Consider the following 40,459-nt stretch of genomic DNA (forward strand, 5'->3'; position numbering starts at 1 on the left):
GTATTTTGCGTGATTTGAGTTTGATCGAACAGCCGGTGAATGTCCATCTTGCTCAGGCAAAATGTTATGCGTATATATATGCAAAGCAGCATAGCCTGCGTGAAATCGGTATTCAGATGACATACTGCAATTTGGATACAGAAGAGATTCGACGATTTTTATCACACTATACGTATGAAGCATTGGAATGCTGGTTTGAAGAATTGATCAGTAGTTATGAAAAATGGGCTCGATTTCAGATTAAGTGGGAGGAAAAGAGGAATTCGTCAATTCGATTGGTTGAATTTCCGTTTTCTTACAGGGAAGGGCAAAGAGAGGTGGCAGCGGCGGTTTACCGTACTATATTACGGAAAAAGAAGCTGTTTCTTCAGGCTCCGACCGGAGTCGGAAAAACGATATCTACTTTGTTTCCGTCGGTAAAAGCGATAGGAGAGGGGCTGGGAGAAAAGATTTTTTACCTGACGGCAAAAACAATTACAAGAACTGTTGCGGAACAGGCGTTTCGGATACTGGGAGAACAAGGTCTGCAGATGAAAGTGATTACGCTTACTGCGAAAGAAAAGATATGTAAATGTGAGGAGACAGAATGCAATCCTGTTTCATGTCCATATGCAAAAGGTCATTTTGACCGCGTGAATGACGCAGTGTATGATCTGATAATGAATTACAATGAAATTACAAGAGACGTGATTGAAAATCAGTCTGAAAAATATATGGTTTGTCCTTTTGAAATGTCATTGGATGTTTCGTTATGGGTAGATGCAGTTATATGTGATTATAATTATGCGTTTGATCCGACGGCACATTTGAAACGTTTTTTTTCTGAAAATGCAGGGAAAAAATATATTTTTCTTGTAGATGAGGCGCATAATCTTGTCGAACGAGGAAGGGAAATGTACAGTGCCCGGTTGTATAAAGAAGATTTCCTTGAATTGAAAAAAATGATGCGTGTTAAAGAACCGATTCTTTCAAAAAAAGCAGACGAAGTAAACCGACAGTTTCTTTTATTAAAGAGAGAATGTGAAGAATATAGAGTGCTTGAAAGTGTTTCTCATCTGGCGATAAAATTGATGAATCTTTTGGCGGAGATGGAACGTTTTTTTGAGAAATCTTCCGAATCGGATAAACGGGATCAAGTTTTAGAATTGTATTTTAAAGTAAGAGAGTTTTTAAATATTCATGATATTCTGGATGAAAATTATGTTATATATAGTGAGTATCAGCAAGACGGCAGATTTATGGTAAAGCTTTTTTGTGTAAATCCGGCAGTGAATTTACAGGCATATTTAGAATATGGTATCGGAACGGTCTTTTTTTCGGCAACGCTTCTTCCGGTCCGTTATTATAAAAAGCTTTTATCGATTGAAACAGATGATTATGCGATCTATGCGGATTCTCCGTTTCCGAAAGACAGTCGGCTGCTTTTGATCGGAAGAGATGTGAGTACAAGATATACACAGCGTGGGCCGGAGATGTACCGGCGGATTGCGTCATATATTGTGGGTGCAGCAGATGCGAAAAAGGGAAATTATATGGTGTTCTTTCCGTCCTATCGGGTAATGGAAGAAGTGCATAGTGTTTTTTCGGAAAAGTGCGGAAAAATTTCTTCTGCTGTTCAGTCTCCGTTTATGAGTGAAGAAGACAGAGAGGTGTTTCTTAAAGAGTTCGATGAGATAAGGGAAGAAAGCTTTGTCGGTTTTTGCGTGATGGGAGGAATTTTTTCTGAAGGGATAGATTTGCCGGAAGATAAGTTGATCGGTGTGATCATTGTTGGAACAGGACTTCCTCAAGTATGTAATGAACGGGAGATTGTCAAACAGTATTTTAGCGGAATCGGTTCAGATGGTTTTGAATATGCATATCTCTATCCGGGGATGAATAAAGTGCTTCAATCTGCAGGAAGGGTGATCAGGACAGAAAAAGACAGAGGACTGATCCTTTTGCTCGATGAGCGGTTTTCCACAGGAAGGTATCGGGAATTATTTCCCAGAGAATGGAGTAATGCCCGACACTGTACTGCGGAAAGTTTGACGAGTTACATGCAGGAATTTTGGGAATGTTAGCATGTTTTATCACGGAAGTAACTCAAAAATTCCATTGAGGCACGTGAGAGCGGAAGGTGTTCGTTGTATGCGATAGCAAGTTCGCGCTCGGGAAGTTCTTCTTTTGTGTGCAGGATGAATACGTCTTCGCTGTCAGGGAAAATACAATAGTCCGGCACAAAAGCAATGCCTAATCCTATGCGTGCCAGATCGATCAGCAGATCATTGCTCGTAAGTTCGATTTCGGGAACAAGATCGAGCTGATGTTGTTGAAATACCTGATGAAGAAATTCGTTGGTCGTACTGTTTTTGTCCAGCATTAAGATGGGATATTTCAACAGTTGGGAGAAAGTCAGAGTTTCTCCTTTTAGTTTTTGGAAAGTATTTCCGGCGATAAACACGTCTCTGAATTTTTTGATGCGCATAACGGAAGTTGTTGTTCCGAGGTGATTGTTCGGAAAGTTTACAACAGTAAGATCTACAAGTCCGTTTCGCAGAAGCTCGGCACATTTCATGGACGTTTGGTTGATTACTTTGATATGCGCGCCGGGAAATGCTTTATGAAAGCGCTCTAAGTAAGGAATCAGGAAATAGCGGCATATAGTATCGCTGGCACCGATGCGTATTTGCCCTCCGGTTGATGCCGCGTCGAGAAGTTGGGTTTCACCTTTTTGAATCAGATTCATAGCGGGTTCAACATGCCGCATAAGAATTTCTCCTTCGGGAGTCAGTTGAACTTTTTTTGTACTTCTGATAAAAAGTGTCTGATCTAGTTTTCTCTCTAATGTTTTGATAGACTGGCTGACTGCGGATTGTGAAATATAGAGCTGTTTGGATGCTTCTGAAAAGTTTAAAGTAGAAGCAACGTGATAAAAAACTTTGTAAAGTTCATAATTAATATCGATCACTATTAGACCTCCTAATAAATACTACAGGTATTATAAGATATATTTTATAAAATTACAATAAATTTGGAGGATAGTAGAGCGGTGACAGGAAGATTATTGTTTGAGATTCATAAAAAAGTGAGATGTATGGGAGACGTAGAATGAATGGGAAAACCAAGAAAATTATTCAGTGGACAGCGGGGGTGATTTTTTCATTATTAATCATTTTTGTAATTTTGATTTCTTCTTTTGAAATTGTTCTGTATTCGGATATGAGTGTTTACCGCAAAGAATATGAAAAGTATGAAGTGTTGGATGAATTGGATATGACGATGGATGATGCAATGTATGTGACACGTGAAATGATGGATTATTTGCGGGGAGATAAGGAAACATTATCTGTTATCACAGAAGTGGAGGGGAAAAGACAAGATTTTTTTAATGAACAGGATAGGTTTCATATGAGAGAGGTCAGAGATATTTTTGCCGGAGGGCTGCGATTGAGAACTGCGGCGCTTGTGGCGGCAGCAGTCTCCCTTTTGATTCTATATATGTGTCGCGCGGATGTTAAGAAGATCCTTCCACAGACATATCAGGTGGCAGTGGGGATTGTTTTGATCCCGACAGCAGGGATCGGAATTGCCGCGGCGATTGATTTTAATTCAGTATTTGTACAGTTTCATAATATCTTTTTTGACAATGATCTTTGGCTGTTTGATCCGGCGGAAGATTTTATGATCCGAATGCTTCCCGAAGGTCTTTTTTATGATATGGCATTCAGAGTCGGAAGCCTATTTGCCGGGATTCTTGTAATACTTTTTCTGTTAAGTCTTTATATGAGATGGAGAGAAAACAGTCGAAAAGTAAAAGAAAAAACAGGAAAAAAGAAAAATGATTAGTATTGCTTATTAGAAAGTTTAGTTATATTAATTATACTAATGATGTGAAGTGTGGTACGATACAAACAGAGGTTTTCAGTTAAAAATGGAGGAGACAACATATGAGTAATGTGAAACGTGTATTTGTAGAGAAGAAGCCGGAGTTTGCTGTTGCTGCGAAGGAGCTGGGTCATGAAATCCGCCATTATCTCGGTATTACAGATGTGACGGGAGTGCGTGTGCTGATTCGATATGATGTGGAAAATATTTCAGATGAAACTTTTGAAAAGGCATGTCAGGGGGTATTTGCAGAACCGCCTGTAGATATTCTTTATAAAGAGACATTTAATATGTCTGATGCGGATCACAGCTTTTCGGTAGAGTATCTTCCGGGACAGTTTGATCAAAGAGCTGATTCGGCAGAACAGTGTGTAAGATTTATTAAAGAGGATGAAACACCGGTGATCCATACGGCAACGACGTATGTGATCGAAGGTACGATTTCGGAAGAAGAATTTGCGGCGATAAAGAATCATTGTATCAATCCGGTTGATTCAAGAGAAGCCGGAGAAGAAAAACCGGAAACACTCGTGACGGTTTTTGATGATCCGGAAGATGTGATCGTATTTGAAGGATTCAAAGAAATGAAGGAAGACGAACTAGAAAAGCTTTATAGTTCATTGGGGCTGGCAATGACTTTTAAAGATTTTCTTCATATTCGCAATTATTATAAAGATGAAGAGCATAGAGATCCGACGATGACGGAGATCCGAGTTCTTGATACATACTGGTCCGATCATTGCCGTCATACAACATTTTCGACAGAGTTGAAGGAAGTATCTTTTAATGAAGGTTTTTATAAGAAACCGATTGAGGATACATATAAAGCATATCTGAAAGATCATAGTGAGATTTTCGCTGGTAGAGAGGACAAGTTTGTCTGCCTGATGGATCTGGCGTTGATGGCAATGCGCAGATTGAAAAAAGAAGGAAAACTTCAGGATCAGGAAAAATCAGATGAAATCAATGCATGCAGTATTGTGGTTCCGATCAAAGTGGACGGCGTAGAAGAAGAGTGGCTGATCAACTTTAAAAATGAAACGCATAATCATCCGACGGAAATCGAACCGTTTGGCGGCGCGGCTACATGTCTTGGCGGTGCGATTCGAGATCCGCTGTCAGGTCGTACATATGTATATCAGGCAATGAGAGTGACAGGAGCTGCAGATCCGACAGTATCTGTAGAAGAAACATTAAAAGGAAAGCTTCCGCAGAAAAAACTTGTTAGGGGAGCGGCTTCAGGCTACAGTTCTTACGGAAATCAGATAGGATTGGCTACAGGTCTTGTAAAAGAGATTTATCATCCTGATTATGTTGCAAAAAGAATGGAAATAGGAGCGGTATTGGGAGCGGCTCCGAGAAGGGCGGTAATCCGGGAGAATTCTGATCCGGGAGATATTATTATTTTGCTTGGCGGACGTACAGGACGTGACGGCTGTGGCGGTGCGACCGGTTCGTCTAAAGTGCATACAGAAGAGTCGATCGAAACATGCGGTGCGGAAGTTCAGAAAGGAAACCCGCCTACAGAGCGTAAGATTCAAAGATTATTCCGCCGTGAAGAGGTAAGCTGCCTTATTAAAAAATGCAACGATTTCGGTGCGGGAGGAGTGTCTGTGGCAATCGGCGAACTGGCAGATGGTCTCCGGGTTGAACTTGATAAAGTGCCGAAGAAATATGCAGGTCTCGACGGAACAGAAATTGCAATTTCGGAATCCCAGGAAAGAATGGCTGTTGTTGTAGATCCAAAAGATGTAGAGAAGTTTATGTCCTATGCGAAAGAAGAGAATCTGGAAGCGACGGAAGTAGCGGTTGTTACAGAAGAGCCAAGACTTGTTCTTGTATGGAGAGGAAAAGAGATTGTCAATCTTTCCCGAGCGTTTTTGGATACGAATGGAGCGCATCAGGAAACGGCGGTAGAAGTGGAAATACCTCGTCAAGAAGAAAGTTTATTTGTTAAAACAGCAGTAAGTGATGTGAAGGAAAAATGGCTGGATGTATTAAGCAATTTGAATGTCTGCTCTCAGAAAGGACTTGTTGAGATGTTTGACGGTTCAATCGGCGCAGGCTCGGTCTTTATGCCTCACGGTGGAAAATATCAGATGACAGAGACACAGGCCATGGTAGCAAAGGTTCCCGTGCAAAACGGAACAACTGACAGTGTGTCTATGATGAGTTATGGATTTGACCCGTATCTTTCAAGTTGGAGTCCGTATCATGGCGCAGCTTACGCGGTTGTTGAATCGGTTGCCAAGATAGTTGCGGCAGGTGGAGATTACAGTAAGATCAGATTTACGTTTCAGGAATATTTCAGAAGAATGTCAGAAGATCCAAAACGTTGGAGCCAGCCTTTTGCAGCGCTTCTTGGAGCTTATGCGGCACAGATCGGATTCGGACTTCCGTCGATCGGAGGAAAAGACAGTATGTCCGGAACATTTCAGGATATAGATGTTCCGCCGACTTTGGTTTCGTTTGCTGTAGATATGGCAGTAGAAAAAGAAATTATTACGCCGGAATTGAAAGAGGCAGGAAATAAGCTTGTGTGGCTGAAAGCGGCTCGTGATGAGTATGACCTTCCTGTTTATAGCCGGATTATGGAACAGTATAGCAAGTTTACAGAAGATATCAGAAATGGAAGAGTTGTTTCGGCTTATGCGCTTGACAGACATGGTGTTGTTTCGGCAGTCAGCAAAATGGCATTCGGAAATCAAATGGGTGTATGTCTTGAAAGCAGTTTGGATAAAGATGCGATTTTTGCTCCTGCATTTGGCGATATCGTCGCAGAGGTTAAAGCAGACACGTTTGAAGAGCTTGTGGGAGAATATACTTTGATCGGTGAAGTGACAAATGAAAAGGCGTTCGCATATGGCGATGTGAAGATCGGTATGGATGATGCGCTGGATGCATGGACAAAACCGCTTGAAAAAGTATTTGCAACAAAATCAGCGGAAAGTTCGGATATACCGGTAGAGGAAAAGTTATACGATGCTTCAACCGTGCATGTGTGCAGCCATAAGATCGGACAGCCTACGGTGTTTATTCCGGTATTCCCGGGTACAAACTGTGAGTATGACAGTGCGAGGGCTTTTGAGAGAGCCGGTGCAAATGTGATTACGAAGGTGTTTAGAAACTTAGATGCAGAAGACATCCGTTCTTCGGTGGAAGAGTTTGAAAAAGCGATTTCTAAAGCGCAGATTATTATGTTCCCCGGTGGATTTAGTGCGGGAGATGAACCTGATGGATCGGCAAAGTTCTTTGCAACAGCGTTTAGAAACGCAAAGATTAAAGAAGCGGTAGATAAATTGCTAAATGAACGCGACGGACTTGCATTAGGCGTATGCAATGGTTTTCAGGCTTTGATCAAGCTTGGACTCGTTCCATATGGACAGATCGTCGGACAGACCGATGATTCTCCGACTTTGACGTATAACACAATAGGACGTCATATATCGAAGATGGTTTATACAAAAGTGGTTACAAATAAATCTCCATGGCTTGCAGAGGCAAAACTCGGAGGCGTATATACAAATCCTGCGTCTCATGGAGAAGGACGATTTGTTGCGAGTGAAGAATGGATTGACAAGTTGTTTGCGAATGGTCAGGTGGCGACACAATATTGTAGTCCTGAAGGACATATTACGATGGATGAAGAATGGAATGTTAATGGATCTTATCACGCGATTGAAGGAATCACAAGTCCGGACGGTCGAGTGCTCGGAAAAATGGCTCACTCTGAAAGAAGGGGTAATTCTGTTGCGATTAATATTTATGGAGAGCAGGATCTTAAGATTTTTGAATCCGGAGTAAAATATTTTAAGTAAAAAGTCAGTAATGCAAAAGCAGGGCATATGCGAGTGTATGCTCTGCTTTTGTATGATCATTTAATATTGTCAGAGCAGGAGGGGGGGCAGACTTATGTTCAAAAGTGAGAAAAAGCAGAGGGGTGAGGGGGATAACAACAGATGAAAAGGAAAAGAATATAATAAAAACTCCAAGAAAATATCTTGGAGTTTTTATTAGTAGCGGAAACTGGATTTGAACCAGCGACACCACGGGTATGAACCGTGTGCTCTAGCCAACTGAGCTATTCCGCCATAACTTGAACAAAATGTTCCGAATATTTGTAAGTTATGGGGCCTATAGGGCTCGAACCTATGACCCTCTGCTTGTAAGGCAGATGCTCTCCCAGCTGAGCTAAGACCCCATATTGTTTTGGGTTTCAGAAGCTTTTCCGTAACCCGCTTCGCTATTATACTATTATTTTTCATCAAATGTCAACACTTTTTTTAAAAAAATTTTTATTTTTAAATTTTTTAATTTTTAAGGTAAATGTAAGAGTAAAATCCAGTTTCTATGTTCATTTTCGGAAATCTGTTTTCCATTAATTTTAAAAAGGTGCAGGTATATGTTTTTTAACCTACCTTTTACAAGGAATCCTCTACTTCTAAAGAGGGGAAGGAATTGAGTTATATATTATTCATAAGTACACAAAGATATGATATTATATAAGCAGTCGAAATGATGAAAGATCATATTCTTTTTAAAGCACATCCGAAGTCTGAAATCAGTAAATTTATAAATGTTCATAAAAGTGCAGCCACAGACTTCTGAAAAAGAATTTCCACAGATTCGTGAGAAGTCCTCACCTCTTTAGGCGGTGGGAGTATGTCACGAGTTGCTTTAAGAAAAAAGAAAAATATGTTACAATAAAGCATATAATAATTACGGAGGAAGAGGAAAATGAATAAAAAGGCATGGTATACCTTTCGGATTGTTTTAGGAGGATATTTAGCTTGGCTTGGGATAAGGATGTTGATTGAAATGGTAAATGAAAAACCGAATAATATGGTTTTTATGTGTGTGATGTCTGTAATCTTTATATTGATCGGTTTAGCCTATGCTATTTATTATGTGAAAAAAATGTTTGATCTGAAAAAAGAAGATCATAGGATTGAAGAGGAAGATAAAGAGGCATTCGATGCGGGAAAAGATCAGGCGGATCGAAAAAGAAGAAAAAATGTTTTGCCGGAAATTGGTCCGAATGAGGAAATGAAAAAAGAAGCAGAGCAGGGGAAAACAGATAAGGAAACAGCACAGTCCGGTAATAACATCGAAAAAGAGGCAGAAAAGTTAGATGATAAAGCAGAAGGAGAAACGGAAAAATCAGGCTATAAGGCAGGATCGGAGACAGAACAATCGGATGATAAAGTGAAAAAAGAGGCAGAAAAGCCAAATGACAAAAACGAGGAAGATGCAGAAGATGAAATGATAAAAGAAGGTGGAAAAAATCAGGAGCCTGAATTGGCAATGGAAGAATTTATTGAAGAGACGGAAACAGAGATAGAAAATGATTATGAGGAGAGATGAGCATGCGAGTAGGTATGGGATATGACGTTCACAGATTGGCGGAAGATAGAAAGATGATTTTGGGAGGCGTGGAAATTCCGTATGAAAAAGGTCTTTTGGGCCATTCGGATGCAGATGTGCTCGTGCATGCGATTATGGATGCGCTTTTAGGAGCTGCGGCATTAGGTGATATCGGGAAACATTTTCCGGATACCGATCCGGAATATAAAGGGATTTCCAGCATTCGGCTTCTGAAACATGTAGGAGGGCTTTTGGATGAGAATAGGTATATGATTGAAAATATCGATGCGACGATCATTGCTCAACGTCCGAAGATGCGCCCGTATATTGATACAATGCGTCAAAATATTGCAGATGCACTCTGTATTGAGATCGATCAGGTCAATGTCAAAGCGACAACGGAGGAAGGACTTGGGTTTACAGGGGACGGAGAAGGGATTTCTTCTCAGGCGATTTGTGCGATCGAGAAATATACAAATTACAGCAGTACGGATGTCTCTTCGGATTGTGGGATGTGCGGAGGATGTTGTTCGCGCATCGGGAGGAACGAGTAAATGATCATCCGTAAATTAGAGCAGAGCGAACATATTGCGACACGAAAATTGTGGGAAGAAATATTTCCGGAAGATACGAAGGCATTCCTAGACTATTATTACTATATTAAAGCGGCAAAAAATCAAATTTACGTTGTGGAAGAGGATGGGAGAATTTGTTCAATGCTTCAGTTGAATCCATATCGGATCCGGCTGGAGGATAAAAGCTTTCCGTCAGAATATATTGTCGCTGTTGCAACGAAAAAAGAATATCGCAGTCGAGGATATATGCGGGCGCTGCTAAATACTGTTTTGGAACGGATGCATTCGGAAAAAGTGCCGTTTACATTTTTAATGCCTGCGGCAGAAGCGATTTACAGACCTTATGATTTTAGATATATTTATGACCAATGCATGCAAGAAGTCAAAAAAGATGAGACAGCAGATGATAGAAATCGTGAAAGTGAGCCGCAGAAAGAAGGAACGCTTGAATTTTCAGATGCGGGATTGTGGGACGCAGAAGAGATGGCAGATTTTTTTGAGGAACATTTTTCGGATTCGTGGCAAGTATATGCTCAGCGAGATACAGCCTATTATCAGACGATGATATTGGAGCAGCAAAGTGAAAAGGGCGGGGTTAGACTTATGCGGGAAAACGGTGTGTTGAAAGGGTTTTATGCCTACGCCTTAGAAGAAGGACTTGAAGTACGAGAGCCGTTGTATCTGAATCAATTTGAAGGGGAATTTGAACGGTCGATGCAGATGCTGTTGGATAAAAGCAATATCCGGAAAGCGGATCAAAATGAAAACAGAGTACAGCAATCGCTGAGAATTTATGCTCCTTTAAATAAAAAAAGTTGTAAAATGCGGTCTATGATTATGGCAAGAATTGTTTGTTTGCCTGAATTTTTAAAAGCAATGATCGTCGATGAAACAGAAACTCTTGAATGTTCTTTTGCTGTGCTTGACTCTATTTTGTATAAAAACAGCTGTGTATGGAAATTGACAAGCGTACAGGGCGAGAAAGAAATACATGTACAGGAGACCGAAGATTCACAAGGAGTATTTCCGATAGCGGATTTGACAGAATATTTGTTTGGAAGGATCGATTTGGAAGAACTGCGTGAAAGAGAGGGCGTGATCTGTACAGCTGAGCTTGGTGAAGAGTTAGAGAAAATAGAAAAACTGACAAGAGTATATTTCAATGAGGTTGTCTGAGAGGAAAAGTGCTCAAAAGAAAAAGAAGCAACGGCGATTTTGATTGCCTTTGAAAGAAAAGCGGTATTGACAAAAATGTGGAATTTGCATAATATAAATTATATGTCGAAGAATAAAAAGCAGAGAACGGAAAGAGTAACAGATTGTGAAAGTTCGCAGAGAGGGAATGTCGGAGGCTGAAAGCATTCCTGTACAAAGATGGTTTGTGAAGTGCGTCCGGGAGCTGATCGGGTGAATGAAAAGTAGCCTGATTCGTTTAGCATACGTTACAGGCTGTTGAGTGAAAGAAAAATCTTTTAATAGAGTGGAACCGCGGAAAAACTTCGTCTCTGATCTGAGACGAAGTTTTTATTTAACCGGTAAAAGTAAAAAATATTTTGTGGGAGAACAGAATGGGTATTGTATCTTATATTAAAGAAGAAATACGAGTTGTGCGGGAACGGGATCCCGCGATAAAATCAAATATGGAAGTGTTGCTTTATCCAAGTTTTCGTGTAATACTCAGATACAGAGTGGCTCATAAATTATATTTAAAAAACATTATTTTTGGGCGAGATGGATTTCACAAAGAGCGGCGCGAAAAACAGGGATTGAGATTCATCCGGGAGCTAAAATCGGACGCGGCTTGTTTATTGATCACGGGAGTGGAGTTATCATCGGTGAGACAACGGTGATCGGCGATAACGTAACTCTTTATCAAGGGGTAACGCTTGGCGGAACCGGAAAAGAACAAGGAAAGCGCCATCCAACATTGGAAGATAATGTGATGGTAAGCGCGGGAGCAAAGATATTAGGTTCTTTTACGATCGGAGAAAATTCAAAGATTGGGGCGGGATCAGTTGTTTTAGAAGAGGTGCCCCCGAACTGTACGGTAGTAGGTGTGCCGGGGCGTATCGTTAAAATGGATAATAAAAAAGTTCCGAGATCCGATATGGATCAAATTCATCTCCCGGATCCGGTATTGTCGGATATTAAGAGGCTTCAGGAAGAAAATTTAAGATTGCATAAGGAATTGAAACGTCTTGTGAAAGAGATAAGATGTGTGGAAAAGAAAGGAGATTATGATGAAGATTTATAATACATTATCAAAAAGAAAAGAAGAATTTGTGCCATTGGAAGAAGGCAAAGTAAAAATGTATGTGTGCGGTCCTACGGTTTATAATTTTATCCATATCGGAAATGCAAGACCGATGATCGCATTTGATACAGTACGCCGTTATTTTGAATATAAAGGATTTGAAGTGAATTTTGTATCAAACTTTACAGACGTAGATGATAAAATTATTAAAAAAGCGATTGAAGAAGGCGTTTCTGCTGATGAGATATCGAAAAGATATATTGCGGAATGTAAAAAAGACATGGAAGCAATGAATGTAAAACCGGCCACGAAAAATCCGCTTGCAACAGAAGAAATCTGCGGCATGGTGGAAATGATTTCCACATTGATTGAAAAAGGATACGCCTATGAAAAAAACGGAACGGTTTATTACCGTACAAGAAAGTTTGAAGGTTACGGAAAGCTTTCGCATAAGAATCTGGATGATTTGAGGTCGGGAGGAAGATCGCTTCTCGTTACAGGAGAAGACGAAAAAGAAGATCCGCTTGATTTTGTGCTTTGGAAACCGAAAAAGGAGGGAGAACCTGCCTGGGAATCTCCGTGGAGTGAGGGCCGTCCGGGATGGCATATTGAATGCTCGGAGATGTCTAAAAAATACCTCGGAGAACAAATTGATATTCATGCCGGCGGAGAGGATTTGATATTTCCGCATCATGAAAACGAGATTGCTCAAAGCGAAGCCGCGAACGGAAAAGAATTTGCAAAATATTGGATGCACAATGGATTTCTTAATATTGATAATAAAAAGATGTCAAAATCACTCGGTAACTTTTTTACAGTAAGAGAGATCGGAGAAAAGTATGACCTTCAGATCTTGAGATTTTTTATGTTGAGTGCACACTACAGAAGTCCGCTTAATTTTAGTGCAGAGTTGATGGAAGCAGCAAAAAATTCTTTGGAGAGAATCCTTACTGCGGCAGATAACTTGAAATTCCTTATTTCAAACACGTCAGAAGAGAAAATGACAGAGTCGGAGAAGAGATTGTTTGAGAAATCATCAGAATATGTAGAAGCTTTTGAAAGGGCAATGGATGATGATTTCAATACTGCCGATGCGATAGCGGCTATTTTTGATCTTGTCAAATATATGAACACGACTGCCGACGGAGCAAGCTCAAAGGAATATTTGCAAAACCTGCTTGACAGATTATGTCTGCTGACAGATGTTTTGGGTATTATCGTTATAAAAGAAGAGGAAATGTTAGATTCGGAAATCGAAGAGATGATAGAAAAACGTCAGGCTGCAAGGAAAGATCGTAATTTTGCTCTGGCAGATCAGATCAGAGACGAGCTCCTGGCAAAAGGGATTATTCTTGAAGATACGCGAGAGGGAGTAAAATGGAAAAAAGCTTAGGATATGGATTTGAGTATTATATGGATCTGATTCCCGGAATGAAGCAGGCCGACCCAAAAGCAAGTTCCTCTATTGTTTTAGCCTATATAGGAGATTGTGTCTTTGATCTTATTATTAAGATGAGAGTGGTAGGCAGAGGCGGCAGGCAGGTGCATAAACTGCATGAAGAGACAAGCAGGTATGTGCAGGCGTCTGCTCAGTCTTTTATGATGCGGGCAATTCAGGAACATCTTACAGAAGAAGAACATGCGGTATATCGAAGGGGAAGGAATACAAGGAGCGTTTCGGCTGCAAAAAATCAGTCGATCACCGATTATCGAAGAGCGACAGGGTTTGAGGCGTTAGTGGGTTATCTTTACTTGAAAAAGGAGTACAAACGGCTTGTTGAGCTTGTAACGATCGGACTGGAAAGTATGGAAAAGGAATTGGAAAATGGAGAGAAAAACGATTGAAAAAATTGAAGAAACAAAAGAACATACATTAGTGATCGAAGGACGAAACGCAGTACTGGAAGCGTTTCGCTCTGGAAGGACGATCGATAAGCTGTTTGTGTTGGACGGATGTCAGGATGGTCCGGTACGCACGATTGTCAGGGAAGCAAAAAAGCATGGAACAATCTTGAATTTTGTCGGAAAAGAAAGATTATCTCAACTTACGCAGACAGGAAGGCATCAGGGCGTAATTGCTTACGCTGCGGCTTATGATTATGCAGAGATTGACGATATGCTTAAACTTGCGGAAAAGAGGGGAGAAGATCCGTTTCTGATCGTATTAGATGGGATTGAAGATCCTCATAATTTGGGGGCAATTATAAGAACAGCCAATATTGCCGGAGCTCATGGCGTGATCATTCCGAAGAGGAGAGCGGTTGGTTTGACGGCGACCGTAGCGAAAACTTCGGCAGGGGCGTTGAATTATACTCCGGTTGCAAAAGTGACAAATCTTGTAAAGACAATGGAAGAATTGAAAGAAAAAGGAATTTGGTTTGTCTGCGCCGATATGGACGGACAATCAATGTATGATATGAATCTCACAGGACCGATCGGACTTGTTGTCGGAAATGAAGGGGATGGAGTCAGCCGATTAGTAAAAGAAAATTGTGATTTCGTTGCGTCAATTCCGATGAAAGGCGAGATTACCTCTCTGAATGCTTCCGTGGCAGGCGGAGTTCTTGCTTATGAGATTGTCAGACAGAGACTTGCAAAATAAGATGTAAAGCAGTGTTTGAAGGGTGTTTTAAAGGATGGAACAATATGAAAAGCTGACGGATGAACAGTTGATTGAAAAACTGCACTCCGGGGATCGGGATGTGACAGATTATCTGATGGAGAAATATAAAATGATGGTCCGCAAGAAGGCACGCGCAATGTATCTGATCGGAGGAGAAACAGAAGATCTTATTCAGGAAGGCATGATCGGACTAATCAAGGCGGTAAGAAATTTTGACAGCGGCATGGGCAGGTCATTTGCAGGGTTTGCGGAAACATGTGTACTTCGGCAAATGTACACCGCTATTGAGGCGTCAAATCGAAAAAAACATATGCCTCTGAATTCTTATATTTCACTTTATGAAGAAAGCGAGACGAATAAAAACGGTACAAAACTGCCTCTGATCGATCTGATAGAGCCTGACCGGGAAAATGATCCTGAGGCATTGTATTTTGGCAGAGAGTACACAGAAGCTTTTATTGAACGATTGAAAGAAAATTTAAGCCCGATGGAAGAACAGGTTCTTTATTTGCACTTAACAGGAACTGATTATAAAAAAATCGCGGAATTGTTGAAAAAAAGTCCGAAATCGATTGATAATGCTCTTCAAAGAATTAAGAAAAAAACAGAAAAAATGCTCAAAACAGAAATAAGAGCCTGAGAAATTCAAATAGAGAAAGCGGGTAAAAGGTTATGAAATTTGTAATACAGCGGGTAAAACAGGCATCTGTAAAAGTGGAAGGAAGCGTGATAGGAGAGATTGAAAAAGGATATCTCGTATTGATTGGCGTTTCAGACAAAGATACGGAAGCAGTTGCGGATAAAATGATAAAGAAAATGATCGGACTGCGGATTTTTGAAGATGCAGAGGGAAAAACAAATTTGTCGTTAGCTGATGTGGGCGGAAGTCTTTTGCTTGTATCACAGTTTACGCTTTATGCAAATTGTAAAAAGGGGAATCGGCCGAGTTTTATTGAGGCAGGGGCGCCGGATAAAGCAAATCAGTTATATGAGTATATAATTGAAGAGAGTAAGAAAAGTGTGTCAGTCGTACAGACGGGTCGCTTTGGAGCAGAAATGGAAGTGAGTTTGATCAATGATGGTCCGTTTACGATTTTGCTTGATTCGGAAATGTTGTGATAGGATCATCGGAAAAAAAGTAATTGTTTGAAATTTAAGAAGAGTCAGTGAAATACTAACTCTCCTGTTTTGTATAGATAATCAGAAGTAATCGATATATTAAAATCAGAAAGCTGTCTAGGGGACTTGAACCCCCGACCTCCGCCTTACCAAGGCGACGCGCTACCGACTGCGCCAAGACAGCATATATGTAACTCAAATGCATGATAAATATACAACGATTCAGCAGTAGTTGTCAAGAGAATTGTATTACAAGACGTTCATATAATTATATAATTATTTCTTTTTTGTTTTAAAAAGGACTGCCCGGCTGTGATTAAAAAGTGTTGTTCAGTGTCGCCTGTTTGTATCTCGGAGATATGAAATGGCAGGATAAAGACAGAATAATGCAAGAATTCCTGTCATTTTCTGTTCTTTTTTTGATTGTGTGGTATACTTGTACAAAATTTAGTGGTGATTTTCGCTATGGGGGCGGAGGGAAAGATGAAAATAGGAAGAGAGGAACTGGAAGATTTAAAAGAAGGATTGGAAAAATTGACACATTTTATCAGAGTAATGGAGGGAGTGAAACTACCGGATTTTTATCGGTATTTTGATGCGATGAAAAATAATATTAATATCTTTTTTTATGCGGGATGTGAAGATATTGAAGATTTCTTCCCGATATTGGAAAGGGATTGGAAGGCATCGCATACAATGTTTATCGGTGTACAGAATTATGATTTGAGGAGGGAACATCCGGACATTGATCCGACGGTATGTTTGTATTTTGCAAGACTCCTTGCTGATGTGGGAAAATATTTTGAACGGGGCAATGTAGAATTTGCAAAAGAATATTAAATGTAGTTCGCTACTGTAAAAAAGAAAGTTCTTTGGAGATCCACAGAACTTTCTTTTGATATTATTTACTGTCTGCACTTAATAAAGCGAATTTATAAAAACGATTATAGTTTGGTCTGTTTTTGCTTCCGTGTGACGGAAAAAACAAGGAGAAGAAATGCAAATGCGACAGCCATCCATACGCCGAAGACGACGTTGCTTTGAGAACTGAATTTGTCATAGTAGCCTTTTAAGTAGATGATGACAACGATCCAAGGAAGAATATATGTCATATATTTACGGATAAATTGAGGAAATTTCAATCCGTTTCCTGCATTTGCCTCCTGAATGAAATTGTTCCATCCCCAACCGTTTTTGTGTGTACAAAACATAAGATATATAACGGAACCAAGAGGAAGGATATTGTTTGACACAAGGAAATCTTCTAAATCCATAATGTTCGACCCTGCTCCGAGCGGTTGTATCCCCGATAAAATATTGAAGCCGAGAATACAAGGAATACTTAATACAATAATAAGTACAATGTTGATGCCGACAGATTTTTTGCGGCTGAATCCAAAAAGATCGATCCCGAAGGAAACAATGTTTTCGAATACGCCGACGATCGTGGACAGGGCTGCAAAGAAAAGGAAGAGGAAAAACAGAGCCCCCCAAACTCGTCCTCCCGGCATCTGAGTGAAAATGTTCGGAAGAGTGATAAATACAAGTCTGGGACCTGCATCCGGCTGTACATTAAATGAAAAACATGCAGGAAATACAATTAAACCTGCAGTAAGAGCAACGCAAGTATCCAGTAGAAGGATGCTTAAAGATTCTCCGGTGAGAGAACGGGATTTATCTAAATAGCTTCCGAAGATTGCCATTCCGCCCATTCCGATGCTTAGTGTAAAGAAAGCTTGACTCATTGCTCCGAAAATAACGTTTCCGACCCCGTTTTCGAGTACTTTTCCGAAATCCGGAATGAGGTAAAATCTGAGTCCTTCTGCTGCACCCGGAAGAGTAACTGACCTTATGGCAAGTACGACCATGATTGCCAAAAGGCAGAGCATAGTTATCTTCATGATCTTTTCGACACCTTTTTGAAGACCGATGCTACAGATCCAAAAAGCAAGTAAAATTACAAGTATAGTCCAAAAAGTCAGTGTGACAGGAGATTCCAGCATGGAATCATATTTTGCGGAAACTACTGTGGAATCAATGCCTGCAAACTCTCCTTTTGCCATCCGGAAGCAGTAATAAAGCATCCATCCGCCGACCATGGAATAAAACATAACAAGGAGATAGTTTCCGGCGATTGCAAACCATCTTGTAAAATGCCAACGCGTTCCTTTCGGTTCCAGTACGTTATAAGATGTGGCGATGCTTTTCTGGCTTGCGCGTCCTACACTGAATTCACATACGATGATCGGTAATCCGAGTATCACAAGGAACAGCAGGTAGATTAAAATGAATGCGGCTCCTCCGTATTGTCCGGCCATATAGGGAAATTTCCATACATTGCCCAGTCCGATAGCACATCCGGCCGACACTAGGATGAAGCCGAGTCGTGAACCAAAATTTTCTCTTTTCATAACTAAAAGCCTTTCTTTGTTTTTTGTAATCAGGTAAATTTGTTCTAAAATAAAAATAGCGCATACTTTTGAAAAAATGAAATGCGTTGATACATATTTTAGACAGCGGGCTTATTGTATCACATCAACGCGGCAAAGTAAACCGAGTACTTGTAGATATCTTAATTTTATGATAAGATAATTGCTATGAATGTTTGCGTTATTAGAGGAGGAGACAATGGAAAACGAAACTGTTTCAAAGAATTTTATCGAGCAGGAAATAGACAAAGATTTGGCGGAGGGAGTATATGATCATGTGGCTACTCGTTTCCCGCCTGAACCGAACGGTTACTTGCATATCGGACATGCAAAATCAATTTTGCTTAATTACGGACTGGCCCAGAAATATGGCGGCACATTTAATATGAGATTCGACGATACAAATCCGACAAAAGAAAAAATGGAGTTTGTTGATTCAATCAAAGAGGATATTCAGTGGCTCGGAGCGGACTGGGAAGACAGGCTATATTTTGCATCAGATTATTTTGATCAAATGTATGAATGCGCAGTAAAACTGATTAAAAAAGGAAAAGCATTCGTGTGCGATCTTACCGCAGAACAGATGAGAGAATACCGCGGGACATTGAAAGAACCCGGAAAAGAAAGTCCTTATAGAAATCGTTCTGTAGAGGAAAACCTGAAATTATTTGAAGAAATGCGGGAAGGAAAATATGAGGACGGAGAGAAAGTTCTTCGGGCTAAAATAGATATGGCTTCTCCGAATATAAATATGAGAGATCCGATTATTTATCGTGTGGCGCGTATGACACACCATAATACCGGAGATAAATGGTGTATTTATCCGATGTATGATTTTGCACATCCGATCGAAGATGCGATTGAAGGAATTACACATTCTATCTGTACATTGGAGTTTGAAGATCACAGACCATTGTATGACTGGGTTGTAAGAGAGTGCGAGTTTGAGAATCCGCCCAGACAGATTGAATTTGCAAAACTTTATTTGACAAATGTTGTTACTGGAAAGCGTTATATCAAAAAATTGGTAGAGGATGGTATCGTAGACGGATGGGATGATCCACGCCTTGTGTCGATTGCGGCATTGAGACGCCGCGGATTTACACCGGAATCTATAAAGATGTTCATCGAATTGTGCGGAGTTTCAAAAGCGCAGAGTTCTGTAGATTATGCAATGCTTGAGTATTGTATCCGTGAAGATCTTAAGATGAAAAAACCGCGTATGATGGCTGTGTTGGATCCGATCAAACTCATAATAGATAATTATCCGGAAGGTCAGGTTGAATATCTGGATGTTGCGAATAATTTGGAAAATGAAGAATTAGGCATACGTAAAGTTCCGTTTGGACGAGAACTTTATATCGAAAGAGAAGATTTTATGGAAGAGCCGCCGAAAAAATATTTCCGTTTATTCCCGGGAAATGAAGTGCGTCTGATGCATGCGTATTTTGTAAAATGTGAGAGTTTTGTGAAAGATGAAAACGGTAGGATAACAGAAGTACATTGTACTTATGATCCGGAAACAAAAGCGGGAAGCGGTTTTACAGGAAGGAAAGTAAAAGGAACGATTCACTGGGTTCCGGCGGAGTATGCACAGAAAGCGGAAGTGCGCCTTTATGAGAACTTAATCGATGAAGAAAAGGGTGTATATAATAAAGAAGATGGATCGTTGAATCTGAATCCGAATTCACTGACGATAATAAAAGATGCTTATGTGGAACCGAGTTTTGACGGTGCAAAAGCATATGACAGCTTCCAGTTTGTGAGAAATGGATATTTCTGTGTGGATTCTCATGATTCTGAGCCGGATCATCTTGTGTTTAACAGAATCGTATCATTGAAGAGCTCGTTTAAGCTTCCAAAATAAATGGTAGTTTATAATAAAACAGAATGAATGAATTAATGATTAATTTAAGAGCGGAACAAAAAGTCCCGCTCTATGAGCAAATATATGACTATATAAAAGATGATATCAAAAAAGGACGGATACAAAGCGGAGAGAAACTTCCCTCTACAAGAGCATTAAGCGCACATTTGGAAGTAAGCAGAAGTACGGTGGAACTGGCGTATGAACAGCTGCTGTCTGAAGGTTATATTGAGGCACAGCCTTACAGAGGATATTTTGTTTGTCAGATTGACGGATTGTTTCAGATAGATGCGCAGGAAAATAATAAAAGAGAAAATAATGAACAACGGGAACAAAAGTACCGGTATGATTTTACTCCGAGCGGAGTGGATCTGAAAAGCTTTCCGTATAATATATGGCGAAAATTATCCCGAGAGTGTCTTGTGGATGATAAGGCAGAACTGTTTCGTCTCGGCTGCCCTCAGGGAGAATATGGACTTAGAAATGCTATATGCAGTTACCTTCATCAGGCCCGAGGAGTAAATTGCACTCCGGAGCAGATTATTGTCGGAGCCGGAAATGACTATCTTTTAATGCTTCTCGGAATGATCTTAGGAGGTGAACATAAAATCGCATTGGAGAATCCGACATACAAGCAGGCGTATCGTCTGTTTAAAAATTTGTCATATGAAGTGTGTACTGTCGATATGGATGACAAAGGAATGCGTGTGGACGAACTGCGTAAATCGGATGCAGATATCGCATTTGTGATGCCTTCGCATCAATATCCGCTTGGAATAGTTATGCCTATAAAACGGCGAATGGAACTTTTGAAATGGGCGCAGGAAAAAGAAGAGAGATTTATTATAGAAGATGATTATGACAGTGAGTTTCGTTATAAAGGAAAACCAATTCCGGCTTTGCAAGGATATGACAGAAGCGGAAAGGTAATTTACATCGGAACTTTTTCAAAATCTATAGCTCCTGCGATTAGGATGAGTTACCTTGTCCTGCCGGAAAGAGTATGTTCGCTGTATAAAAAACAGTGCGGATTTATCAGCTCTACTGTATCAAAAGTAGATCAGCTTATTTTTCAGAAATTTATAGAAAAAGGATATTATGAACGTCATCTGAACAAAACAAGAGCTTTGTATCGGAGCAGACATGATGTTTTACTGAGCACTTTAAAAGAAATGAAAACAGAGTTTACAGTGTCGGGAGAAAATGCAGGAGTACATCTTCTTCTTCATTTTTGCGATGGAAGAAGCGAAAAAGAGTTAATCCGTTTGGCAGAAGAAAAAGAAGTAAAAGTATACGGACTGTCAGAATATTATGTGGGAGAAAAAGACAGAGAACAGAACGAATCGGTAATCCTGTTAGGATATGCAAATATGAGCGATGAAAAAATCTTGCATGCGGCTCGTCTGCTTGATGAAGCATGGAATAAAGAGGGAAATTGACAAATCAGTTTGAACAGATTCTGCTTTTGAGAAAGAAAAACACGTCGAAACTTATGTTCCGGCGTGTTTTAGTTGTGTATAATATAGTAAATACACGGAATATTTCTGTACTATTTTTCTTCAAGTGATTCGGATTCGCCATCTGTGTCATCATCAGTCTTTTTTAAAGATACATATTCTCTGTCGGATGCAGGTTGAAGATCGGCATCAAGATCAAAGTCATCATCCTCGGTCTCGGCAGGATCATTTTCCTCTGGAATGTCGGAACTGTTCTTGCAGAAATACGCGACGGCAAGCCCGATCGCCGTTCCGATGACAGCGAAGATACTAAACCATTTAACAAGTTTTTTCAATTTGTTGACTCTCCTTTCTGTAAGAAGATGTGCTCCGTCTGTATAATGGAGAAACATCCTGAATGTATCTGTTATTTTAATACTTTTTCAGGGCAATTACAATAGCAGATTATAAAATCTATTGGCTCCTTTGTTTCAAAACAATTTTATGATCCTTTTATAAAAAACGAAATAACATTTTACATAATAAGAAAAATATAGTATAATTCTAACTGCGGTTATTCATAAGTACCGCTCATAATTATTTAAAAGCAACGATGTTCAGGAGGAATGGAAATGGTAAAAGCAGTAGTTGGTGCAAACTGGGGCGATGAAGGAAAAGGTAAGATTACAGATATGCTTGGTAAAGAATCTGACATCATCGTTCGTTTTCAAGGCGGAGCAAACGCAGGTCATACGATCGTAAATGATTATGGAAAATTTGCGCTGCATACACTGCCGTCAGGAGTATTTTATGATCATACAACAAGTATCATCGGAAATGGTGTAGCGTTGGATGTTCCGATTTTGTTTAAGGAAGTTAAGTCTATCGTGGATCGGGGTGTTCCGATGCCGAAGATTCTTGTTTCTGACAGAGCGCAGATGGTGATGTCTTATCATAAAAATTTTGATGCTTATGAGGAAGAGCGTCTCGGAGGAAAATCTTTTGGTTCGACAAAATCGGGTATTGCTCCGTTTTATTCTGATAAATATGCAAAAATCGGTTTTCAGGTGAGTGAACTTTTTGACGATGAATTGCTAAAGGAGAAAGTGGTTCGTGTAGCAGAACAAAAAAATGTATTGCTTGAACACCTTTATCACAAACCATTGATTGATCCTGATGAATTATATAAAGAACTTGTAAGCTACAGAGATATGGTGGCTCCTTATGTATGCGATGTTTCGCTCTTTTTACATAATGCTTTGAAAGAAGGAAAAAATATTCTTTTGGAAGGTCAGCTTGGTTCCTTAAAAGATCCGGATCATGGTATTTATCCGATGGTAACGTCTTCATCCACGCTTGCCGCATACGGGGCGATCGGTGCGGGCATTCCTCCGTATGAGATTAAACAGGTAATTACGGTATGTAAAGCTTATTCAAGCGCGGTAGGAGCAGGGGCATTTGTAAGTGAAATTTTCGGAGAAGAAGCAGATGAGCTTAGAAGACGCGGAGGTGACGGCGGAGAGTACGGCGCTACGACAGGACGTCCGAGACGTGTCGGTTGGTTTGACTGTGTCGCTTCAAAATACGGATGCAGAATGCAGGGAACAACAGATGTTGCATTTACGGTTTTGGATGTTCTTGGATACTTGGATGAAATTCCGGTATGTGTAGGTTATGAAATTGACGGAGAGGTAACGACAGATTTTCCTGTAACACATCTTCTTGAAAAAGCAAAACCGGTTCTTAAAACACTTCCGGGTTGGAAAGAAGATATCAGAGGAATCAGAAAATACGAAGATCTTCCGGAAAATTGCCGTAATTATATAGAGTTTATCGAAAAAGAGGTCGGATATCCGTTTACAATGATCAGTAACGGCCCGGGAAGAGATGATATTATTTATCGTAACCGTTAATTCATAGTTAAAAGTAAGGTTCTCGTAAAAGGTATATGGATTTTGTCTTTCGGAGGCTTTTGTTTCCGGGGGAAATAAAGAGTGAATATATGAGAATGAGGATGGTGTAAGCCGATGGTTTTCGCCATCCTTTTGTAATATTTTTTAAAGAGAAAGCATAAGATATAAGACCGGGTTTTGAAAAAGCAAGAAGAGGAGGTATATTTTATGCGCCGGAATGACAGAGAGACAGAAATAAGGATGATGACGATGGAAGAATACCTGAAGAAAAGACAAGCGATAAGGCGGCGCGGCAACATGGGTGAAAATGAATGCCATGAAAAAACCGCAGCAGCCTTAAAGTTGGTTGAGTTATTATATAATTGATGAATTAATCATCGTTCTGATCATTCTTATTTTTTAAAAGCCGGGTGATCAGAATAAACCCGTAAAGCAGAACCGGAATTAAAATCGTAGCGGCTATAGAGGCTTTTAACAGGTCGTCTGATGCAGGAGATCCGATCAGAGCAAATATGAGAGTGCAGACATACATTCCGATAAGAAGGATAACACCTATGACTGCAAGGATACGTTTTATGTTTTTCATGATAAAATCCTTTCCTACTATAAAAATAATTTTGAATTGACGATCAACATGAAAAAATAGCTTGATCAAGTTTCTTGTTGAACTGAATAGGTATGCTGTAATTATACCTAAAATAATAGTTTACGGCAAACAGAAATTGTTATATAATGATTTAGATGGATTTTAAAGATAAAGGAGCAATATACAATGAGCGAAAAATGTTTATTAGATCAATGGAGAGATATGGCTTATGACAGAAACCTGTCAAAAGAGCAGTTAGAGAGTTTTTGGGGAAAATATTTTACAATAGAGACATCGATTTACGAGCAGCTTCTGGATGATCCTGATACAGAGGTAAAAGGAACAGTGAAAGAACTTGCCGAAAAATACGGTCAGGATGTAATGACGATGGTTGGTTTTCTTGACGGAATCAACGACAGTTTGAAAACACCGAATCCGATTGAGACGATGGATGAGGATACAGAAGTAAGTCTTGGATTTGATAAAGAAAAATTATATAAAAACATGGTAGATGCAAGAGCTGACTGGCTTTATGAACTTCCGCAGTGGGAAAAGATTTTTGATGAAAATACGAGAAAACGTCTGTACAAAGAGCAGAAAAATTCAGGAACAATACGTAAAGAAAAGAAAATAGGAAGAAATGATCCTTGTCCGTGTGGAAGTGGCAAAAAATATAAAAAGTGCTGCGGAAGAAATGCATAAATGAAAGAGTATTTCTGGATTTTGGGAAGTCTGTGTGTGTTGTATTATTTAATACTTGTCATTTATTCCCGCAGACTGCGATCGACCTTTGCGGTTTTTTGGTTGTTGACCGGCGGCGCACATCTGTTTTTTGGATGTGTGCCGCTTCCTGCATATGTGGAAAGTGTTTTCGGATGGATATGCCTGGGGTTATGGATTCTTTTTCTGACTGTGGAAATTAAAATCTGTCTAGGTATGTTTTCTAAACCTGAAAGAGGAGCGCAGTGGATCATTATATTGGGGGCGCAGGTAAGAGGAAGAAAAATTACGGATTCGCTGAAAAGGCGGCTTGATGCAGCGATTCATTATTTAGAGGAAAATGAAAGGACAATGGTAGTTGTTTCAGGCGGCAGGGGGCCGGGAGAAGATATTTCAGAAGCGGATGCAATGGAACAATATCTTATCGAACAAGGAGTTGCGGAAAATCGGATCAGAAAGGAAGATCAGTCCGTTTCTACAAGAGAAAATCTGAGTTTCAGTCGGAGATTTATTGATCCGAAACATGAGACGGTCGGAATCGTTACAAATAATTTTCATAGTTACAGGGCAAAACTTTTAGCAGAACAGGAAGGATATGCTCATGTTTTTTCAGTATCGGCTTCTTCAAATTATGTTTTTCAGATAAATTATCTTGTGAGAGAGTTTTTTGCGGTTTTGGCAATTTTTTTGAAAAATAAAAGAATATTATGAGTAATGTCAGGACATAATGCTATTGATATTGAATAAAAGGAGGTAGCGTTATGCCGCAATTAAAATGTACAGTTCAGACGTGTGTACACAACAAACAGTTTCTTTGTGATCTTGATGAGATTACAGTAGGAGGAGAATCTGCAAAAAATCCGAAAGAGACATGTTGTGACAGCTTTCAGGAGAGAAAGGAAGGAAGTTACACAAATTCTATGAAAGAGGCTTCAGATTGTTCCTGCGTTGATTGTAAGGCAACAAATTGTATGTATAATAAAGAGTGTGAATGCCATGCAGGAAAAATCAGCGTAGAAGGCGGAGATGCAAAACAGGCATCGGGAACAGAGTGCGCGACATTTCAATCATGCATAGGCTGATTGTTTAAAAACATGTTTTAAGGGTTAAGCAAGAACGAAAAAGGACAAAGCAGTTATTCAAGATAACGGAGAAAAGGAAAATCATATATCCAGAGTAAATGTCAGAGGAATCGTCTTAAATTAAAAGACGGTTCCTTTTATTTTTGTAATGAAGACGAATTTTGGGAGAGACTTTGGCAATCGCTTACAATCTGCGCGGCAAAATGGCATGGGGTTATGGTACGGGTTATGATATATTCCGGTTGACGCTGAAAGAATAAAAGCGTTATAATAAATTAATTATAGTTTATCTGATAAACGAAAAAGACTGGAAGGTATATGAGATGACCGATGAACAGGAAAATGTAGAAAACAAAAAAGATGAAAAGTATAAAAAGAACGAAAAAAATGGTGATAAAACAGGGTATTATGTGAAACAGCCGATATTCGGAACAGGAAAACCTTCTTGGTTAAAACAGCAGTTCGGCAAAACTGTGGCGATCGTAGTCGGCGCTTTAACATGTATTCTTTTTTATTTTCTGCTTTTGCGGGCAGGACACATATCGGGAGTGATTCGGAAAATATTTTTGGTTTCAAAGCCGATTGTTTACGGATTGGCAATCGCTTATCTTTTGAATCCGATAGTGAAAGCAGTAGACAGGAAGCTCCTTCCTTTTTTGGAAAAGAAATTTCCTAATTTTAAACAGGCGAAAAGCGTGTCGAGATCCGTAGGAATCTGTATTTCGATTGTGATATTGGCAACGATTATTTTTACACTGTTTAATATGATGATACCGGAACTTTATAAAAGTATTCGTGATATGATCATGAATGTTCCGAGTCAGATGAACCGTTTTATCAGAGAGTTAAGTGAAATGAATACAGAAAATTCGACGATCGGGAATATCGTAGAAAGTGTGATGAAAGAGGCCACTACATTTGTGCAAAATTGGATGCGTACAGATCTGCTTGGACGCATTAATGATTTTATGTCAGGTTTGACAGTCGGTGTGCTGAATTTCATGCGTGAAATTATGAATATTTTGATCGGATTAATTGTTTCTGTCTATGTACTGTTCAGTAAAGAAAAGTTTTCAAAACAGTCTAAAAAAATAACATATGCTATATTTAAACCGTCAAATGCCAATATGATTCTTCATCTTACTATTAAGAGTAATGAAATATTCGGAGGATTTATTATAGGAAAAATCATTGATTCGGCTATTATCGGTGTTCTTTGTTTCGCAGGCCTGTCGATTTTGAATATGCCATATGCGATGCTTGTCAGTGTGATCGTCGGTGTGACAAATGTAATTCCGTTTTTCGGACCTTATATAGGGGCAATCCCAAGCGCGATTCTTATTTTGCTTGCAGAGCCTAAGATGGGGATTTACTTTATTATTTTTATTATCGCCTTACAGCAGTTTGACGGAAATGTGCTTGGTCCTAAAATATTAGGAGATTCCACAGGCTTGTCGGCATTTTGGGTTGTGTTTTCGATTTTGATCGGAGGGGGTCTGTTCGGAGTTCCCGGAATGATACTTGGAGTTCCGACATTTGCAGTCGTTTATTATATTGTCGGAATGCTTGTTAATAACAAACTTGAAAAGAAAAAACTGCCTGTCAAGACAGATGCTTATGACGAATATAGTTATGTAGAATCGGACGGAACTTATGTCCATGCCGATAAAAATATATTCAAAGAAAAGGAGAGATAATATTATGCCTATTCGAGTACAAAACGATCTTCCTGTAAAAGAAATACTGGAACATGAAAATATATTTGTGATGGATGAATATAGGGCGGCACATCAAGATATCCGTCCAATCAGTATCGGACTTTTAAATCTTATGCCGTTGAAAGAAGATACCGAACTTCAAATTTTAAGATCACTTTCAAATACGCCGCTCCAAGTAGATGTGACGTTTGTTCGTATGACGAGCCATGTTTCTAAAAATACATCAACGAGTCACATTTATAAGTTTTATGAATCATTTGAAGATATTAAAATGAGAAAGTTTGACGGATTTATTATTACGGGTGCGCCGGTAGAACAAATGGAGTTTGAAGAAGTTGATTATTGGCAGGAATTGACAGAAATTATGGAGTGGACAAAGACAAATGTGACATCAACACTTCATTTGTGCTGGGGAGCGCAAGCGGGTATTTACTATCATTACGGGATCAATAAAAAAGCGCTTCCGAAGAAATTATCCGGTGTGTACAGACATCGCGTGAGAAACAGGAAGATTCCTCTTGTAAGAGGTTTTGATGATGTGTTTATGGCGCCTCATTCAAGACATACGGAAGTTCCTCAGGAACTTTTGGAGAAGGATGACAGAATCATGATTCTTGCAGATTCTCTTCAGGCAGGTGTATTTATGTGTATGGCCAAAGAAGGGCGTCAGATATTTGTGATGGGACATCCGGAATATGACCGTATGACTCTTGATTCAGAATATAAGCGTGATATAAGCCGTGGATTAAATCCTCAAATTCCGGAAAATTATTATCCCGATGATGATTCGGAAAATAAACCGGTACTTACATGGAGAGCACACGCCAACAACCTCTATACGAACTGGCTTAATTATTACGTATATCAGGTGACACCGTATGATTTGTATGGAACGCCTTTTTAATGTGATATTTACGGGATTTATTGAAAAGTCAAAGTATATAAAATGATGTCAAATATCGGGCTGTATCGCAAAATTGGGAGTACAAAGGGAGTATAGAAGAGTTTTTATAGGAGTACAAAAAGTATGATATAAATTGTCTTATAGAAACATTGTGGGGGCATATTGTGTAAGTGCAATATGTCTTTAAATTTTATAACTATGGACTTTAGTCTGTTGAGCCCATTGGAGTTTTTCGTTGATCCGAAAAATGGAGATGGGCGAAACAATAAACCACCCGCTATGCGGGCAATGTCGTCAACTTAAGAGTATTTGTTAAAAAAAGCTGTATGCTAATAAAGTGATTGGATTTATTGTTACAAATAATCGCATCACAAATAGGACTGCTGATTTTTTTAACAGTCCGATAGCCTTTTGGTTATGTTTTTATTTAAATACAGCTTTTCATATGGCTGTAATATCTCCGACGTGTATGTTTTCGGTATCTACCAAACTTTCTATCAGGGCGGATAATGGGACATGTTTTGGAAGCTTCTTCCACTATCCGGCATATCATCTCGTAACATATGGACAAGGGCGACCGCAAAAGGTGTACGATACAGTTTTTTATACGGTTTAATATATAACTACGGTTAGCCTGGTAAGCATGCCTATTATTGATAGACACAATGATTTTTGAATCTGATTCCGACTTTATAACCGCAACTAGATTGGATAAATACATTGCTGCAAAGAACTCCTGTTGGATACTGGCAGGCTTAATGCTGTTAAAGGCTTCTATTTCAAGCCTGTTCTTAAGTTCTCTATATTTGCTTTCAACTCCCCAACGAAACTGGTATAAATCTGGAAAGTTCTCCTTAGCTATCTGCTCGGGCATCAGATTTGTCACTAGATATTCTGTGCTGCCGTCTTCCAATAAAAAGTGAATGCTCCTTAAAGTAAGGGATTCTTTATTACAAGAAGCAGGATATGTAAACAAAGCATCTTCCTGTTCCGATATAGCTTTCTTAAACGTCTTTGGCACACGCATAAGAAACAGAATTCCTTTGGAGTTTAGATAGTGAAACATGTCTTCGGAAGGATATCCTCTGTCAAAAAGTATGATACTGTTTGGAAACCTAGGTAAAAAATCTACATGAGCTTTAGCCGATTCCCGTTCATTGTAACGATAGGGATGAAGAGAAACGTCAATCAGAATATCGTTTATTACATCATAAAGAACGGATGCGGAAGCAAGAGGCGATATGATTTTTGTCTTGTTTGGGTTACCTCCAAACACTTCATAATTCTCTTTTGATTCCGGAATCTGTATCGTACTTCCGTCAACGGCATAAATATGGAAACCATTCCAAGTGCGTAAATTTACTGGTTGAAAATAGAATTGTTTCACAGAAAGACGGAATAATTCAAGAAATGCTTTATGAGAAATACCCTGTCTTGCCTTTGAAATTGCCTGTTTTGATACAAATATTGGAAGATCAGATGGAAAATTTTCTAAAAATCGGGCATAGTTTATAGGAATGGATTTATGAACCGACTGGAGCACAAAATAAATCAAGTTAGAAAAAGAAAGCTTTCCAGAACGTGTAAAAGCATTACCTATACGATGCCTTGTCAAGAAATCTTCTGATGTAATAAGGTCATTGGAAGATTGTAAAATGGATGTTAAAAGTTTTGTATTCATAAAATCACCTCGCATTGAAAAAGTAATCAACGCAAGGCAACATTTTTCTCGCATTTTGTCAAGTGCTTTTAGACATTTTTATTTTATATTTTTGATATATCTTAAGTTGACGACATTGCCCGTTGGACGGGTTGTCATGATTTTGCCAATAATAATTATACTCTAAGTCTTTCTTAAAGATCATCCGTTTTATTTTGTAGTTATGTATCTTTGTAAATATAATCCGCGCAAAGTTTATTTTTTCTCTGTCTCTTTCTGCGTGGTTTTTGGCTTTTTCTTTCAAAATACTTGACAAATTCTGTATGTAAAATTTCTTTTAGTTCTTTTGGCAGCATATCTGATTTTTAGCAGTATTTGTAGCAATGATGTTCGCATTAAATGTGTGTGGGGAAAAACAGAGTTGAATAAGTTACAGAGAGAATGGAAAGGCAGAGATGATTGAAGAGGTTGAAAGTGTATTTTATGAGTGTCTGATTCAACTCTTGTTTGAAAAATTTGAGGAGAGGTAAGGGGATGTTTTCAGAAGGAAAGATTTTATCGGAAATATGGATTTACAAAACATCTTATTTAACATTGGAAATACCTGAGTATCAGTAAATAAAAAGCTCTATCAAAAAGAATATTAGTTAATAGTCTTCTAACAACATATTGACCATCTCGTTTCTTTTTTTAGATAGTCAGTTAAAATCTCTTTTTCAATACATTTCATGCAGGAATGTGGATACGGTAAGCGGGATTGCGCCTATCATTTACATAAAATGACAACTGTGATAGAATAGAAACAATTCGATTTGAAAATTAAAGAATGTTTTATCATATGTTAGGGGGCGTTTGTATTGGACAGCAAGCATTTTTCAACTTTGATCAATGATTTTAAGCCTGGGATTTTCGGGGCGTTAAATGAGAAGAAAGAAGAGCTTTTGAAAGAAGGAAGAAAAGTATACAATCTTTCTGTAGGAACGCCGGATTTTGAGCCTCCATTGCATGTAATGAAAGCGATGGAGGAGGCGTGCAAAGATCCGAATAATTATAAATATTCATTGGCAGATATGCCGGAATTATTGGAAGCGGTGCAGTACCGATATGAGAAACGTTTTGGGGTGCATGTAGAAAAGGATGAGATTATGTCTGTTTACGGTTCTCAGGAAGCAATGGCTCATATCGGTATGGTATTTTGTGATCCGGACAATGTGATTCTTGTTCCGAATCCGGGATATCCGATGTTTGAGATGAGCGGAATCCTCGCGAAAGCGAACGTAGAATATTATACGATTGAGGAAGAGAACGGATACCTGCCGGATCTGGATAGTATTCCCGAGGAAGTTTTAAAGAAAACGAAGTACATGATTGTTTCATATCCGCTCAATCCGGTCTGTGTATGTGCTCCGGATGAGTTTTATGAGAAATTGATCGCTTTTGCGAAAAAGAATGAGATTGTAATTCTGCATGATAATGCGTATTCAGATATTACATATGGAGACAAGCCGGGAAAATCATTCCTTTCGTTTGAAGGGGCAAAAGACGTCGGAGCAGAATTCTATTCTCTTTCTAAGTCTTATAATCTGACCGGAGCAAGAATTTCTTTTGTTGTAGGTAATAAAGAAATTATCAGTAAATTTCGTCTTTTACGGTCACAGATTGATTATGGTATTTTTTATCCGGTACAGTATGCTGCAATCGCGGCATTGATCGGACCGGACGATTTTATTGAGGAGCAGAGGCGGCAGTATGCGTCTCGCAATAAAACATTGTGCGGAGGACTTCGGAGAATCGGCTGGGATGTCAGAGACAGTCAGGGAACGATGTTTGTTTGGGCGAAGATACCGGAAGGGTATGCATCGTCTGTGGATTTTTGTATGAAGCTTATGGAGCGAACAGGCGTTATCGTTACCCCGGGAAGCGCTTTTGGAAGCAATGGAGAAGGGTATGTCAGAATGGCGCTTGTAGTAAATGAAAGTGTCATTGAGGAAATTGTAGATGTTTTGGATGCGTCTGGAATTTTCAAAAAGAACAGCATTAAGGAGTCAGATATATGAAAAGAATAGCAAGATTTGAAAAGGTAAGTTTCAGACAATTTTCAGATGGCTGGGATGATACATTTCAGGCAATAGAAAAGGGAGAAAATAAAGATCAAAGCAAAGAAACACTTAAGGAAATTTACGATCGGATCAAGCTGCCTCGACGTGCAACGGCAGGAAGTGCGGGATATGACTTTTTTGCTCCGGTTGACATTATACTGAATCCGGGAGAAACGATTAAAATTCCGACAGGCATCAGGGTTTGGATGGAACCGGAATGGGTGTTAAAATGTTATCCGAGAAGCGGACTTGGGTTTAAGTTTCGTCTGCAACTGAATAATACGGTTGGAATTATTGACAGTGATTATTATAATTCGGATAATGAAGGCCATATTTTTGCAAAACTGACAAACGACAGTAATGAAGAAAAAACAGTTCAGATCAAAGCCGGAGAGGGCTTTATGCAGGGGATTTTTGTGGAATATGGGATTACCGTTGACGATGCTGCAACTGATGTGAGAAATGGAGGATTCGGAAGCACGACAAAATAAAACACGGCTCTGACATTTAGGGCAGAGAATAAAAGTGGATCAGGGGGATGTTTTTTCGGCTTACAAAAATGTAAGAGTCTCCCGGTGAAACGTAAGCTAAAAGGATGGAAGAAAGCGGATAGATTTTATATATTGAATATGCAGCGGGGAAATGCTTTTACGAAAGAGGAGGATACGTTTCAGATGAAAATAATAAAAAGACTGCTTTCTTTTATTTTTTTATGTGTAATCATTGCAGGGGGAGTTCTTGGATATAAAGGCTATGAGGAGTATAAAAAGGCTCTGTCAGAAGAAAGTGTGAAAGAGATGGCTGCAAGAATTGAAGAGCAGCCGAATTATACGACGATAGATGAATTGCCGCAGACTTATATTGATGCTGTTTTGTCAGTGGAAGATAAACGGTTTTATGACCATTTCGGGGTCGATCCGATTGCGGTTGGAAGAGCCTTTTTTAATGATGTCAAAGCGGGAGCTTATGTAGAAGGCGGCAGCACGATCACCCAGCAGCTTGCAAAAAATCAGTATTTTACGCAGGATAAGAAGATCGTACGGAAAGTGGCGGAAATGTTTATGGCGTTTAAGATCGAGTCCGAGCTTGACAAAGATACGATTTTTGAGTTGTATGTAAATTCTATTTTCTTTGGAAATGGATATTATTGCGTGGCGGATGCCTCAAACGGCTATTTTGGTAAAGTTCCGTCGGAGATGAATTTTGACGAATGTACCCTTCTTGCCGGAGTGCCGAATGCTCCGACAAACTATAATCCTACAGCCAGTCCCGAACTTGCACGGCAGAGACAGAAACAGGTCATCGAGAAAATGAAAAAAGCCGGATATCTTGAAGAATCCGTTGATTAGCATGGTAAACCGTTATAGCGTAAAAAGAAATAATATATTAAAAAGCCGATCGAATAAAAAAATAAAAAAAGGGTATTCTAACCATAGAAAATGTACTGTCGGTATCCGGCAGAAAAAAGGGGAAGTTTCTATGGTAGAAAAAAATACGAAAAAGTTAAACAGTTCATTTGAAGAAAATATAAGATATATGAATGAGATTCTTCCGGTTAAGGAAAGTTTTGATATTATCAGAAGGGAGATCATAATAGGCGGAAAGGCGTCTGTGTTCTATTACATTGATGGATTTATAAAAGATGAAGCAATGTTAAAGATCATGGACTCCTTTCTTTCTGTATCCGAACAGGATATGCCGAAAGATGCAGAAATGTTTATTCAGAAACATGTTCCTTATGTGGAAGTAGAAATCTTGGAAGATTTTGATCAGGTGATCCGCAACGTCCTTTCCGGTCCTGCCTGCCTGTTTATTGATGGATATAAGGAATGTATTGCTCTTGACTGCAGGACATATCCGGCGAGAGGAGTCGATGAACCCGATAAGGATAAATCGCTTCGCGGATCAAGAGACGGATTTGTAGAAACAATCGTATTTAACACAGCACTGATGCGGAGAAGGATTCGGGATCCGCATCTTGTCATGGAGATGACGGAGGCAGGGCAGTCTTCGCGTACAGATATTGCGATTTGTTACATGAAAGACAGAGTGGATAAGGAACTTTTACAAAACTTAAAGAAAAGGATTGAAACATTGGAATTAAATGATCTGCGGATGAATCAGCAAAGCCTTGCAGAAGCTCTTTTTAAACGAAAATGGTTTAATCCTTTCCTAAATTTAAATATACAGAGCGTCCGGATACGGCAGCGGCATGTCTTTTTGAAGGGAAAGTTGTAATTCTTGTAGATAATTCTCCGTCGGCAATGATCCTTCCTACTTCGATTTTTGATATGATAGAGGAAGCAAATGATTATTATTTTCCGACAGTAACAGGAATGTATTTAAAGATTACAAGAACGCTGATCACAGTTGCAACGGTATTTTTTACACCATTATATTTATTATTTATGCAGAATATTGAATGGTTGCCTGAAGTGTTTCGTTTTGTAGAGGTGCAGGATACAGTAAATATTCCGCTTGTCTTTCAGTTTATTATTTTAGAATTGTCGATTGACGGACTTCGTCTGGCGGCAATGAATACCCCGACAATGTTGAGTACGCCTCTTAGCGTGATTGCGGGTATTGTGATGGGCGAATTTTCGGTACAGTCCGGTTGGTTCAACAGTGAGGTGATGCTGTACATGGCGTTTGTAGCTGTGGCAAATTATACACAGCCTAATTTTGAATTAGGATACGCGCTAAAATTTATGCGTCTTCTTCTTTTGGTTTTGACGGCATGTTTCAATCTGTATGGATTTATAATTGGGTGTATTTTGGTGTTTTGTTTCCTTGTATTTAATAAGACATTATCAGGACGAAATTATATGAATGTAAAATTAAATTGATTTTCGGTTTTTGCGGCAGACAAGTTTTTGTGTATGGAAGAACTGTTATTACAAATTTTAATTTTTGTTAAAAAATTTTGCGTAATGTCTAAAAAAATGGTATTATATGTAAATATAAGAATACAGAAATTATCTGTGTTCTGATATTTGTACAGGAGGCATGCAAAAATGAGAGATTATGTGATTACAGTAAACAGCACGGTTGATGTGCCGAAATTATGGTTGGAAGAAAGACATGTTCCGGTTGTTGCATTAAAATATACGATTGACGGAGAAACCTATACAGATATGGAAGGATTGACTGCAAAAGAGTTTTTTGAGAAACTCCGCGAGGGGAAGATGTCTGTTACTTCGCAAGTGAATCCGGAAGAGGCTATGGAAGCATTAGAACCATTTGTGAAAGAAGGAAAGGATATTTTACATCTTGGGTTTTCGTCCGGTTTAAGCGGAACTTTAAACAGTATGCGTCTTGCAGGGGAGATGTTGGAAGAAAAATATCCTGAGGCAAAAGTTATCGTAGTCGATACGCTTTGTGCCTGCATGGGAGAGGCTCTACTATTACACAAAGCGCTGCAGAAAAAGGCGGAAGGCAAGACGATAGAAGAAGTTGCAAAGTGGACAGAAGAAAATAAACTTCATATTTGCCATAATGTGACGGTGGATGATCTGAATCATCTTCATAGAGGAGGTCGTGTATCTAAAACAACGGCAGTTCTCGGAACGCTTGTCCAGATCAAACCGATCATTCATATGGATAATGAAGGAAAATTACAGGTGATCGGAAAAGAAAGAGGACGTAAAAAATCTTTGAATAAAATTGTAGATATGGCAGTAAAACAGTCAGAAGGCTGGGAGAATGATTTGATTATGATTACTCACGGAGACTGTATCGAAGATGCGGAATATGTGGCGCAACTTGTACGTGAGAAGATGGGTGTTGAAAATATTTTGATCAACAATATCGGAACAGTGATAGGAAGTCATACAGGTCCGGGTGTAGTAGCTGTGTTCTGTATGGGAAATGAAAGATAGGAATCTTATTTTTGATCTGTAAAATATTTGTGTGTTTTGTTTGGAAAACAGCAAAAAAGATGATGAAAGAGCAGGAAAGAAAGGAATGCTGCCATGGGATGCATTCCTTTCTTTCTTGCCTTTTTATCTTGTAGAATATATTATTCGGCAAGTTCTCCCCATTTTTCGTACAATTCTTCAAGACGGAGTTCGTTCTTAGTTCGCTCGGTTGAAAGTTCCTGACATTTCACGGAGTTAGAATATACTTCTTCCAATGTCATTTGAAAATCAATTTCTCCGTTTCTGTTTTCGAGAAGTGCGATTTCATCTTCTGTTTTTTTGAGTTCGCTTTTTCTCTTTCGTTCTTTTGCCTGCTGTTCTTTTTGTTCTTGCCAGCTCAATTTGGAATCTGATAAAAAAGCTCCATCGGCAGGAACTGTTTCACTGCCGTTTTGAGAAGTGGAAACTTGCCTCTGTATCTGACTTGAGGCGTAAGTTTGCGTCAGTTCATCCTTTTTTTCGAGATAGTAGTCATAATTTCCGATATAATTTACAAAAGTCTGATTGACAAGTTCCAGTATTCTGGAAGCAGTACTGTTGATAAAGTAACGGTCATGGGAAACGTAGAGGATCGTTCCGGTGTAATTGTTCAGGGCTTCTTCAAGTATCTCCTTCGAGGCGATGTCAAGGTGGTTTGTAGGTTCGTCAAGAATTAGGAAATTTGCTTCGGAAAGCATAAGTTTTGCAAGTGATACTCTTCCTTTTTCGCCGCCGCTTAATGAATGGATTACTTGGAATACTTCATCTCCCGTAAATTGGAATGCAGCCAATGTATTTCGAATCTCTGTATTAGTAAGATGAGGGTAGTCGTCGGATATTTCCTCAAATATCGTTTTATCATCATGAAGAACATGATGTTCCTGATCGTAATAGCCGATCTGTACTTTGGCTCCGAGAGTGAAAGAGCCATTGTCGGCTTTGATCACTTGATTTAATATCTTTAGAAGCGTTGTCTTTCCTGTTCCGTTATCTCCTATGACAGCTACATGCTCCCCGCGTTTGATCTCAAAACTGACATCTTGAAAAAGGAGTTGGGTATCAAACTGTTTTGAAAGATGCTCAACTGTCAGTACATCGTTTCCGCTGACACAGTACGGTTCCAGAGAAAAATGCATTTCCCGGACTGCCTCTTGAGGTTTATCTACAATGGTGATTTTTTCTAATAATTTTTCACGGCTTTCTGCCCGGCGGATGGATTTTTCCCTATTGAAAGAGCGAAGTTTTTCGATTACTGCCTGTTGATGTTTGATTTCACGCTGCTGATTGAAATATTCTTTTAGTTTCGCATCACGGATCTGCTGTTTTTTTTCAGAGTAGGCGCGGTAATTTCCCATATACATAGAAAGAGCGCCGTTTTCAATTTCAATTACTTTTGTAACTACTCGATTCAAGAAAAAGCGATCGTGAGATACGATGAATACAGCGCCGTTATAGTTCATTAAATAAGTTTCAAGCCATGAGATCGAATTTAAATCTAAATGGTTTGTAGGCTCGTCGAGGAGCAGGATGTCGGGATCGGTAAGAAGAAGTTTCCCGAGGGCGACACGGGTTTTCTGTCCACCGGATAAAGTATCTGTTTTTTTTGAAAATTCTTCTTCGGTAAATCCAAGTCCTTTTAACACACCGATAATCTCACTTTCACACGCATATCCGTTTTGAGATTCAAATTGCGACTGAAGGCGGTTGTATGTTTCGAGACGGGCATTTAATTCCTCTCCGGATAATGATTGTAGTTCGTGTTCGATTGAGCGAAGCTGTTGTTCCATTTCGATGATGTCTGCTTTGGCAGATCGAAGTTCTTCGTAAATGGTACCGTTTGGAATCAGGTTTTGATGTTGGGCAAGATAACCGATTGAGCGGCCTTTTGCAAGGATTATTTCTCCTCCGTCAGAAGGTTCTTCTCCGATGATCATTTTGAAGATTGTTGATTTTCCGGCGCCGTTTACCCCGACAAGAGCTGCTTTTTCACGTTCCTCTATATGAAAAGATCCGGTATCGACAATGATTCGGTCTCCGAATGATTTTTTAAGATTATGACATGCAAGTATCATGATATAATTCCTCTTTCATAATAACGATTATAGTAATGGTCTGTTTTCCAATCTATTATAGCTGAATGTCCTGTAAATAAAAAGTAAAAATGTCAATAACTTATGAAAATGTCACTTTTTAATATAGAAATTTATTTGAAAAAATGTCACTTTCATAAAAGGGCTAATGCCCTTTTATGAAGCTGACTGCCGCTTCTCGAAAAATAGCTCATATAAAAATTTAAGTGACAGATTATAATCCTCCATCCACCAGATTGCTTTCCATTCATCACTGCTGTGACGCAGCTGAAGGTGTGGTTCTACTGTTTTTGACACTTTTTGGGGAACTTCTGTATTGGCATTTTTGTTCTGAGGTTTCAGATAACGGATGGTATTATAGATTCGTCCGCCGTACTCTACACGAATTCCAAAACGTGGGTTAATTAATACAGTGATCTCACGGCGGGCATTGATAATCGGAAATCCCTCATCTAGGATTTGAAAACACCGATTTTTAAACGAAAATGTCCCGGCTGCATCTGTTTTTCTCGTGTGCTTTACACAAAGGATGGAATCCAGATTCAAATCTTTTGCGGCAGAGACAAAAATAGACTCTGCTTCCGGCTCAACGGCAAACCTCTGATTGAAAAGTTCCCTGTACTCTGTTTCCAGAAAACGGTTTGCTTCTGACACAGTAGTAATCCCACGTTTTGCGAACTCAACAGGGAGCCTGCTCTGCAGTGTGACCCATAAACGTTCAATCCGCCCCTTTGCCTGAGGAGTCTTTGCGAAAATAAGGTCAATGCCCAATTCGTGCAGGGAACGTCCGAACTGGGTAAGATGGACAGTCTTGCCTGCGATTAGTTCATCAACAGTCAGCTTTCCGGTTTTAGGAGAACGGAAGATGGTATGGTTGTCAGAATAAACCGTCTGTGGGATGCCGAAATCAGAGCAGCATTGACGCATGGTTTCCAGATAACCGTAAAGGCATTCATTCTGTGTCAGGAAAAGTCCGACGACCTGCCCGGTAGCATCATCGATAGCACCATGAAGGGCGTATTTGATATTTCCCCCAAACCACTCGTAAGGCGTGGCATCGATCTGGATGAGCTGTCCGGGATGGGGCTTACGTTTGCGCCGATGTGTGCGGTGTCGGATTTTTTTCTTTTTAGGGCTTTCAAAACCAGCATTTTTTAGTATACTGGAAAGAGCAGAGTAGGAAAGTTGAATTCCGAAATCTGCAGAGAGTATATCTTTGAAATGGAGGAAGTTGGCATTAGAGAATTCTGGGCGGGAATAAATCTTAAGGACAGCTTCCTTCAATTCGTCAGAAACGGAGTGAACGGGTTTTCTACCGGTATTTTTATGAATGAGGGATTGAGCGCCAGAGGTAAGGACTCCTTTCTTTAAGCGTGTGATCTGGCGTGTGGAGAGACCCAAAAGTTCAGCAGCCTGTTGTCTGGAAATAGACTTGTCAATGAAACGGTTGATGACAGTCAGCGTTTTCAGTTGTTCTTGTGACAATGTAATTTTACCTTCTTTCATAGCTTTAATAGAATACCAAAAAGAGACAAAACCTCAAGTGAATCTTAAGGAGACATTATCACAAGTTAATAACAACAGGTTGAGTGAATAAGTAAATTCCATATGTAAAAGTAAATTCCATACAGAAGACTAAATTCGATATTTTAGGGTTTGACGAATTGTGTCAAATCCTTTAAAGTGGAATTTAACCAGATAATAAATGCTTTTCTGCAATAAAAATGTATGCTAATGAGACAACTGGAATCTGCTCTGTAAGACTAAATTCCACTTGTCTGGTATGTGTGATATGGAGCCTTTATCCGCAGATTTGTTTTATTATCTGGTTTTATTTTTTCAATAATGCAGGCGTTAATACGATCTCATCTGCCGGTATTTCAGTGAGAGCAAAAAAATTTAAAAGTTCATGTGGGAGCATGATTTTTGCAAGAGCCATAGGCGACAATCCACCAAGGCTTTGTCTTGGAGTACTGTTGATATGGCTCATCATCAGATTGATCTCTTTTTGCGAGTAATCGTCAAAGGATGTTCCTTTCGGGCATATTTTTCGGATATATTCATGGTTCTTTTCACAATGCGGCTTTTGCCAGGAACACATCGGATCACAATAATAAATACTTGTCCGAATCAGGTTGTCTTCACCACATTCCAATGCATCCGGAATCTGAAATTCACCGCCTCTGTCCGTTAAAATCAGCGAAAAAGCAAGGCAAAAGAAAAAGGTTCCATTCGCATGTTCAATGGAATTCAAAAA

General features: G+C 39.4%; 32 protein-coding genes, 3 tRNA genes, 4 pseudogenes and 1 other annotated feature (1 of these 40 only partly in view). Of the genes and pseudogenes, 28 read left to right on the forward strand and 11 right to left on the reverse strand.

The window, feature by feature from the left end:
* A protein-coding gene (locus RUMTOR_RS03975) for an ATP-dependent DNA helicase (RefSeq protein ID WP_004845827.1) crosses the window boundary here: on the forward strand, positions 1-2,063 show its 3' portion. The gene continues 328 nt to the left of window position 1, outside the view; the window shows 2,063 of its 2,391 coding nt (coding positions 329-2,391); the start codon falls outside the window, past its left edge; its stop codon occupies positions 2,061-2,063.
* Here the strand turns inward: RUMTOR_RS03975 and RUMTOR_RS03980 are convergent.
* Positions 2,060-2,950, reverse strand: coding sequence for a LysR family transcriptional regulator (locus tag RUMTOR_RS03980; protein WP_022003131.1), 891 nt, complete (start codon positions 2,948-2,950; stop codon positions 2,060-2,062). The two genes, RUMTOR_RS03975 and RUMTOR_RS03980, sit on opposite strands and share 4 nt — an antisense overlap.
* Before the next feature lie 140 nt (positions 2,951-3,090).
* On the opposite strand from RUMTOR_RS03980, the gene RUMTOR_RS03985 reads away from it, so the two are divergent.
* Together RUMTOR_RS03985 and RUMTOR_RS03990 are read left to right on the forward strand one after the other, a co-directional pair.
* Positions 3,091-3,828 (forward strand): TIGR01906 family membrane protein, encoded by a 738-nt coding sequence (locus RUMTOR_RS03985; RefSeq protein ID WP_004845829.1) that lies wholly within the window; start codon positions 3,091-3,093, stop codon positions 3,826-3,828.
* Between the two features lie 101 nt (positions 3,829-3,929).
* The gene (locus tag RUMTOR_RS03990) at positions 3,930-7,685 is read left to right on the forward strand and encodes a phosphoribosylformylglycinamidine synthase (protein WP_004845830.1); all 3,756 of its coding nucleotides are present in this window, start codon (positions 3,930-3,932) and stop codon (positions 7,683-7,685) included.
* 199 nt (positions 7,686-7,884) lie between these two features.
* Here RUMTOR_RS03990 and RUMTOR_RS03995 read toward each other — a convergent pair.
* Positions 7,885-7,958: transfer RNA gene (locus tag RUMTOR_RS03995), tRNA-Met, on the reverse strand.
* A 37-nt stretch (positions 7,959-7,995) separates the two neighbouring features.
* Positions 7,996-8,068: transfer RNA gene (locus RUMTOR_RS04000), tRNA-Val, on the reverse strand.
* A gap of 326 nt (positions 8,069-8,394) precedes the next feature.
* On the opposite strand from RUMTOR_RS04000, the pseudogene RUMTOR_RS12885 reads away from it, so the two are divergent.
* The 10 genes and pseudogenes from RUMTOR_RS12885 to dtd form a co-directional block, all read left to right on the forward strand.
* Positions 8,395-8,486: pseudogene (locus RUMTOR_RS12885) on the forward strand (IS200/IS605 family transposase); the annotation flags it as partial.
* A 118-nt stretch (positions 8,487-8,604) separates the two neighbouring features.
* Complete coding sequence (locus RUMTOR_RS04005) at positions 8,605-9,231, forward strand: putative sodium/potassium/calcium exchanger (protein WP_004845833.1); 627 nt, start codon at positions 8,605-8,607, stop codon at positions 9,229-9,231.
* Between the two features lie 2 nt (positions 9,232-9,233).
* Positions 9,234-9,785, forward strand: coding sequence for a 2-C-methyl-D-erythritol 2,4-cyclodiphosphate synthase (gene ispF, locus RUMTOR_RS04010; RefSeq protein WP_009242204.1), 552 nt, complete (start codon positions 9,234-9,236; stop codon positions 9,783-9,785).
* Entirely contained in the window at positions 9,786-10,982 is a 1,197-nt protein-coding gene (locus tag RUMTOR_RS04015) for a GNAT family N-acetyltransferase (protein WP_004845835.1), read from the forward strand.
* 113 nt (positions 10,983-11,095) lie between these two features.
* Positions 11,096-11,316 (forward strand) — a binding site (T-box leader).
* Between the two features lie 58 nt (positions 11,317-11,374).
* Positions 11,375-12,060 (forward strand): annotated as a pseudogene (gene epsC, locus RUMTOR_RS04020) (serine O-acetyltransferase EpsC).
* On the forward strand, positions 12,047-13,453 hold the full coding sequence (cysS, locus tag RUMTOR_RS04025; protein ID WP_009319818.1) for a cysteine--tRNA ligase: 1,407 nt from the start codon (positions 12,047-12,049) through the stop codon (positions 13,451-13,453). The pseudogene epsC and the gene cysS overlap by 14 nt, the downstream one beginning before the upstream one ends.
* The gene (locus RUMTOR_RS04030; RefSeq protein WP_004845840.1) at positions 13,438-13,905 is read left to right on the forward strand and encodes a Mini-ribonuclease 3; all 468 of its coding nucleotides are present in this window, start codon (positions 13,438-13,440) and stop codon (positions 13,903-13,905) included. The genes cysS and RUMTOR_RS04030 overlap by 16 nt, the downstream gene beginning before the upstream one ends.
* A complete protein-coding gene (gene rlmB, locus RUMTOR_RS04035; RefSeq protein ID WP_004845841.1) occupies positions 13,886-14,662 on the forward strand; it encodes a 23S rRNA (guanosine(2251)-2'-O)-methyltransferase RlmB in 777 nt (258 codons plus the stop codon). The genes RUMTOR_RS04030 and rlmB overlap by 20 nt, the downstream gene beginning before the upstream one ends.
* A 34-nt stretch (positions 14,663-14,696) precedes the next feature.
* Entirely contained in the window at positions 14,697-15,323 is a 627-nt protein-coding gene (gene sigH / locus RUMTOR_RS04040; protein ID WP_004845842.1) for an RNA polymerase sporulation sigma factor SigH, read from the forward strand.
* Between the two features lie 32 nt (positions 15,324-15,355).
* The gene (dtd, locus tag RUMTOR_RS04045; RefSeq protein ID WP_004845843.1) at positions 15,356-15,802 is read left to right on the forward strand and encodes a D-aminoacyl-tRNA deacylase; all 447 of its coding nucleotides are present in this window, start codon (positions 15,356-15,358) and stop codon (positions 15,800-15,802) included.
* 111 nt (positions 15,803-15,913) lie between these two features.
* Here the strand turns inward: dtd and RUMTOR_RS04050 are convergent.
* Positions 15,914-15,986 (reverse strand) — tRNA-Thr (locus tag RUMTOR_RS04050).
* 299 nt (positions 15,987-16,285) lie between these two features.
* Between RUMTOR_RS04050 and RUMTOR_RS04055 the strand changes: the two genes are divergently transcribed.
* Positions 16,286-16,642, forward strand: a complete 357-nt coding sequence (locus tag RUMTOR_RS04055; RefSeq protein ID WP_009242199.1) for a hypothetical protein — start codon at positions 16,286-16,288, stop codon at positions 16,640-16,642.
* Between the two features lie 104 nt (positions 16,643-16,746).
* Here the strand turns inward: RUMTOR_RS04055 and RUMTOR_RS04060 are convergent, their stop codons facing one another.
* Positions 16,747-18,213, reverse strand: coding sequence for a sodium-dependent transporter (locus RUMTOR_RS04060; RefSeq protein WP_004845845.1), 1,467 nt, complete (start codon positions 18,211-18,213; stop codon positions 16,747-16,749).
* A gap of 217 nt (positions 18,214-18,430) precedes the next feature.
* Here RUMTOR_RS04060 and RUMTOR_RS04065 point away from each other — a divergent pair, with 217 nt between their 5' ends.
* Together RUMTOR_RS04065 and pdxR are read left to right on the forward strand one after the other, a co-directional pair.
* Positions 18,431-20,098, forward strand: coding sequence for a glutamine--tRNA ligase/YqeY domain fusion protein (locus RUMTOR_RS04065; RefSeq protein ID WP_044997943.1), 1,668 nt, complete (start codon positions 18,431-18,433; stop codon positions 20,096-20,098).
* Between the two features lie 23 nt (positions 20,099-20,121).
* On the forward strand, positions 20,122-21,537 hold the full coding sequence (pdxR, locus tag RUMTOR_RS04070) for a MocR-like pyridoxine biosynthesis transcription factor PdxR (RefSeq protein ID WP_004845847.1): 1,416 nt from the start codon (positions 20,122-20,124) through the stop codon (positions 21,535-21,537).
* 110 nt (positions 21,538-21,647) lie between these two features.
* On the opposite strand, the gene RUMTOR_RS04075 is transcribed toward pdxR, so the two are convergent.
* Positions 21,648-21,890: a hypothetical protein gene (locus tag RUMTOR_RS04075; RefSeq protein WP_009242196.1), complete on the reverse strand. Its 243-nt coding sequence runs from the start codon at positions 21,888-21,890 to the stop codon at positions 21,648-21,650.
* A gap of 276 nt (positions 21,891-22,166) precedes the next feature.
* Here RUMTOR_RS04075 and RUMTOR_RS04080 point away from each other — a divergent pair, with 276 nt between their 5' ends.
* Both RUMTOR_RS04080 and RUMTOR_RS13215 read left to right on the forward strand, forming a co-directional pair.
* Entirely contained in the window at positions 22,167-23,447 is a 1,281-nt protein-coding gene (locus tag RUMTOR_RS04080; protein WP_009242195.1) for an adenylosuccinate synthase, read from the forward strand.
* 177 nt (positions 23,448-23,624) lie between these two features.
* The gene (locus RUMTOR_RS13215; protein ID WP_207634930.1) at positions 23,625-23,813 is read left to right on the forward strand and encodes a hypothetical protein; all 189 of its coding nucleotides are present in this window, start codon (positions 23,625-23,627) and stop codon (positions 23,811-23,813) included.
* 4 nt (positions 23,814-23,817) lie between these two features.
* Here RUMTOR_RS13215 and RUMTOR_RS04085 read toward each other — a convergent pair whose 3' ends face one another.
* Positions 23,818-24,033 (reverse strand): hypothetical protein, encoded by a 216-nt coding sequence (locus tag RUMTOR_RS04085; protein WP_004845851.1) that lies wholly within the window; start codon positions 24,031-24,033, stop codon positions 23,818-23,820.
* 186 nt (positions 24,034-24,219) lie between these two features.
* On the opposite strand from RUMTOR_RS04085, the gene RUMTOR_RS04090 reads away from it, so the two are divergent.
* From RUMTOR_RS04090 to metA, 5 genes are all read left to right on the forward strand, one after another.
* Positions 24,220-24,735, forward strand: a complete 516-nt coding sequence (locus tag RUMTOR_RS04090; protein ID WP_004845852.1) for an SEC-C metal-binding domain-containing protein — start codon at positions 24,220-24,222, stop codon at positions 24,733-24,735.
* A gap of 36 nt (positions 24,736-24,771) precedes the next feature.
* Complete coding sequence (locus tag RUMTOR_RS04095) at positions 24,772-25,464, forward strand: YdcF family protein (RefSeq protein WP_242647680.1); 693 nt, start codon at positions 24,772-24,774, stop codon at positions 25,462-25,464.
* 50 nt (positions 25,465-25,514) lie between these two features.
* The gene (locus tag RUMTOR_RS04100) at positions 25,515-25,835 is read left to right on the forward strand and encodes a DUF1540 domain-containing protein (protein WP_004845854.1); all 321 of its coding nucleotides are present in this window, start codon (positions 25,515-25,517) and stop codon (positions 25,833-25,835) included.
* Between the two features lie 323 nt (positions 25,836-26,158).
* Positions 26,159-27,532, forward strand: coding sequence for an AI-2E family transporter (locus RUMTOR_RS04105; protein ID WP_004845856.1), 1,374 nt, complete (start codon positions 26,159-26,161; stop codon positions 27,530-27,532).
* 4 nt (positions 27,533-27,536) lie between these two features.
* Positions 27,537-28,457: a homoserine O-acetyltransferase MetA gene (metA, locus tag RUMTOR_RS04110; protein ID WP_009242194.1), complete on the forward strand. Its 921-nt coding sequence runs from the start codon at positions 27,537-27,539 to the stop codon at positions 28,455-28,457.
* Between the two features lie 427 nt (positions 28,458-28,884).
* Here the strand turns inward: metA and RUMTOR_RS04115 are convergent, their stop codons facing one another.
* Positions 28,885-30,138: an IS4 family transposase gene (locus tag RUMTOR_RS04115; protein WP_009242193.1), complete on the reverse strand. Its 1,254-nt coding sequence runs from the start codon at positions 30,136-30,138 to the stop codon at positions 28,885-28,887.
* A gap of 836 nt (positions 30,139-30,974) precedes the next feature.
* On the opposite strand from RUMTOR_RS04115, the gene RUMTOR_RS04125 reads away from it, so the two are divergent.
* The 5 genes and pseudogenes from RUMTOR_RS04125 (at position 30,975) to RUMTOR_RS04145 (ending at position 36,094) form a co-directional block, all read left to right on the forward strand.
* On the forward strand, positions 30,975-32,174 hold the full coding sequence (locus RUMTOR_RS04125) for an aminotransferase class I/II-fold pyridoxal phosphate-dependent enzyme (protein ID WP_009242192.1): 1,200 nt from the start codon (positions 30,975-30,977) through the stop codon (positions 32,172-32,174).
* Positions 32,171-32,707, forward strand: a complete 537-nt coding sequence (locus RUMTOR_RS04130; RefSeq protein WP_004845863.1) for a dCTP deaminase/dUTPase family protein — start codon at positions 32,171-32,173, stop codon at positions 32,705-32,707. Before RUMTOR_RS04125 ends, RUMTOR_RS04130 begins: the two co-directional genes overlap by 4 nt.
* Positions 32,708-32,890: 183 nt before the next feature.
* Positions 32,891-33,565, forward strand: coding sequence for a transglycosylase domain-containing protein (locus tag RUMTOR_RS04135; protein ID WP_009242191.1), 675 nt, complete (start codon positions 32,891-32,893; stop codon positions 33,563-33,565).
* Between the two features lie 130 nt (positions 33,566-33,695).
* A pseudogene (locus tag RUMTOR_RS04140) lies at positions 33,696-35,062 on the forward strand (spore germination protein).
* Between the two features lie 168 nt (positions 35,063-35,230).
* Positions 35,231-36,094, forward strand: a complete 864-nt coding sequence (locus RUMTOR_RS04145) for a DegV family protein (protein ID WP_004845867.1) — start codon at positions 35,231-35,233, stop codon at positions 36,092-36,094.
* A gap of 140 nt (positions 36,095-36,234) precedes the next feature.
* On the opposite strand, the gene abc-f is transcribed toward RUMTOR_RS04145, so the two are convergent.
* From abc-f to RUMTOR_RS04160, 3 genes and pseudogenes are all read right to left on the reverse strand, one after another.
* The gene (abc-f, locus tag RUMTOR_RS04150) at positions 36,235-38,184 is read right to left on the reverse strand and encodes a ribosomal protection-like ABC-F family protein (RefSeq protein WP_004845868.1); all 1,950 of its coding nucleotides are present in this window, start codon (positions 38,182-38,184) and stop codon (positions 36,235-36,237) included.
* A 174-nt stretch (positions 38,185-38,358) separates the two neighbouring features.
* Positions 38,359-39,708, reverse strand: a complete 1,350-nt coding sequence (locus tag RUMTOR_RS04155; RefSeq protein WP_004845869.1) for an ISNCY family transposase — start codon at positions 39,706-39,708, stop codon at positions 38,359-38,361.
* 325 nt (positions 39,709-40,033) lie between these two features.
* A pseudogene (locus RUMTOR_RS04160) lies at positions 40,034-40,459 on the reverse strand (IS30 family transposase); the annotation flags it as partial.

Origin of the sequence: [Ruminococcus] torques ATCC 27756, from assembly GCF_000153925.1 — a bacterium.
GTDB classification, from domain to species: Bacteria; Bacillota; Clostridia; order Lachnospirales; family Lachnospiraceae; genus Mediterraneibacter; species Mediterraneibacter torques.

What these genes read in the sequence shown, in the direction of transcription:
- RUMTOR_RS03985 (WP_004845829.1), top strand. Translation starts at nt 3,091, where the DNA reads ATGAATGGGAAAACCAAGAAAATTATTCAGTGGACAGCGGGGGTGATT.
- RUMTOR_RS03990 (WP_004845830.1), top strand. Translation starts at nt 3,930, where the DNA reads ATGAGTAATGTGAAACGTGTATTTGTAGAGAAGAAGCCGGAGTTTGCT.
- RUMTOR_RS04005 (WP_004845833.1), top strand. Translation starts at nt 8,605, where the DNA reads ATGAATAAAAAGGCATGGTATACCTTTCGGATTGTTTTAGGAGGATAT.
- ispF (WP_009242204.1), top strand. Translation starts at nt 9,234, where the DNA reads ATGCGAGTAGGTATGGGATATGACGTTCACAGATTGGCGGAAGATAGA.
- RUMTOR_RS04015 (WP_004845835.1), top strand. Translation starts at nt 9,786, where the DNA reads ATGATCATCCGTAAATTAGAGCAGAGCGAACATATTGCGACACGAAAA.
- cysS (WP_009319818.1), top strand. Translation starts at nt 12,047, where the DNA reads ATGAAGATTTATAATACATTATCAAAAAGAAAAGAAGAATTTGTGCCA.
- RUMTOR_RS04030 (WP_004845840.1), top strand. Translation starts at nt 13,438, where the DNA reads ATGGAAAAAAGCTTAGGATATGGATTTGAGTATTATATGGATCTGATT.
- rlmB (WP_004845841.1), top strand. Translation starts at nt 13,886, where the DNA reads ATGGAGAGAAAAACGATTGAAAAAATTGAAGAAACAAAAGAACATACA.
- sigH (WP_004845842.1), top strand. Translation starts at nt 14,697, where the DNA reads ATGGAACAATATGAAAAGCTGACGGATGAACAGTTGATTGAAAAACTG.
- dtd (WP_004845843.1), top strand. Translation starts at nt 15,356, where the DNA reads ATGAAATTTGTAATACAGCGGGTAAAACAGGCATCTGTAAAAGTGGAA.
- RUMTOR_RS04055 (WP_009242199.1), top strand. Translation starts at nt 16,286, where the DNA reads ATGAAAATAGGAAGAGAGGAACTGGAAGATTTAAAAGAAGGATTGGAA.
- RUMTOR_RS04060 (WP_004845845.1), bottom strand. Translation starts at nt 18,213, where the DNA reads ATGAAAAGAGAAAATTTTGGTTCACGACTCGGCTTCATCCTAGTGTCG.
- RUMTOR_RS04065 (WP_044997943.1), top strand. Translation starts at nt 18,431, where the DNA reads ATGGAAAACGAAACTGTTTCAAAGAATTTTATCGAGCAGGAAATAGAC.
- pdxR (WP_004845847.1), top strand. Translation starts at nt 20,122, where the DNA reads ATGAATGAATTAATGATTAATTTAAGAGCGGAACAAAAAGTCCCGCTC.
- RUMTOR_RS04080 (WP_009242195.1), top strand. Translation starts at nt 22,167, where the DNA reads ATGGTAAAAGCAGTAGTTGGTGCAAACTGGGGCGATGAAGGAAAAGGT.
- RUMTOR_RS04085 (WP_004845851.1), bottom strand. Translation starts at nt 24,033, where the DNA reads ATGAAAAACATAAAACGTATCCTTGCAGTCATAGGTGTTATCCTTCTT.
- RUMTOR_RS04090 (WP_004845852.1), top strand. Translation starts at nt 24,220, where the DNA reads ATGAGCGAAAAATGTTTATTAGATCAATGGAGAGATATGGCTTATGAC.
- RUMTOR_RS04100 (WP_004845854.1), top strand. Translation starts at nt 25,515, where the DNA reads ATGCCGCAATTAAAATGTACAGTTCAGACGTGTGTACACAACAAACAG.
- RUMTOR_RS04105 (WP_004845856.1), top strand. Translation starts at nt 26,159, where the DNA reads ATGACCGATGAACAGGAAAATGTAGAAAACAAAAAAGATGAAAAGTAT.
- metA (WP_009242194.1), top strand. Translation starts at nt 27,537, where the DNA reads ATGCCTATTCGAGTACAAAACGATCTTCCTGTAAAAGAAATACTGGAA.
- RUMTOR_RS04115 (WP_009242193.1), bottom strand. Translation starts at nt 30,138, where the DNA reads ATGAATACAAAACTTTTAACATCCATTTTACAATCTTCCAATGACCTT.
- RUMTOR_RS04130 (WP_004845863.1), top strand. Translation starts at nt 32,171, where the DNA reads ATGAAAAGAATAGCAAGATTTGAAAAGGTAAGTTTCAGACAATTTTCA.
- RUMTOR_RS04135 (WP_009242191.1), top strand. Translation starts at nt 32,891, where the DNA reads ATGAAAATAATAAAAAGACTGCTTTCTTTTATTTTTTTATGTGTAATC.
- RUMTOR_RS04145 (WP_004845867.1), top strand. Translation starts at nt 35,231, where the DNA reads ATGAGAGATTATGTGATTACAGTAAACAGCACGGTTGATGTGCCGAAA.
- abc-f (WP_004845868.1), bottom strand. Translation starts at nt 38,184, where the DNA reads ATGATACTTGCATGTCATAATCTTAAAAAATCATTCGGAGACCGAATC.
- RUMTOR_RS04155 (WP_004845869.1), bottom strand. Translation starts at nt 39,708, where the DNA reads ATGAAAGAAGGTAAAATTACATTGTCACAAGAACAACTGAAAACGCTG.